Origin of the sequence: Algoriella sp. (assembly GCF_036647415.1) — a bacterium.
Lineage (GTDB): Bacteria > Bacteroidota > Bacteroidia > Flavobacteriales > Weeksellaceae > Empedobacter.
Window position 1 is genome coordinate 1 of record NZ_JAVXKG010000008.1, and the last position, 57,671, is coordinate 57,671.

At 30.9% G+C, this 57,671-nt stretch carries 57 protein-coding genes (1 of these 57 running past the window's edge); 28 read left to right on the top strand and 29 right to left on the bottom strand.

Annotated elements, in window-relative coordinates:
• The first annotated feature begins 362 nt into the window (after positions 1-362).
• Both rlmB and RSC72_RS04935 read left to right on the top strand, forming a co-directional pair.
• Positions 363-1,112, top strand: a complete 750-nt coding sequence (gene rlmB / locus RSC72_RS04930; protein ID WP_332546859.1) for a 23S rRNA (guanosine(2251)-2'-O)-methyltransferase RlmB — start codon at positions 363-365, stop codon at positions 1,110-1,112.
• A 14-nt stretch (positions 1,113-1,126) separates the two neighbouring features.
• A complete protein-coding gene (locus RSC72_RS04935; RefSeq protein ID WP_332546857.1) occupies positions 1,127-1,441 on the top strand; it encodes a hypothetical protein in 315 nt (104 codons plus the stop codon).
• Between the two features lie 35 nt (positions 1,442-1,476).
• Here the strand turns inward: RSC72_RS04935 and RSC72_RS04940 are convergent, their stop codons facing one another.
• Together RSC72_RS04940 and xrtF are read right to left on the bottom strand one after the other, a co-directional pair.
• Positions 1,477-1,923 carry an exosortase F system-associated membrane protein gene (locus RSC72_RS04940; RefSeq protein WP_332546855.1) on the bottom strand — a complete coding sequence of 149 codons (447 nt, stop codon included), beginning with the start codon at positions 1,921-1,923 and terminating at the stop codon, positions 1,477-1,479.
• The gene (gene xrtF / locus RSC72_RS04945) at positions 1,913-2,455 is read right to left on the bottom strand and encodes an exosortase family protein XrtF (RefSeq protein WP_332546853.1); all 543 of its coding nucleotides are present in this window, start codon (positions 2,453-2,455) and stop codon (positions 1,913-1,915) included. The genes RSC72_RS04940 and xrtF overlap by 11 nt, the downstream gene beginning before the upstream one ends.
• A 96-nt stretch (positions 2,456-2,551) precedes the next feature.
• Here xrtF and RSC72_RS04950 point away from each other — a divergent pair, with 96 nt between their 5' ends.
• The 3 genes from RSC72_RS04950 to gyrB all read left to right on the top strand — a co-directional run bounded on the left by RSC72_RS04950 (position 2,552) and on the right by gyrB (position 5,776).
• A complete protein-coding gene (locus RSC72_RS04950; protein WP_332546852.1) occupies positions 2,552-2,998 on the top strand; it encodes a GAF domain-containing protein in 447 nt (148 codons plus the stop codon).
• A gap of 1 nt (position 2,999) precedes the next feature.
• On the top strand, positions 3,000-3,629 hold the full coding sequence (rsmG, locus tag RSC72_RS04955) for a 16S rRNA (guanine(527)-N(7))-methyltransferase RsmG (protein WP_332566320.1): 630 nt from the start codon (positions 3,000-3,002) through the stop codon (positions 3,627-3,629).
• A 206-nt stretch (positions 3,630-3,835) separates the two neighbouring features.
• Positions 3,836-5,776 (top strand): DNA topoisomerase (ATP-hydrolyzing) subunit B, encoded by a 1,941-nt coding sequence (gyrB, locus tag RSC72_RS04960; protein ID WP_332566319.1) that lies wholly within the window; start codon positions 3,836-3,838, stop codon positions 5,774-5,776.
• Between the two features lie 115 nt (positions 5,777-5,891).
• Here the strand turns inward: gyrB and RSC72_RS04965 are convergent, their stop codons facing one another.
• The 6 genes from RSC72_RS04965 to RSC72_RS04990 form a co-directional block, all read right to left on the bottom strand.
• Entirely contained in the window at positions 5,892-6,422 is a 531-nt protein-coding gene (locus RSC72_RS04965; RefSeq protein WP_332545798.1) for a GNAT family N-acetyltransferase, read from the bottom strand.
• A gap of 106 nt (positions 6,423-6,528) precedes the next feature.
• Entirely contained in the window at positions 6,529-7,359 is an 831-nt protein-coding gene (locus RSC72_RS04970) for a hypothetical protein (RefSeq protein WP_332545800.1), read from the bottom strand.
• Positions 7,360-7,563: 204 nt separating this feature from the next.
• The gene (locus tag RSC72_RS04975; protein ID WP_332545802.1) at positions 7,564-9,840 is read right to left on the bottom strand and encodes a cation:proton antiporter domain-containing protein; all 2,277 of its coding nucleotides are present in this window, start codon (positions 9,838-9,840) and stop codon (positions 7,564-7,566) included.
• A gap of 98 nt (positions 9,841-9,938) precedes the next feature.
• A complete protein-coding gene (locus tag RSC72_RS04980; protein ID WP_332545804.1) occupies positions 9,939-10,661 on the bottom strand; it encodes a LytR/AlgR family response regulator transcription factor in 723 nt (240 codons plus the stop codon).
• A complete protein-coding gene (locus tag RSC72_RS04985) occupies positions 10,630-11,325 on the bottom strand; it encodes a sensor histidine kinase (RefSeq protein WP_332545806.1) in 696 nt (231 codons plus the stop codon). The genes RSC72_RS04980 and RSC72_RS04985 overlap by 32 nt, the downstream gene beginning before the upstream one ends.
• 156 nt (positions 11,326-11,481) lie before the next feature.
• On the bottom strand, positions 11,482-13,104 hold the full coding sequence (locus RSC72_RS04990) for an ABC-F family ATP-binding cassette domain-containing protein (protein WP_332545819.1): 1,623 nt from the start codon (positions 13,102-13,104) through the stop codon (positions 11,482-11,484).
• 66 nt (positions 13,105-13,170) lie between these two features.
• Between RSC72_RS04990 and smpB the strand changes: the two genes are divergently transcribed.
• Together smpB and RSC72_RS05000 are read left to right on the top strand one after the other, a co-directional pair.
• A complete protein-coding gene (gene smpB / locus RSC72_RS04995) occupies positions 13,171-13,623 on the top strand; it encodes an SsrA-binding protein SmpB (RefSeq protein WP_332545808.1) in 453 nt (150 codons plus the stop codon).
• 66 nt (positions 13,624-13,689) lie between these two features.
• On the top strand, positions 13,690-15,186 hold the full coding sequence (locus tag RSC72_RS05000) for an OmpA family protein (protein ID WP_332566183.1): 1,497 nt from the start codon (positions 13,690-13,692) through the stop codon (positions 15,184-15,186).
• Between the two features lie 76 nt (positions 15,187-15,262).
• Here RSC72_RS05000 and RSC72_RS05005 read toward each other — a convergent pair whose 3' ends face one another.
• Positions 15,263-16,894 carry an ABC1 kinase family protein gene (locus RSC72_RS05005; RefSeq protein ID WP_332545812.1) on the bottom strand — a complete coding sequence of 544 codons (1,632 nt, stop codon included), beginning with the start codon at positions 16,892-16,894 and terminating at the stop codon, positions 15,263-15,265.
• Between the two features lie 266 nt (positions 16,895-17,160).
• Between RSC72_RS05005 and rpsA the strand changes: the two genes are divergently transcribed.
• The 3 genes from rpsA to RSC72_RS05020 all read left to right on the top strand — a co-directional run bounded on the left by rpsA (position 17,161) and on the right by RSC72_RS05020 (position 20,687).
• Positions 17,161-18,993, top strand: a complete 1,833-nt coding sequence (gene rpsA, locus RSC72_RS05010; RefSeq protein WP_332545814.1) for a 30S ribosomal protein S1 — start codon at positions 17,161-17,163, stop codon at positions 18,991-18,993.
• A gap of 196 nt (positions 18,994-19,189) precedes the next feature.
• The gene (locus tag RSC72_RS05015) at positions 19,190-19,657 is read left to right on the top strand and encodes an Lrp/AsnC family transcriptional regulator (protein WP_221405163.1); all 468 of its coding nucleotides are present in this window, start codon (positions 19,190-19,192) and stop codon (positions 19,655-19,657) included.
• 16 nt (positions 19,658-19,673) lie between these two features.
• Positions 19,674-20,687: an EamA family transporter gene (locus tag RSC72_RS05020; RefSeq protein ID WP_332545816.1), complete on the top strand. Its 1,014-nt coding sequence runs from the start codon at positions 19,674-19,676 to the stop codon at positions 20,685-20,687.
• Positions 20,688-20,746: 59 nt separating this feature from the next.
• Here RSC72_RS05020 and RSC72_RS05025 read toward each other — a convergent pair whose 3' ends face one another.
• From RSC72_RS05025 to RSC72_RS05045, 5 genes are all read right to left on the bottom strand, one after another.
• A complete protein-coding gene (locus RSC72_RS05025; protein ID WP_332578437.1) occupies positions 20,747-21,265 on the bottom strand; it encodes a hypothetical protein in 519 nt (172 codons plus the stop codon).
• Positions 21,266-21,346: 81 nt separating this feature from the next.
• Positions 21,347-22,471: a 3,4-dihydroxy-2-butanone-4-phosphate synthase gene (gene ribB / locus RSC72_RS05030; RefSeq protein ID WP_332578438.1), complete on the bottom strand. Its 1,125-nt coding sequence runs from the start codon at positions 22,469-22,471 to the stop codon at positions 21,347-21,349.
• Between the two features lie 9 nt (positions 22,472-22,480).
• On the bottom strand, positions 22,481-23,941 hold the full coding sequence (locus RSC72_RS05035) for an LptF/LptG family permease (RefSeq protein WP_332543911.1): 1,461 nt from the start codon (positions 23,939-23,941) through the stop codon (positions 22,481-22,483).
• 3 nt (positions 23,942-23,944) lie between these two features.
• On the bottom strand, positions 23,945-24,574 hold the full coding sequence (locus tag RSC72_RS05040) for a LolA family protein (RefSeq protein WP_332543912.1): 630 nt from the start codon (positions 24,572-24,574) through the stop codon (positions 23,945-23,947).
• A gap of 35 nt (positions 24,575-24,609) precedes the next feature.
• Positions 24,610-27,159 (bottom strand): DNA translocase FtsK, encoded by a 2,550-nt coding sequence (locus tag RSC72_RS05045; RefSeq protein WP_332543913.1) that lies wholly within the window; start codon positions 27,157-27,159, stop codon positions 24,610-24,612.
• A gap of 123 nt (positions 27,160-27,282) precedes the next feature.
• On the opposite strand from RSC72_RS05045, the gene RSC72_RS05050 reads away from it, so the two are divergent.
• Genes RSC72_RS05050 through RSC72_RS05065 form a run of 4 tightly spaced genes read left to right on the top strand, consistent with a single transcriptional unit; the run spans position 27,283 to position 30,389 of the window.
• On the top strand, positions 27,283-27,642 hold the full coding sequence (locus RSC72_RS05050; RefSeq protein ID WP_332543914.1) for an SdpI family protein: 360 nt from the start codon (positions 27,283-27,285) through the stop codon (positions 27,640-27,642).
• A 22-nt stretch (positions 27,643-27,664) separates the two neighbouring features.
• Positions 27,665-28,753, top strand: a complete 1,089-nt coding sequence (gene dnaX / locus RSC72_RS05055) for a DNA polymerase III subunit gamma/tau (protein ID WP_332543915.1) — start codon at positions 27,665-27,667, stop codon at positions 28,751-28,753.
• Between the two features lie 17 nt (positions 28,754-28,770).
• Complete coding sequence (locus RSC72_RS05060; protein WP_332543916.1) at positions 28,771-29,388, top strand: hypothetical protein; 618 nt, start codon at positions 28,771-28,773, stop codon at positions 29,386-29,388.
• Between the two features lie 41 nt (positions 29,389-29,429).
• A complete protein-coding gene (locus tag RSC72_RS05065) occupies positions 29,430-30,389 on the top strand; it encodes an FKBP-type peptidyl-prolyl cis-trans isomerase (RefSeq protein ID WP_332543917.1) in 960 nt (319 codons plus the stop codon).
• Between the two features lie 79 nt (positions 30,390-30,468).
• Here the strand turns inward: RSC72_RS05065 and RSC72_RS05070 are convergent, their stop codons facing one another.
• The 4 genes from RSC72_RS05070 to RSC72_RS05085 all read right to left on the bottom strand — a co-directional run bounded on the left by RSC72_RS05070 (position 30,469) and on the right by RSC72_RS05085 (position 34,748).
• Positions 30,469-30,960: a TlpA family protein disulfide reductase gene (locus RSC72_RS05070; protein ID WP_332515731.1), complete on the bottom strand. Its 492-nt coding sequence runs from the start codon at positions 30,958-30,960 to the stop codon at positions 30,469-30,471.
• A 116-nt stretch (positions 30,961-31,076) separates the two neighbouring features.
• Positions 31,077-33,305, bottom strand: a complete 2,229-nt coding sequence (locus RSC72_RS05075; RefSeq protein WP_332578439.1) for a TonB-dependent siderophore receptor — start codon at positions 33,303-33,305, stop codon at positions 31,077-31,079.
• 130 nt (positions 33,306-33,435) lie between these two features.
• Positions 33,436-33,978, bottom strand: a complete 543-nt coding sequence (rsmD, locus tag RSC72_RS05080) for a 16S rRNA (guanine(966)-N(2))-methyltransferase RsmD (RefSeq protein ID WP_332543920.1) — start codon at positions 33,976-33,978, stop codon at positions 33,436-33,438.
• The gene (locus RSC72_RS05085) at positions 33,954-34,748 is read right to left on the bottom strand and encodes a DUF3822 family protein (protein ID WP_332543921.1); all 795 of its coding nucleotides are present in this window, start codon (positions 34,746-34,748) and stop codon (positions 33,954-33,956) included. Before RSC72_RS05085 ends, rsmD begins: the two co-directional genes overlap by 25 nt.
• A gap of 200 nt (positions 34,749-34,948) precedes the next feature.
• Between RSC72_RS05085 and kdsB the strand changes: the two genes are divergently transcribed.
• The 10 genes from kdsB to RSC72_RS05135 all read left to right on the top strand — a co-directional run bounded on the left by kdsB (position 34,949) and on the right by RSC72_RS05135 (position 43,730).
• Positions 34,949-35,692, top strand: coding sequence for a 3-deoxy-manno-octulosonate cytidylyltransferase (kdsB, locus tag RSC72_RS05090; RefSeq protein ID WP_332543922.1), 744 nt, complete (start codon positions 34,949-34,951; stop codon positions 35,690-35,692).
• Between the two features lie 149 nt (positions 35,693-35,841).
• On the top strand, positions 35,842-36,393 hold the full coding sequence (locus RSC72_RS05095) for an HNH endonuclease (protein ID WP_332543923.1): 552 nt from the start codon (positions 35,842-35,844) through the stop codon (positions 36,391-36,393).
• 75 nt (positions 36,394-36,468) lie between these two features.
• The gene (locus tag RSC72_RS05100; RefSeq protein WP_332543924.1) at positions 36,469-37,137 is read left to right on the top strand and encodes a LolA family protein; all 669 of its coding nucleotides are present in this window, start codon (positions 36,469-36,471) and stop codon (positions 37,135-37,137) included.
• Between the two features lie 110 nt (positions 37,138-37,247).
• The gene (locus RSC72_RS05105) at positions 37,248-39,209 is read left to right on the top strand and encodes a site-specific recombinase Gcr (protein ID WP_332566036.1); all 1,962 of its coding nucleotides are present in this window, start codon (positions 37,248-37,250) and stop codon (positions 39,207-39,209) included.
• Positions 39,209-39,652 carry a deoxycytidylate deaminase gene (locus RSC72_RS05110; RefSeq protein ID WP_332543926.1) on the top strand — a complete coding sequence of 148 codons (444 nt, stop codon included), beginning with the start codon at positions 39,209-39,211 and terminating at the stop codon, positions 39,650-39,652. The genes RSC72_RS05105 and RSC72_RS05110 overlap by 1 nt, the downstream gene beginning before the upstream one ends.
• Entirely contained in the window at positions 39,653-41,236 is a 1,584-nt protein-coding gene (locus RSC72_RS05115; RefSeq protein WP_332543927.1) for a S41 family peptidase, read from the top strand.
• Positions 41,237-42,124 carry a site-specific tyrosine recombinase/integron integrase gene (gene xerA, locus RSC72_RS05120; protein WP_332566035.1) on the top strand — a complete coding sequence of 296 codons (888 nt, stop codon included), beginning with the start codon at positions 41,237-41,239 and terminating at the stop codon, positions 42,122-42,124. It abuts the gene before it with no gap.
• Between the two features lie 18 nt (positions 42,125-42,142).
• Positions 42,143-42,658: an NUDIX hydrolase gene (locus tag RSC72_RS05125; RefSeq protein WP_332543929.1), complete on the top strand. Its 516-nt coding sequence runs from the start codon at positions 42,143-42,145 to the stop codon at positions 42,656-42,658.
• Between the two features lies 1 nt (position 42,659).
• Entirely contained in the window at positions 42,660-43,190 is a 531-nt protein-coding gene (locus RSC72_RS05130) for a GNAT family N-acetyltransferase (protein WP_332543930.1), read from the top strand.
• Positions 43,191-43,202: 12 nt separating this feature from the next.
• Positions 43,203-43,730: a DUF4136 domain-containing protein gene (locus tag RSC72_RS05135; protein WP_332543931.1), complete on the top strand. Its 528-nt coding sequence runs from the start codon at positions 43,203-43,205 to the stop codon at positions 43,728-43,730.
• 36 nt (positions 43,731-43,766) lie between these two features.
• On the opposite strand, the gene RSC72_RS05140 is transcribed toward RSC72_RS05135, so the two are convergent.
• The 3 genes from RSC72_RS05140 to RSC72_RS05150 all read right to left on the bottom strand — a co-directional run bounded on the left by RSC72_RS05140 (position 43,767) and on the right by RSC72_RS05150 (position 45,623).
• Complete coding sequence (locus RSC72_RS05140) at positions 43,767-44,240, bottom strand: GNAT family N-acetyltransferase (protein WP_332543932.1); 474 nt, start codon at positions 44,238-44,240, stop codon at positions 43,767-43,769.
• A 79-nt stretch (positions 44,241-44,319) separates the two neighbouring features.
• Positions 44,320-44,847, bottom strand: a complete 528-nt coding sequence (locus tag RSC72_RS05145; RefSeq protein WP_332543933.1) for a hypothetical protein — start codon at positions 44,845-44,847, stop codon at positions 44,320-44,322.
• Between the two features lie 11 nt (positions 44,848-44,858).
• On the bottom strand, positions 44,859-45,623 hold the full coding sequence (locus tag RSC72_RS05150) for an exodeoxyribonuclease III (RefSeq protein WP_332543934.1): 765 nt from the start codon (positions 45,621-45,623) through the stop codon (positions 44,859-44,861).
• Between the two features lie 112 nt (positions 45,624-45,735).
• On the opposite strand from RSC72_RS05150, the gene RSC72_RS05155 reads away from it, so the two are divergent.
• Positions 45,736-46,494 carry a head GIN domain-containing protein gene (locus RSC72_RS05155; RefSeq protein WP_332543935.1) on the top strand — a complete coding sequence of 253 codons (759 nt, stop codon included), beginning with the start codon at positions 45,736-45,738 and terminating at the stop codon, positions 46,492-46,494.
• A gap of 76 nt (positions 46,495-46,570) precedes the next feature.
• Here RSC72_RS05155 and RSC72_RS05160 read toward each other — a convergent pair whose 3' ends face one another.
• Both RSC72_RS05160 and RSC72_RS05165 read right to left on the bottom strand, forming a co-directional pair.
• Positions 46,571-47,980 (bottom strand): OmpP1/FadL family transporter, encoded by a 1,410-nt coding sequence (locus tag RSC72_RS05160; protein ID WP_332543936.1) that lies wholly within the window; start codon positions 47,978-47,980, stop codon positions 46,571-46,573.
• A 19-nt stretch (positions 47,981-47,999) separates the two neighbouring features.
• Positions 48,000-49,202, bottom strand: a complete 1,203-nt coding sequence (locus RSC72_RS05165; RefSeq protein WP_332543937.1) for a hypothetical protein — start codon at positions 49,200-49,202, stop codon at positions 48,000-48,002.
• Between the two features lie 103 nt (positions 49,203-49,305).
• Between RSC72_RS05165 and proS the strand changes: the two genes are divergently transcribed.
• Complete coding sequence (proS, locus tag RSC72_RS05170) at positions 49,306-50,784, top strand: proline--tRNA ligase (RefSeq protein WP_332566034.1); 1,479 nt, start codon at positions 49,306-49,308, stop codon at positions 50,782-50,784.
• 51 nt (positions 50,785-50,835) lie between these two features.
• On the opposite strand, the gene RSC72_RS05175 is transcribed toward proS, so the two are convergent.
• Positions 50,836-51,165, bottom strand: coding sequence for a Spy/CpxP family protein refolding chaperone (locus RSC72_RS05175; protein ID WP_332543940.1), 330 nt, complete (start codon positions 51,163-51,165; stop codon positions 50,836-50,838).
• Between the two features lie 243 nt (positions 51,166-51,408).
• Here RSC72_RS05175 and RSC72_RS05180 point away from each other — a divergent pair, with 243 nt between their 5' ends.
• Complete coding sequence (locus tag RSC72_RS05180; RefSeq protein ID WP_332543941.1) at positions 51,409-53,961, top strand: TonB-dependent receptor domain-containing protein; 2,553 nt, start codon at positions 51,409-51,411, stop codon at positions 53,959-53,961.
• 80 nt (positions 53,962-54,041) lie between these two features.
• On the opposite strand, the gene mscL is transcribed toward RSC72_RS05180, so the two are convergent.
• The 5 genes from mscL to RSC72_RS05205 all read right to left on the bottom strand — a co-directional run bounded on the left by mscL (position 54,042) and on the right by RSC72_RS05205 (position 56,713).
• Positions 54,042-54,479: a large conductance mechanosensitive channel protein MscL gene (gene mscL, locus RSC72_RS05185; RefSeq protein WP_332543942.1), complete on the bottom strand. Its 438-nt coding sequence runs from the start codon at positions 54,477-54,479 to the stop codon at positions 54,042-54,044.
• A gap of 39 nt (positions 54,480-54,518) precedes the next feature.
• Positions 54,519-55,415 (bottom strand): prolipoprotein diacylglyceryl transferase, encoded by an 897-nt coding sequence (gene lgt / locus RSC72_RS05190; RefSeq protein ID WP_332543943.1) that lies wholly within the window; start codon positions 55,413-55,415, stop codon positions 54,519-54,521.
• Entirely contained in the window at positions 55,412-55,648 is a 237-nt protein-coding gene (gene yidD, locus RSC72_RS05195) for a membrane protein insertion efficiency factor YidD (protein ID WP_332543944.1), read from the bottom strand. The genes lgt and yidD overlap by 4 nt, the downstream gene beginning before the upstream one ends.
• 96 nt (positions 55,649-55,744) lie before the next feature.
• A complete protein-coding gene (locus RSC72_RS05200) occupies positions 55,745-56,251 on the bottom strand; it encodes a thioredoxin family protein (RefSeq protein ID WP_332543945.1) in 507 nt (168 codons plus the stop codon).
• A gap of 57 nt (positions 56,252-56,308) precedes the next feature.
• Entirely contained in the window at positions 56,309-56,713 is a 405-nt protein-coding gene (locus RSC72_RS05205) for a hypothetical protein (protein ID WP_332543946.1), read from the bottom strand.
• Between the two features lie 114 nt (positions 56,714-56,827).
• Between RSC72_RS05205 and RSC72_RS05210 the strand changes: the two genes are divergently transcribed.
• Positions 56,828-57,671, top strand: partial view of a replication-associated recombination protein A gene (locus RSC72_RS05210; RefSeq protein WP_332543966.1) — the 5' portion only. The gene runs 437 nt beyond the window's last position; 844 of the gene's 1,281 nt are visible here — the first part of the coding sequence; it begins with the start codon at positions 56,828-56,830; the stop codon falls past the right edge of the window.

The window sequence follows — 57,671 nt, forward strand, 5'->3', positions numbered from 1 at the left end:
TTTTTACATAAATCGTGATATTGTTGCATTTTGATTATATTTAACCTTTCAAATTTAAGGAATTTTTTAGAATGAAGTGGAGTTTAATATTATCGATTTTAATAATTTTCATGTTTTTTGCATCGTATAGTAAATCTGATTTTGGACGAAAAATAGCACAACATTTTTATTTTCAAACAACTTTTATCGTTGTGTTAATCATTGTTTTTGTCTCTAAAATAATTCATTTACGATTAAATTTAATCTCAATGATTTCTTTAATCATACTTGGATCCATTATCTACATGAGTTTACCAAATTATATTCAACAATTAAGAAAAAGGATAGGGAAATAATCTAATAGAATATTTATCTTTGCAGTTATGAAAGACGAATCAGCGATTTTTGGTTTAAGACCAGTAATAGAAGCAATTGAAGCAGGTAAAACAATCGATAAAATTTTTGTTCAAAAAGGTTTACAAGGAGAAATTTTCTCAGAATTAAGAAAATTGATTACAGAATATGAAATTCCTGTAAGTTATGTACCTGTTGAAAAATTAAATCGTTTTACAGGAAAAAATCACCAAGGTGTTTATGCTTTTGTTTCTCCGATAGAGTTTGATTCAATCGAAAACGTATTACCACAGATTTGGGAAAATGGAAAAACACCATTTATTTTGATTTTAGATCGAATAAGTGATGTTCGTAATTTTGGTGCAATTGCACGTACAGCAGAATGTGTTGGTGTAGATGCAATTATTATCCCTCTAAAAGGATCTGCATCTGTAAATGCAGACGCGATCAAAACTTCTACAGGAGCTTTATATAATATACCAGTTTGTAAGGAAGGAAATTTAGTAAATGTAATTCGTTACTTACAATCTGCAGGAATTTCTGTTTACAGTGCCTCTGAGAAATCTGCTGATTTTATTTATGATGCGGACTTTTCTGTACCAACTGCAATTGTAATGGGAAGTGAAGAAGATGGAGTTTCGGATTCTATTTTGAAAGTTTCGGATAAAATGATTAAATTGCCTATGACAGGACAAACAGCTTCTCTTAATGTATCGGTTGCCGCTGGTGCTATTTTATACGAAGCCGTTCGTCAAAGAATCAACCAAGATTTATTTTAATAAAATATAAAACTATGACCTATTCTACATTTATTGGAGTGCTATTAATCGCGATTAGCGTTGCGATGTATTATTTTACAAACCTTGATTATACTCGATTTTTTTCGGACAAAGAATTTTTGGTTGGAATAACTGGAGGAGCAGGAATTGGATTTGTTTTAGGTGGATTTTTAGGTTGGCTTTACAAATACAAATCTGTAAATAAAGCAAATAAAGCAATTGCAGATGAAGAAAAACGTAAAGTTGCAGAACAAAAAGCACAAGAAGAGCTTGCTAAAAATCAAGCAAAAATAGATGCGCAACAATATAAAGATGAATCTGGTTTATAGATTTTAAAGATATAAGGATAAAAAACGGTCGAAAATTAATTTTCGACCGTTTTTTTATGTTGCATTTCTTGGTAATAAAAACAAGGAACTAAGATTAATAAAAACATAGGTTGTATGAGAAATCGTCTGATATAAAAGAAAACCATTTCTCCAGATGAAAACTTTGTAGAGATTAAATAATTATAGATTGGCAAAAGTAAAAGCAAACCAATAGCTAAAATAAAGATAGAGAATTTGACATAACTTTTTTTCCAGAATACTAGTAAAATAATCAAAACAGTTAAGATTGAATTGATAAAGTATCTAAAAATAATACTGAGATTAAGATTAAGAAAATCGATCTCGGGAAAATGTGGATGTCCAATTCTATGAAAATAATCTAAAAAAGGATCATAAAATAAAGTGTCTTCAAATTTTCGAACTAGGATTAATCCAAAAATTAAAAGAATAGCACCAGTATAACGTAAAAATTTATTTGGCATTTTGCTTGTTATATTTCGTTACAAAAAATTTGATCCAAACAATCCAAAGCACTACAATAGAACCATAGATTATTGCAGGAAATAAATAATCATGTGCCATTTTTCCGTATTCGTCGTGATATCTAAAAATATAATTTAGTAACATAATTCGAGCAATATTCATTATAAATAAAGCACCTAAACCAGCTATAATAAACAAAAAAGTTTGTTTGAAATTAGTATAAAACGCAACAATAAACGCAACAAATATAATTAAGATAGAAATTGCATTACAACCTTCATTTACAATAGAAGCAACTTGTCCATCTACGACTAATCTCATCCAAGGTTGCTGATCTGCAATGTTAGAAAAAGAGAAAAAGCCACATGTGTTTAGTCCAATTGCAGAAACATCAGAAGTAAATTTTGTAAACGGATCTGGTATATTGTGCGGTAAGTATTGATCTAAATAAAGCTTGTACAATAAACTCAGAATAATATAAGTTCCGAGAAATCGAGCTAAAAATAACAATAACGGTTTAAATTCTTTCATTGGTCATAAAATCTAAAACAAATATAAACGAAAATGACTATCATTTTGATAAACTAATGATTAATCAATAAATTTGTTCTTTATATAACGTACAAGATGCAAGAATTACATAAACGAATAGATATTATTGTGGACAGCACAATTTCTATTGATGAAAAACTTCAGAAAATTTGTCAATTATTAAGCGACGAAATCGATTATTACAATTGGGTAGGTTTTTATTTTAAGAATGGCGATAAAAACGAACTGAAACTTGGACCTTATGTTGGTGCAGAAACGGATCATACAATTATACCTTACGGAAAAGGAATTTGTGGGCAAGTAGCAGAATCTAATCAAACTTTTGTGGTTCCTGATGTTTATGCACAAGATAATTATTTGGCATGTTCTATCGAAACAAAAGCAGAAATTGTGGTTCCTATTTTTAAGAATGGAGAAAATATAGGTCAAATAGATATCGATTCTCACACAATCAATCCATTTACGGATGATGATACAAAGTTGTTAGATTATATTTGCAAACGCATTAGCGAAATAATATAATATGGTAAATTTAATTTTAAACTATTTTCCTGATTTAACAGAAAAACAAATCGAACAATTTTCTAAAGTTGGTGATTTGTATAAAGAATGGAACAATCAAATCAATGTTGTATCTAGAAAAGACATTGATGAAATCTATACCAATCATATTTTGCATTCGTTGGCAATTGCAAAAGTAATGGAATTTGCAGACGGAACTAGCGTTTTAGATGTTGGTACTGGAGGCGGTTTACCAGGAATTCCATTGGCTATTTTATTTCCGAATGTGCAATTTCATTTAGTAGATTCTATCGGTAAAAAAATAAAAGTTGTACAAGGTGTTGCAGATGGTTTAGGTTTGACAAATGTAAAGGCAGAACAAAAACGTGCCGAAGAAATCAAAGATAAATATGATTTTGTAGTATCGCGTGCTGTTACAGCTATGCCCCGTTTTGCTGAATGGATTAGAGGAAAATTTAAAAAAGATTCAATCAACCCATTTCCAAATGGACTTTTATATTTAAAAGGAGGAGATTTAACAGAAGAATTGGCCGATTTTCCGAACGCTGTTTTATTTGATATTTCTAATTTCTTTGAAGAAGATTTTTACGAAACCAAAAAAGTAGTTTATCTCGATAAAAAAGATATTTAGACACATAAAAATTTAACCGAAATCAAATTGATTTCGGTTTTTTTTATTTTAGGATTTTCGATTGCTAGTTTAATTCAACCGAAAAATTATCTATCCTAAAAATAAGTTAAAACAGTACTTTATCTTATTATTCCACTCGTTATTAAGTAGGATAAGTCCTCAAAATTTACTATATTTGTTTGTTTTAAAAAGTTAGAGACATAATTATGAGTAATAACACATATACGGCGGATAATATCCAAGCGTTAGAAGGAATGGAGCACGTACGTCTTCGTCCATCAATGTATATTGGAGACGTCGGAGTTAGAGGATTACACCACCTAGTTTATGAGGTTGTTGATAACTCTATTGATGAAGCTTTAGCAGGATACTGTGATACGATTTCTGTATCTATTCTGGAAGGAAATTCTGTTCGTGTAATTGATAATGGACGTGGTATTCCAGTTGATTTACACAAAAAAGAAGGAAAGTCTGCTTTAGAGGTTGTAATGACTAAAATTGGTGCTGGAGGTAAGTTTGATAAAGATACATATAAAGTATCTGGAGGTTTGCACGGAGTTGGTGTTTCGTGTGTTAATGCCTTGTCAAATCACTTATCTGCAGAAATTAATAAAAACGGAAAATCATATATTCAAGAATACTCAAAAGGTAAAGCTTTATATGATGTAAAAGAAGTTGGTGTTTCAGATCATAACGGAACAACAGTTACATTTACACCAGATGATACAATTTTTCAAGAAACAGTATATAATTTCTCAACATTAGCAAGCCGTTTACGCGAATTATCTTACTTAAACAAAGGAATTACAATTACCTTGACAGATGAAAGAGAAAAAGATGCTGATGGAAATTATGTAACAGAAACTTTTCATTCAGAAGGTGGATTAAAAGAATTTGTTGAGTTTATTGACGGAAGTCGTGAAGCAATTATGGACAAAGTTATTTTCATGGAAGGTGAACGTGACGGTATTCCAGTTGAGGTTGCAATGCGCTATAATACGTCTTATACAGAGAATTTACACTCATACGTTAACAATATCAATACGCACGAAGGTGGAACACACTTAACAGGTTTCCGTAGAGCCTTAACGCGTACATTGAAAAAATATGCTGAAGAAAATTTTAATTTAGCAAAAGAAAAAGTAGAGATTGTAGGAGACGATTTCCGTGAAGGATTAACAGCTGTTATTTCTGTAAAGGTGATGGAACCTCAATTTGAAGGACAAACTAAAACAAAATTAGGAAACTCGGAAGTTTCTCCAGCTGTTGATAAAATAGTTGCAGAAATGTTAACTAATTTCTTAGAAGAAAATCCTACAGAAGCAAAACAAATTGTTGATAAAGTAGTTTTAGCAGCAAAAGCTCGTCAGGCAGCGAAGAAAGCTCGTGAAATGGTACAACGCAAAAACCCAATGGGAGGAAGCGGATTACCAGGAAAATTAGCAGATTGTTCTTCACGTAATCCAGAAGAGTCTGAGTTATTCTTAGTGGAGGGAGATTCTGCCGGAGGTACAGCAAAACAAGGTCGTGATCGTCATTTTCAAGCAATATTACCATTACGTGGTAAGATTTTGAATGTTGAAAAAGCGATGGCACACAAAGTTTTAGACAACGAAGAGATTAAAAATATTTATACAGCTTTAGGTGTAACTATCGGAACAGAAGAAGATTCGAAAGCTTTAAATATCTCAAAACTACGTTATCATAAAGTAGTAATTATGACCGATGCCGATGTCGATGGTTCACATATCTCGACATTAATCTTAACATTCTTTTTTCGTTATATGAAAGAGTTGGTAGAGCAAGGACATATTTATATTGCAACACCACCTTTATATTTAATTAAAAAAGGAGCAAAAGGTGAATACGCATGGAATGAAAAAGACCGTGAACGCTTAACAGCAGAATTTTCTTCGGATGGATCAGGTAAAGGTGTTACAATACAACGATACAAAGGTCTTGGAGAAATGAATGCGGAGCAATTATGGGATACAACTCTAAATCCAGAATTCAGAACATTGCGCCAAGTAACAATTGATAGCGCAACAGAAGCGGATCGTGTATTCTCTATGTTAATGGGAGATGATGTACCACCACGTCGTGAGTTTATCGAGAAAAATGCACATTATGCTAAGATTGATGTTTAATCAATAATTAGTAATAAAATATTCAATAAAAAATCCAGCTTTTATAAAAGACTGGATTTTTTTATTGAGTAAAATTCTATTTTTGATATGTTTTTGAGTTTGTGCTTTGCTATTATCAAACTGTTTCAAATTCTTTAGGATAAATAACAGTTCCAGTGACGTTTTTTAATCCATCATTTATCAATTCAATAGCCATAAAGGCATTCGACGGAACATCGAATGGTGCTTTTATATTCCATTTTTCGGCTGGCTCAAATCCAAATTTTGGATAATAGTGTTCATGTCCTAAAACAATTACAGATTTGAAATCTAAATCTCTCGCTATTTCGAATCCTTTTTTGATTAATTGTCCTCCAATACCACTTTTCTGAAATTCAGGTCTTACAGCCATTGGTGCAAGTCCTAAGCTTTCGTGTAAGTTTCCTTTATTATCTTTAATCTTGATTTTAGTAAATAAAATATGTCCAATAATTTTATCATTTTCTATTGCTACAATTGAAAGTTCAGGAATAAAAACAGCTGGATTATTTCTTAAAGCATTTACTAATTTCGCTTCACTATCTTGTCCAAATGCAATATTGTTAACTTCAAATATATCATTAAAGTCTTCCTCTGTTTCTTGTCTTAAAGTTATTTGTTTTGTCATATTTACATTCTTAATTATATTTTATGATGAGGTATAATAGTGTTAATTATAAAAACGTTCTATTTAAGTTTCATTACATTTTACGAAATACATGTTAGTTAATGTTTTATTTAAAATATACTTGTAATTTTTTTTCAGTGCGGACATTATTTCCTAAATATTTACCAGGAATCCATTCAATATATTTATTTTGTAATTCTTTCTTGGCAATTTTATATAAATCATCTTTATATTTTTCATTATTTGGATACTCATTTACCCATTCATCTAATTTGATATTTGAAATATGACCATCCTTTTCAATAATAAATTTTATATTCAAATACATTGATTTATTTGGGTCGAAATCTAATGGTAAAGTAGTATGTATCACAGGCATTATTCCGTTGTCTAATAAAGTGATTTCTTTATTTTTATACTTTGGCATATCCTCATAATTTAAATCATAAAAATCTACTATAGAATCTTTATTCACGACATTGTTAATGAAATTACTTTTAGCTTTTTCAATAATTTCTTGGTAATAATTTTCACCATATTTTTTTTTCATAAAAAAGTTGACATATCCACTATAACAACCATCTGTTTGATTCTTATAGATAATACATCCTAAATCTTCAATATAAAACTTAATTTTTTTTTCCTTTGCGATTTCTTTAATTTCGTTTATATAAGGTTGATTTATACAACCAAAACAAATTGTATTTGTTATAACACCATTGTATTTTTCTAAATCAATTTTAGCTCTTTGAATAGCATTAATACACATTGTATCATTTTCAGCTGGATTATTTAAATAATTTAAATCATGATTTTTTTGTTCTATTGAAACTATTTCAATCTCATTTTCGATAGAATTATTATAATCGAAATTTTCTTTTTTCTTACAGCAGAATAAGAAAAAAATAATGAAATATAATAAGTGAAATTTGTTCATAAAATATTTATTATTAAAATAAGATTTTCTAGTGAAGAATCAAATGTTGTTTGTAGTTATTGAGCTATCTCATTTTACGAAATAAAAAATAATCTTATTTTACTTCATAAAATTATTCACTAATATAATTATTTTCAAGCAAGTTAGATACTGCTGAAAATAAAATATTAGTGAATAATAAAATAAGTTATTTGTGATTTCTGTTTACTCTGAAATAATCAAGGTTGTCGGAACGCTAGAAATCCAAATACTTTTAGAATCGATTAAGTTTTTCCAACTTTCCATACTAATTAGCATCAAATCCATTTCGTCCAAAAACTCTTTATCCAATTGTTGTTTGTATGACAAACTGATGTGATTTGGTGCAATATTTTCTATACTTCGGATAATTTCTTTTACTTCCGAATGGCGTTTTGTGTAACCACTTATATCTACAATAATAATCTGAGATTCACTGTTAGAGATTAATCGTTGCGCATACTTCAATAAATCGGCGTCTTTATTTCCAAATAAAGGAAGAAAAACTTTCTCCGCTTTTACGAAATTTTTATCCAAAACAACACCAACTGGAATTGTAGATTTATTAAGTAATTGTTTTGTTCGCTCGTTGAAAACAGAATGGTCAAACATGTTTTCTTTTCCAGTAACTTGCCCAATTAAAATATCAGGGTCAATAATTTTTGTTGTAAATCCTAATATATTTCCAAGTAATGAACCCGAATAAATAGAATTTCTAACACCCATTATCATCAAATCGTAATCGCCTTTTTGTGCAACATCTATAGTATCATGAACCATATCTGTCGAAATTTTGAACATAGTTGTCACATCTTGATTCAACTCTTCAGAAACTTCTGTTATCGGATTGAAAATTTCATGTTCACGTTCTTCCAAATTAAAGTGTTGTACTTCGTTACTTTTCATTACGTGAATTGCCGTAACTAGCGAATTGTCATCTTGCTTTTTAATAAAACTATTTGCAACACGTAGTAATTCTCCACCTTTTTCGGGCGATTGAAAATCAATTAAAATTTTATATTTACTACTATTACTTATTTCGGCTAATTCATTGTCAACTTTTTGTTTTCTAAAAATCCAATTTATAATATCTAAAGCAGGACCTGTCATAAAAGTTGTTACAAGCGCCATTATCACCATCATTGCAAAGATTTCTGGTGTTAATACGCCGAGATCGTAACCAATATTCAAGACGACTAATTCCATCAATCCACGGGTATTCATTAGCGCGCCAATGGTTAAACTATCTTTCCAATTTTGACCAACAAACTTGGCGGCAAAAGCACTTCCGATAAATTTTCCTGAAACAGCAACTAATATAATCAATCCCGCTGTTTGCCATAAATGTGGACTATCTAATAAACCGATTTGCGTGCGTAATCCTGTAAAAACGAAAAATAAAGGAAGTAATAAAACTAAGGCTACATCTTCTATTTTTTCTATAAATAAATTTCTAAATTTTAAATTTTCAGGCATGATTGTTCCAGCTAAAAATGCTCCGAATAATGCATGAATACCGATGATTTCGCTTAAATATGATGAAATAATTAGCACCAAAAAGAAAATTCCGATAATGGGTTTTGTTAATGTTGCTTTAGTAGAATGTATATCTGCAATTCTTTTTAAGAAAGGACGTACAAAACGTATCATAGCTATAACGTAAACTAATGCTAATAAAATGACGTACAAAGAACTGACGAATGAACCAGCTTTTACAATCGCAATAACGGCAGCAAGCAAACACCAAGCGGTAATATCATCGGCGGCGGCACAAGTAATAACAATAGAGCCTAAGCGAGTTTTGCTAATTCCACGTTCTTGTACAATTCTTGCTAAAACAGGAAATGCTGTAATACTCATGGAAATACCGATGAACAGAGCAAATGAAAGAAAATTAATTCCTTCTGGCGCAAATTCCATATAGATTAATCCAGCAAGTGCAAGTCCTAAAGTAAAAGGAATAATAATACTTGCATGGCTGATTACAATAGCATCTTGTGCATTTTTTTTAAGAACTTTAAGATCTAATTCCATTCCAATTACATACATAAAAAGAATCAAACCAATTTGGCTAATAAATTCTAAATTACCCAAAGATTCTTTTGGAAAAAGATCGTTAAAAAACTCAGGAAAATACATTCCGATAAATGATGGACCAAGAAAAATACCAGCAATAATTTCTCCGATAACAGTTGGTTGTCCAATTTTATTAAAAATCCATCCAAAAACTCTTGCAGTAAAAATAATGGTCACAATTTGTGCCAATAAAATAGCAAGTGGATGATGAATATTGTGTACGATACTATTTAGGAAATCGTTAAAATAATTACTTTCTCCAGCAATTTTTAAAACATGTTTTCCAGCTTCCATTTCTTCCGCTTGTGTTACGATGAAATACATCATAAGTGAACTAAGTAAAATGGTAACAACGTAAAAGATAGAGTTACGTGTCGATTTTTTCATGGCGTTAATTTTCAGCAAAAATCTGAAATTAATTTATCAAAAAAAGCCTTGAAAGATTAAATCAAGTAAAAATGTAATGAAATGGTAATATTATGTAATTAAATGGAAATTCTGTCTACGAAATTTGCTTTGTACACTTCGCTTAAGACTAAATTAATCTCTTTATTTTCTTTTGATAAAACGTCTAAAGTAACGCTTTCCGAATGAAAATATTTGATATGTTGCATGTTAATAATTTCTCTTTTATTGATACGAACAAAGTTCTTTTCGGGTAAAATTTCGGATAAATTATCTAACGTAATATTCTTTAGTGTTAATTCGGATAAATCATTGTAAATAACAACTTTATCTCGGCTTTCTACGGTAGAAGTGGAGATGTAAAGAATTTGGTTGAATTGCAACAAGATTTTTCCTTTATCTGAATTTAATTGGACAAAAGAATTTTGCTGATTTATAGTTTGTTGTAAACGTTTTTTTATTTTGTCTATAGCTTGTTGTAAGCGCTCTTTTTTGATTGGCTTTTGTATATAGTCCGTTGCGTCCAAATCAAAAGCGTCAGTTGCATATTCTTTGTAAGCTGTTGCGAAAATAAAAGGTTTGTTTTGCAATAAATTAGCAACTTGTAAACCATTTATTTTGGGCATTTCTATATCTAAAATACAAAAATCAAACTCCAAATTATCCAATTCATTTATAAACAATTCGGGATCTACAAAAGCCTTCACAACTTCTATGTCATCTATTTGTTCGCACAACATTTTTAGGTATTTTAAACCCAAAATTTCGTCATCAACGAGAATGCATTTTAGTATAGAACTCATGTAAATTGATTTTTAAATTAGCAATATAAATATCTTGTTCAACGGTTTTAGAAAGTGTGAAATCATTTCCATAAATCATTCGTAATCGATGCTCTAAAGATTCGGATCCGTGACCACCAGTTTCTTTTTTTAAACTATTTTTAGGCGAAATTTTATTCATGACCTGAATTTGAAAATTCTTTTGATTAAGCTCTATAGAAATTTTAATAAATGAATTTTGCTGTTGAAAATCGGTGTGTTTGAAAGCATTTTCTATAAAATCAATACTGATTAATGGTGCGATAATTTTTTCTTGATAAAAAGGAGATTGTTCTTCAATTTTTGTTTTGATTTGAAAATCAAACAAAGGCGAAACTTTTACTTTATTAATTTCGATAAAATTTTTGGTGAAATCTATTTCATCTTTTACGGTAACAAAATTTGCTTTGCTTTCGTATAAAATATAGTCCAACACATTTGCCAATTTATCAATTGTATAATAGGTTTGATAGGCATTTGATTGAATAGAATTGAGTATATTTTTGAACAAATGTGGATTTAGTTTTGCATCATAATTCTCCAATTTTAGTTCATCAACTTTCGATGATAAATTATCTAATCGTTGTGTTTGAAGAGAGTTTAATTTTTTCTCCGATTTCAATGTATTGATTAAATATGTTATCATAATGATTAAAAAAATAATCAATGCAATAATTATATAAAGTAAAATTGGTGGAATTGAAATCATAAAGTTGAATGAAATTCAAAGTTAAACTTTTTTGGATATAAAAAAATCCAGAAAGTAGAACGTTCTGGATTTTGTTTTATAATGAAAGAAATCTTAAGCGTAATATTTAGCTTTTAATTCTTTTACTTTATCATCTGATAAAAATTCATCGTATGTCATGTAACGATCAATAATTCCATTTGGTGTTAACTCGATAATACGGTTACACGTTGTTTCAATCAACTCATGATCGTGAGATCCCATTAAAACTGTTCCCTTAAAGTTAACTAATGAGTTATTAAGTGCAGTAATAGATTCTAAGTCTAAGTGACCTGTTGGCTCGTCTAATAATAATACGTTTGCACGTAATAACATCATACGAGAAAACATACAACGCATTTTTTCTCCTCCTGATAAAACAGAAGATTTTTTAAGTGCTTCGTCACCAGAAAATAACATTTTTCCTAAGAAACCACGCATAAATTCTTCGTGACGTTCTTCATCAGATTCTGTATATTGGCGTAACCAATCTACTAAATTGATATCTTCTTTAAAGAAATCTGTATTATCTAAAGGTAAATAAGCTTGTGTTGTTGTGATACCCCAATTTACTTCACCTGTATCTGGTTTCGCTTTTCCTGAAAGAATTTCGAAAAATTGAGAAATAGCTTTTGAGTTTCTTGAGAATACACCAACTTTATCACCTTTTCTTAAATTGATATGAGCATCTTTAAATAAAATCTCACCATCAACCGATGCAGATAAGTTTTCTACTTCTAAGATTTGATCACCAGCTTCGCGAGATTGATCCCAAATAATTGCAGGATATCGACGAGATGATGGTTTAATATCTTCGATGTTCAACTTCTCAATCATCTTCTTACGAGATGTTGTTTGCTTCGCTTTGGCAACGTTAGAAGAGAAACGAGCAATGAAATCTTGTAATTCTTTCTTCTTTTCTTCAGCTTTCTTATTTTGTTGAGCTCTTTGCTTTGCAGCTAATTGAGAAGACTCGTACCAAAACGTATAGTTACCAGAATATAAGTTAAGTTTAGAGAAATCTAAATCACAGATATGTGTACAAACAGCGTCTAAGAAGTGACGGTCGTGAGATACAACAATTACTGTGTTTTCAAAATTACCTAAGAAATCCTCTAACCAAGAAATTGTATTTACATCCAACTCATTGGTAGGCTCATCTAAGATTAATACATCAGGATTTCCGAATAAAGCTTGCGCAATCAAAATACGTACTTTCGCTTTATTATCTAAATCTCCCATTAATGTATAATGTAAATCAGTCTCGATTCCTACGTTAGACAACAATGTAGATGCGTCAGATTCTGCATTCCAACCATTCATTTCTTCAAATTCAACTCCAAGCTCTCCAGCTTTTATACCGTCTTCTTCAGAAAAATCTGGCTTTGCATACAAAGCGTCCATACGTTCTTTAATATCGTATAAAACTTTGTTTCCACGTAGAACAGTATCCAATACTGTATATTCGTCGTATTTAAAGTGATTCTGTTCTAAGACAGACATACGTTTTCCTTTTTCTAAACTTACTTGTCCAGAAGTAGGATCGATTTCACCTGATAGTATTTTTAAAAATGTAGATTTACCTGCTCCATTAGCACCTATTATTCCGTAACAGTTGCCATTTGCAAATTTTATATTAACTTCGTCGAAAAGTATTCGCTTTCCGAATTGAAGTGATAAATTAGAAACATTTAACATAATTTTTGGTATGATGTTTGTTTGACCTTCCGGCAAAGTTACAAATTTTAATTGGAATAAAATAAAGTGCAAAAAGAAGTTACAATTAAGAATAAGCGCGCCAGGTTTGAATATGAATTAATGGATTCATACGATGCCGGCATCCAGTTGTTTGGAACTGAAATAAAATCAATCCGTATGGGAAAGGCTTCTATTACAGAAAGTTTTTGCCAAATGAAAGACGGAGAACTCTATATCATTAATATGTTTATAGACGAATATGATTGGGGAACCTACTTTAATCATAAAACAAGAAGAGACAGAAAACTTTTATTGCAAAAATCTGAATTACGTAAATTAGAACGTAAAACAAAAGAAACAGGATTGACAATTGTAGCTACAACGCTGTATATAAACAATAAAGGGTTGGCTAAATTAAAAATCTATTTGGCAAAAGGAAAGAAACTTTTTGACAAAAGAAACACAATAAAAGGAAAAGATTTGAAAAGAGATTTGGATAGAATGATAAAGAATTCTTAAATTTGTCTTATTATTGTATAAAAATTAAGTAAATTTTAATATATTTAAAACGCTAAATATTTGATAATGAAAAAGTTTAATCTATTATTGTCTGCAGTAGTGTTATTCCTAGCGGGTAACTCTTTTGTTGATGCTCAGAATTCTAAGAATCCTTGGGCAATTACAGTTGGTGCTCACGCAGTTGATCACAACTCGGCGACTGGTCCATTTAACCAGTATTTCAAAACAGATAACTGGGATATTGTTCCACCGTTATCTAAATTATCTATCATCCGTAACTTAAACAGATCTTTTGATGTTGATTTAACTGCTTCTGTTGGTGAAGTTGATAACAACAGATTAGCTATTAAAGATGAATTATTCATCAATGCTGGTTTAGGTTTACGTTATAAATTAGCTAATGGTTACATTTTAGGTGAGGATTCTTGGTTTGATCCATATATCCGTGTTGGTGCTAACTACCACAGATATGATTACACTGGATTAGCTTTCCCATTAACAGCTTACTACGGTAACGAAAATGGAGGAACTTACCAATTAACAGAAGTTGAAGATTTAGAAAAAAATCATTTTACAATTTCTGCAGGAGCTGGATTTAACTTATGGTTTACTAAAAACTTTGGTTTAAACGTTGCTTCTGATTATAACTGGTTACCAGCTTACGGAGGAAAGAATTATTTTGACTTCTTTCAACATTCAGTTGGTGTAACTTTCCGTTTCGGAAAACAAGATAGAGATAATGATGGTATTGCAGATGATGAAGATGCATGTCCAGATACTCCAGGTATTGCTACAGGAGATCCAGCTACAAACGGATGTCCAGATACTGACGGAGATGGTATCTTTGATAAAGATGATGCTTGTCCAGAAGTTGCTGGTTTAGCTGAATTCCAAGGTTGTCCAGATACAGATGGTGACGGTGTTGCTGATAAAGATGACGCATGTCCAGAGGTTGCAGGACCAGTTGAAAACAACGGATGTCCTTGGCCAGATACAGATAATGATGGAATCTTAGATAAAGATGACGCTTGTCCAAACGAAGCTGGTTTAGCTCAATTCCAAGGTTGTCCAGATACAGATGGTGACGGAATCGCTGATAAAGATGATGCTTGTCCAACTGTTAAAGGACCAAAAGAAAACAACGGATGTCCATGGACTGAAGTTCAAGTTGCTTCACGTTTATCTAACATTTTATTCGAGTACAACTCTGATAAAATAGTTCCTTCATCTTACGATGACGTACGCGTTGCTGCTCAAATCTTAAATTCTGATGATTTAAAAGCAAATTCTTACTATATCGATGGTCACGCTGATCAAAGAGGTTCTGATGCTTACAACAAGAAATTATCTTTAAAACGTGCTCAAGCTTTAGTTAATGTTTTAGCTGAGAGAGGTGGAGTTGATAAATCTCGTTTAACTGCTCGTGGATTAGGAGAAGCTAACTTGTTATGTACTGAGGAAACAGAAGAATGTTACCAAAAGAACAGACGTGTTGAAGTTTTACCTAAAAACGCAACAGTTATTGAAACGAAAGTTTTAAAACCAGCTAAAAAGAAGAAATAATAATTCTTTAAATAGCTTACAATAGAAATAGCCACCTCATTGAGGTGGCTATTTTATTTTTTGAAAGTTTTTTTATTTACTTTTTTCTAAAGACTAATATAATGATACAACCAGCCGTAAAAACAGAAAGTAAATATCCAATCCAAGAGAGTAGTGGCATATCCAAAATCATAGGTCGAATAGTTGTATTAGCCAGCATACTTGCTCCGATACCAAAAGTTAAAGTAAGAATAGCCAAAACAATTTTGTTGATACTATCTTTCATCAACTTTTCTATATGATCAATTTCATTGATTTTGAAATTCATAGATAGATTATCGTGATTTATTTTTTCAATTAATTTTAGCGTATCTTCTGGTAAGTCATTAATTAAATCCTGAACATCTTTCAGATTATCAATTGCTTTCTTGCTCAAATGTTTTGGATGAAATTTTTGACGTGCTAATTTCACAGCGTATGGACGCATAGACCGTTGCACATTAAGATCAGCATGTAATTGTTGTCCAATGCCTTCTATCAAGGCAATTCCACGCATTAAGATATAAACATATTCGGGTAGCAAAACATGATTGTTATGAAGTATATGATTAAATTTTTTGATGATAATTTGTACCTCAATTGTATCAACAGTGTTGTATTCTAAATAATCAAAAATATCTGCAATATCACGTTCCAATTGTTTTTCGTTATCGATATAATGCTTAATAGCCATTTTTTTTAGCGACCGAACAATTCTTTTCGGGTTTTTAAGTCCAAAATCAATCACAACATTTTCTAAAGCTTCTTTTTCGTTAATGGCTAAAATTCCCATCGATCCAAAATCTATGAATACAATTTGTCCATTTTTTTTGATGAAAATGTTTCCAGGATGAGGATCCGCATGGAAAAAGCCGTCTTCAATTAATTGTTTCAAATAAATATCAAATCCTTTTTGGACGATTTTTTTTGGATCTAAACCCAATTCGTGTAGTTTTTCGACATCATTTACCTTGTATCCATCAATAAATTCCATGCACAGAAAATTATTGTTAGAATAATCCGCGTAAGTTTTAGGAACATAAACATCCTTATTACTTTCAAAATTTTTTCTGAAACGTTCAATATTCTGTAATTCGTTTGTTAACGAAAGTTCTTTGATGATAGAGTTTTCAAATGATTTCTCAATTTCAGAAATAAATAATTTTTGAAGTTTTTCATATTTTTTCTCTAAAAAATGAATGATATCGCGAATCAATGCTAAGTCAGATTCAATTATTTTCTGAATATTAGAACGTTTTACTTTAAAAATAACCTCTTCACCATTTAATAAAGTAGCGCGATAAACTTGCGAAATACTTGCAGCAGCAAAAGGATGTTCATCTATTGTTAAAAAATGTTCATCAGGGTTTATACCAAATTCATCTCTTATTTTTTGTCTGATGTCTATTTCTTCAGGAGGAACATTGTCTTGTAATTTTTTTAATTCGTCGATTAAAGCTTCAGGAACCAAATCTTTTCGATTGCTTAATAATTGCCCAAATTTGATGTAAGTTGGCCCTAATTCTTCTAGAACTAATCTAAAACGTTGATTAAAATTGGCGTTGAAAATTTCGTTTGTTGGTTCGTTGTGGAGAAAATCGCTTCCACGAGATAAAATTTCATCTAAACCATGTTTGGATAAGACACTTACTATTTTAGAAAATCGTTTTAGTTTTTTTAAACTATCCATAAAATATAAATTGGATTTGATGACAAGTTACAAATAAAGTGACTTTTGTTTTGCCAACATTATTATAAGGTTTTATAAATAATTTGTTGTAAATAAATTTAAAATTTTATCATGTGTTTGATATATGTAAAATGTTCATTATCTTTGCACTCGCTAAAATGATGAAGGAATCAAGCGATTAATTATAAAGTTAAACAACTCTCCGTCATATATTTGCATTTTGATGATTCCAGAATAAATGTGATTGAGATACAAATTTTTAGAATATGTCTAAAGAAACAAACCAAGAGGAGGTACAAGAAGTTGTATTGAACACTCCAGTATTAGATGCGTCTGCAAACGCAAACGTAACACCAGAATCTTTTGATTGGGAATCTTTCGAATCAGGATTAAACGAAGAAGATCGTAAAGAAAAAGCTGAATTAGAGCAAATGTACGATACAACTTTAGAAGAACTACATGAAAATGAAGTATTCAAAGGACAAGTTGTACGTATTACTGATAAAGAAGCTATCGTTGATATCAACTTCAAATCAGAAGGTGTAATTTCATTAAACGAATTCCGTTATAACCAAGATTTAAAAGTTGGTGATATAGTAGAGGTAATGGTTGACCAACGTGAAGACAAAAACGGTCAATTAATCTTATCTCACAAAAAAGCGCGTACATTAAACGCTTGGGATGCTGTTAATAAAGCACATGATTCTCAAGAAATTGTTAACGGTTACATCAAAGCTCGTACGAAAGGAGGTATGATTGTTGACGTATTCGGAATCGAAGCTTTCTTACCAGGTTCTCAAATCGATGTTAAACCAATCCGTGATTACGAACAATTCGTAGGAAAAACTATGGAGTTCAAAGTTGTTAAAATCAACCCAGAATTCAAAAACGTAGTAGTTTCTCACAAAGCGTTAATCGAGGCAGATATCGAAGTTCAAAAGAAAGAAATCGTTGCTCAATTAGAGAAAGGACAAGTATTAGAAGGTGAAGTTAAAAACATCACATCTTACGGTGTATTCGTAGACTTAGGAGGTGTTGACGGTTTAATCCACATTACTGACTTATCTTGGTCTCGTATCAACCACCCATCTGAAATCTTAGAAGATGGACAAAAAATTAACGTTGTAATCTTAGATTTCGACGAAGATAAATCTCGTATCCAATTAGGTATTAAGCAATTAGAAGCTCATCCATGGGATGCTTTAAATGCTGATATCAAAGTAGGTGACAAAGTAAAAGGTAAAGTAGTAGTTTTAGCTGATTACGGTGCTTTTGTTGAAGTTGCTCCAGGTGTAGAAGGTTTAATCCACGTTTCTGAAATGTCTTGGTCTACTCATTTACGTTCTGCTCAAGATTTCGTAAAAGTTGGTGACGAAGTTGAAGCAGTAGTTTTAACTTTAGATAGAGAAGAAAGAAAAATGTCTTTAGGTATAAAACAATTAACTCCAGATCCTTGGACAGATATTACAACTAAATACCCAGTAGGTTCTACTCACAAAGGTAAAGTTCGTAACTTCACAAACTTCGGTGTATTCGTAGAATTAGAAGAAGGTGTTGACGGATTAATCTACATTTCTGACTTATCTTGGACTAAGAAAATTAAACACCCATCAGAATTCTGTGCGGTTGATGATATCTTAGACGTAGTAGTTTTAGAATTAGACGTAGAAGCTCGTCGTTTATCTTTAGGACACAAACAATTAACTGATAATCCTTGGGATCAATACGAAGGTAAATACGCTGTAGGAACAACTCATACAGGTACTGCTGTTGACGTATTTGATAAAGGAGCTACAATCCAATTTGAAGATGCTGATGTTGAAGCTTTCGCTCCAGCTCGTACTTTAGAGAAAGAAGATGGTTCTCGTATCAAGAAAGGAGAAGAAACTTCTTTCAAAGTTATTGAATTCAACAAAGAATTCCGTCGTGTAGTAGTTTCTCATACATCAACTTTCCGTGAGGAAGATATTAAGATTGAGAAATCTAACAACAATAATAACAATAACAACAACTCTAATAATACAATCGAAACTTCTACTTTAGGAGATATTGATTCATTAGCAGAATTGAAAAAGAAAATGGAAGAAGGAGGAAACTAATTCTCTAACCCAAATTTTTTTAAAATAATTAAGCTGTCCAGTTTTGGACAGCTTTTTTTATTTTGTAGATAATGTAAAGTTATATTTTCGAACATTATTAGTAAATAAAAAATAAAACACGAAGAATATACATTTTTTAATAATTATTTTGAATATTATTCAAAAAACACTTAATTTTGCACTCGAAATGGAAAAGATAGAATACAATTTAGATGCTACTGACTTGAAAATCATGCGATTAATGCAAGATAATGCACGTATTAATAATGCAGATATCGCAAGAGAATTAGGAATGGCACCTTCTGGGATTTTAGAACGCGTAAAAAAGCTTGAAAACAAAAATGTGATTATTGCTTATCATGCAAAAATAAATCCTGTTGCGGTTGGACAAAAATTACTTTCGTTCATTTTTATAAAAACGATAGATATTATTGGCGACGAAACCGTAGGAAGACAATTGGCAGAAATTCCAGAAGTGTTAGAAGTTCATGATATCGCAGGTGAAGACGGTTATTTGATAAAAGTTAGAACAAGCGATTCTGAAGGTTTGGTAGAATTGATGAGGCAACATTTAAGTAAAATTGGCGGAATTACATCTACACGAACAACAATTGTATTACAAACCATAAAAGAAGAACAGAATATCGTTATACCAACGGTTTAATAAAAATTAGAGTGCAATGAAAGGAGGACAACCAAGTAAAATGCTAATTATACTAGCTTATTTCGTGGTTTATGTAGTTTGGGGATCAACTTATTTTTTTATAGATAAAGCGTTACATGGATTTAGTCCATTTATTTTAGGTTCGTTTCGCTTTATTGCGGCGAGTACCTTATTAATGGGATATTGTAAAATGAGAGGTTACAAGTTATGGAATAAACAAATTGTAAAACAATGTATGTTTACAGGTTTTATGCTGTTGTTTATTGATATGGCTGGTATTATTTGGTCGGAACAATTTTTACCAAGTGGAATAGTTGCTATTATGGCAGCTTCGGCAGCTATATGGTTTATCGTTTTGGATAAACCAAAATGGAAACAAAATTTCTCTAGTTTACCCACAGTTTTAGGTGTTATTTTTGGTTTTATAGGTGTTTTGATGTTGTTTTACGAACAAACAACTTCTACACATGTAAATCCAGAACAACAATTTCTAAATACTGTAGGAATGATTGTTTTGATTATCTGTGCCATCGCTTGGACGTTAGGATCTTTGTATTCTAAACATATTTCGGATAAGCAAAAGAAAGATGTTGTAAAGTCTAAAGAAGATTTACATATTATGGTAAAAACGGCTTGGCAGATGATAACTGCAGGCGTTTTATTTAATACCGTTGCAATGTTAAATGGCGAATATACACGATTTGAATTGAGTAACGTGACAACCGAAGATTGGTTGTCTATGGCTTATCTTACAACATTCGGTTCTATTTTAGCATTCGGTTCTTATGTTTGGTTATTGCAAGTTCGTCCAGCTGTAGAGGTTTCTACTTATGCATACGTCAATCCAATTGTTGCAGTTGCCTTAAGTTATTTCTTTTCGGATGATGTGGTAACACATTTACAGATTTATGGATTAGGGGTAATTTTATTTAGTGTTCTATTAATGAATTGGAACCTTTATAAAAATACGAAAATCGTTCAGAAAATCTTAAACTTTGTTAATGAAAGGCGTTTTACTAGCGCTCATTAAATATTATGATTTATTTAAAAGAAAAGCAGCTCAAGAAATTGAACTGCTTTTTTTGTTGATTATTTTGAATATAATATATTTTTAAGTTTTTTGAATTCATCTTTGGCACCAAATGCATCAGTGTTAATATCAGATTCGGTGAAAGTTGATTGTTCACATTTGAAACAAATTTTAGCAATTCCTACAATTTTATTTTCTTTTTTGAAAACCAAAATATCATTATAAAATGGAATACATGCAGTCATAAATCCATTAATAGATTGATTTTCATCAAAACAAAATAACTTATTTAATTTATCATTTTTTAAAGTTGAAATGGTTGATTTATTAAAATCATTACTTGATAAATTAACTAATTTATCAACATCTTTAATTTTTAAAAAAGTTTGACCTTGAAATACATCAACTAAGAACTTATTATTTTGCAAATCTGGAGGAATACTATCTAAGTTTCGTTTGAAATTGTACCATTCAATTTCATCGTACTCATAAAAGGGTTGACAGCCTTTTTGTTTACATGATAGTAAGGAAATAGATATTATTAAAAGTGTTGTAAAAAGAAATAAATTATTCTTCATATTATTAATATTTAATTTCAAATCTACAAAAAAAAGCAGCTCTTCTCAGAACTGCTTTTGTATTATGGTAAAATAATTTTCTTATAATTGAGAACATTTTACAATCTCCAAACCATATTGTGTTGTATGAGGATCTTCTAAATTGCGGGTAATTAAATTGATTTTCTGAATACCCAAATCTTTGATAATTTGAGATCCTATACCGTGATCTTTTTCGTCAGCAGGTAAAACACCTGATTTAGATTTTCCTTCAGAAAAACTTTTTAAAATTTCTAATTTTTGTTCTATCAATTCCGAGTTTTGAATATTGTTGATAAAAATAACAACTCCTTTTTTTTCTTCATTAATAATATTCATTGTTTTTTCTAGCAAAGGAGTTTCTCCATTTTGCAAAGCACTAAACAAATCGTAATAACTATTTGTAGATTTTACACGTACTGGTACAACATCATCTTTTGTCCAAGTTCCTTTTTTCAAGGCAAAATGTACTTGATTATTTGTTGTTTGTTGATAAGCGATTAATTCGTAATCTCCGAATCTTGTTTTTGCCTCAAACTGATCGATACGTTTTATTAATGATTCGTTTTCTAATCTATATTTGATTAAATCTTCTATCGAAATAATTTTAAGATCAAATTTCTCTGCAATTTCTAACAATTCAGGAAGACGAGCCATTTCACCATCTTCTTTCAGAATTTCGACAATACAACCCGCAGGATAATGTCCAGCCATGCGCGCCAAATCTACAGCTGCTTCTGTATGCCCCATGCGTACTAAAACGCCACCATCTTTCGCAATAAGTGGAAAAATATGTCCTGGTTTACCTAAATCATCTGGATTTGTATCTTCGTTGATTAAAGCTTGAATAGTTTTAGAACGATCCGAAGCAGAAATACCTGTTGTACAACCATGTCCTTGTAAATCGACAGAAACGGTAAAGTTTGTTTCGTAAATTGCCGTATTGTGTCCAACCATCAGGTCAAGACCTAACGCTTTACATCTTTGTTGTGTAAGTGGTGTACAAACCAAACCGCGTCCGTGAGTAACCATGAAATTGATTACTTCTGGTGTTGCAAATTCGGCTATACATAGGAAATCTCCTTCATTTTCGCGATCTTCATCGTCAACAACAATGATAACCTTTCCTTGTTTTAGATCTTCTAAAGCTTCTGCAATTGTGTTTAATTGAGATGATCTTTTTTCCATTTTATTTGTTTATTGATAACGAGAATGTTCCTCGATTTTGTTTGTCTTTCTAAATTTACTAAAGAATTTTACAATAGGGTCGACGTAAACACTAATATTAAATATTTCCGAATCTTGATTTGCTTTATAACAGAATAATAAAGAAAATGGTAATGCAATAATATTAGCCGCCCAAGCTGCTATTGTAGGATCAAGATTACCATTTTTTGCCATATTTTCGGCAGAAAAATTAATGATAAAATAGATAACGAAAATAATAATCGAGATAATTACCGGCATTCCAATTCCTCCTTTCTTTACAATTGCACCAAGTGGAGCGCCAATCAAAAAGAAAATAATACAAGTTACAGCGTACGAAAAGTTACGTTGATAATGTATGTTTACTTTAGAATATAATTTTTCGCGGTTGATAATTTCTTGTTGCGTAAAATTTAAGTTTTCTTGATCACGATTAACCATTTGTACTGCCTGAGTAAGAATTCGGTCTTTATCTGTAACACTGTATTCTTTTAAATCAAAAATCATATTGGTATTTACAGAGTCGACTTCTTTTGTCTTTTTGGCAAAGTAATAATTTTGGTTGAATGTATTTTTTTGTAATTCTTTGTAATATTTTTTATAATCACCGTTTAATGAATCAATCAAATGGCGAAGACCTCCACCGTCTAGATATTTATACGATCCGCCTGGATCTTCATCTTTTCCAGAGTTTAAGATATCAGAGATGTCAATATAATAATTTAGTGTATCAAATTTTGTATATTGATTTTCTTGACGAAGACGTTCTTCTTGGTTTTTGTTTTTGACGTTGTCTGAATAAGCAATACCATCATAAAGTTCCATTTTTAGGTATCGATTGTCTTTTTTATCTGGTGCAAGATTTCCTTTTTTAGCTAAAATTGTCATTGTATTTTCGCCAAAAGGTGAATTTTGATGCACAAAAACATCTTCTAGTTTTTCGGAATTTTCTCCAGAAACTTTATTGATTTTCATTTGAAAACCAGGAATAGATTCAATAAAAATACCTTCTTTAATATTCATAGCAGGTTTTGTTTGTAGAATATTATAGAAAATTGTTCGTGCTTTTTGTTGAGAAAAAGGCATTACTTTATCTCCAAAAAAATACAGCCCGACAGACATTAACATAATCAAACCAAAAAGCGGTGCAAAAATTCGAGTTAATGAAATTCCAGAGGCTTTCATGGCTGCTAATTCGTAACGTTCGCCCAATCCACCCATTGTCATAATAGAGCCTAAAAGAATTGTTAACGGTAAAACTAACTGAACAACATTGATACCTAAATAAAAAAGTAATTCTGCAATCGTATACCATTCTAATCCTTTACCAACAAATTTTTCCATTTGTTGCCAAGCGAATTGAACGATAAAGATAAAAAATAGAACACTAAAAATGAAAAAAAACGGACCTAAAAAGGTCTTAATTACATACCAGTCAAGCTTCTTTAACATTGATTATAATTGAGTAATAATATAGCCTTGCGACTTATATTTCTTTTGGTCAAAGTTAAAGTAACTTTTGTGAATAAGTAAATTTTCAAGATAATCTTTTACAATAATAGATGTAGTTTCTCCATTTTTGCCAATTTCTTTGTAATCGTATATTTGATTATTTGATGTATTAACACCCAAAATACAATATTTCATGGTTGATGAAGCTGTTGGTGTTAATTTGATGTGTTGAATGGTTTGGTTTCCTACTTTTATTTTGTCTGACAAAGTATAGTTGTATCCCGAACGATAAGTATTCAAAATTTTTGTAGGTGTTAAAAAATCATCTGTGTTTGATGCATCAGAAATGGTAACTTCTTTATCATCTTTAGAAATTGTGATTAATTCTTTTCCTGTAAAAATTTGACTAATATCACCAACATTCAGATTAAATTTTTGTTTCATAGAGTAAACTTCTCCCGAACGAGTTGTTGATTTTCCGTTTACCGTATGGTTAAAATCAAACTTGATGTAATATGAGTTTGCGTTTGTATATTTTGTGTAAACTTTATCTAAAATTTGTTTTGCCGATTGTGCATTTAAAGTTCCAACCCCTACTAATAAGAGTATGAAAGTATAAATAATTTTTTTCATACAATTGATTTTTTTTTATTCTGTTTTTAATAAATTTAATTCAAATTATTCAACAACTGTTCCAAACTAACTTCGTCTTGTATTAATACTTGACGAGCTTTACTTCCTTCAAAATGTCCTACAATACCAGCAGCTTCTAATTGATCTATTAATCGACCAGCACGGTTGTATCCTAATTTTAATTTTCGTTGTAATAATGATGCTGATCCTTGTTGTGCAATAACGATTAATCGTGCTGCATCTTCAAATAATACATCACGGTCAGATAAATCAATATCTAAAGGAGAACCTCCATCTTCGCCAACATATTCTGGTAAAAGCATTGCATCTGGATAACCGCGTTGTTCACCAACAAATTCTGTAATTTTGTCGACTTCTGGCGTATCAACAAAAGCACATTGTAGACGAACTAAATCATTTCCAGTTGTAAATAACATATCTCCTTTACCAATAAGTTGATCGGCACCAGGTGAATCAAGAATTGTTCTAGAATCTATTTTCGACGTTACACGAAAAGCAACACGAGCAGGGAAATTAGCTTTTATAGTTCCTGTAATTACATTAACCGATGGACGTTGAGTCGCAACAATTAAATGGATACCAACGGCACGTGCTAATTGTGCTAAACGAGCTATAGGTAATTCAACTTCTTTTCCTGCGGTCATTATCAAATCTGCAAACTCATCAACAATCAATACGATATAAGGTAAAAAACGGTGTCCTTGTTCTGGATTTAATTTTCTTTCCTTAAACTTAGCATTGTATTCTTTTATGTTACGAACAAATGCATTTTTTAATAAATCATAACGATCATCCATTTCAATACAAAGCGAATTTAAAGTGTTAATAACTTTTGCATTGTCTGTAATAATAGCTTCTTCAGCGTCGGGTAATTTAGCTAAATAATGACGTTCTATTTTCGAATAAAGTGTAAGCTCTACTTTTTTTGGATCAACCATTACAAATTTTAACTCGGATGGATGTTTTTTATAAAGTAATGATGTAATAATAGCATTCAACCCAACCGATTTACCTTGTCCTGTTGCACCAGCCATCAATAAGTGAGGCATTTTAGCTAAATCTGCAATAAAAGTTTCATTTGTAATTGTTTTACCAAAAGCAATTGGCAACTCCATATCCGAATTCTGAAATTTTTGAGATGCAATAACCGAATGCATAGAAACCATAGAAGGATTGCTATTCGGAACCTCAATACCAATTGTTCCTTTTCCAGGAATTGGTGCAATAATACGAATACCAAGCGCAGATAAACTAAGGGCGATATCGTCTTCTAAATTTTTAATTTTAGAAATACGAACTCCAGCTTGTGGTACAATTTCATACAAAGTAACTGTAGGTCCTATGGTTGCTGTAATAGATGCAATCTCAATTCCATAATTTCTTAAGGTTTCGATAATTCTATTTTTATTTACCTCTAATTCTTTTTGATCGATCAATGTATTTCCTGTGTCATACTTTTTTAACATAGAAATAGGAGGAAATTGAAAACTAGGTAAATCTAAACGTTGATTATATTCGCCTTGTTCTTGTACTAATCGCGCAGAAGTTTGCTCTAAAGTTTCTTCTTCGTCAATTTGTGTAATTTTAAGCTCAACTCCATTTTCAGTATCCGAATCAATATTTTCTAATTCGTCAACAACTTCTTCTTCATAAGTTTGTACAAAATCGACTTCTTCATTATCATCAATTTCATCAACAACTAAAGTCGTTATATTCAGAGGCATTTCGTCAATTTGTTCTTCCTCTTTTGGTTGATTAACAGTAAAGTTTTGACTAAAAGCTTCATCAGGATTAATACGATGAGATTGAATTGCTTTGTCTTCTGCTACTTTAATCAAGTTTAATTCTTCTAACGCATCTTTCTCTTGTTGCGTTTCTGCTTCTTTATTAAATTTATTTATTTTTTCTTGTTCCTCTAGCTCTTTACGCTGTCTTAGTTCAATTTGTTCTTTTTTGATTCGTTCTTGCTCTTTTTCTATTCGATCAATCTCTTTTTGCTGTGCACGTTCTTCCATTTTTTCTTGTAACATTTCGTACGTTACTCTAAAATGAATCACACAATAAATAATCAAACTAACTATAAGTAACAAGATAACACCAAGTTTACCAATAAAACTGTTTAGAAAATCATTAATCTCGAAACCCATTACACCACAAAGCATATGTTGATCTGGAAAAATACAACCAAATAAAATTGGTAACCAAATCATAAAAAAGATACTTTGATAAAGCGTTGTGAATGGTTTAATTTTTTTCCAATTTGTAGCAATTTTAACTCCTAAAAGAATAAAGAAAACGGGAATAAAAAAGGCAACAACACCAATACCTTGCAAAATGAAAATTTCTCCAAGTAAGGCTCCAAATTTTCCGAATACATTTTCAGCAGGATCATTTTTATCCAATAAATCAGAGATTTGACTTTGATCAATTAATCCATTAAAGAAATAAGAGATAAACGATATAAATAATAACAAGCCAAGAACCAAGAAAATGATTCCGACAATTGTTTTTATGATTTGTTTTTTAGGAGTTTTAGGAACTTCCTGTGTGTTTTTTATAGCCATTTGTAAGGTTGAGTATATTAGCGCAAAAATAATGAAACTTTAAAGACCAATCTAACGAAAAAGTATTTAATTTTTTGTATTTTGATATAATTAATATGAAGAATTTAATTTTAAATATTTAAAATGAATTTAGAAAGTCCATTATTTATTTTACCAATTATATTTGGTACAGTTTTATTGATTGGAGGTTTAATTCAAAGAATATTCCCTCCAAAACATATTAACCCTTTGTATGGTTATCGCACAAAAAGGTCAATGGAAAATGAAATAAATTGGAAATTTGCACAAATCTATTCTACAAAAATTATGTTATTTTTTGCTTTGGGTTTTTATTCAATTTCTTTTATTGGTTTATTTTTAAACGTAAATTATATCTTAGCTTCAATTATTTCTTTAGGATTAATGTTCATTTTTTGTATCACAATTTTTGTTTTGGTCGAAAAGGATTTAAAAAAGAAGAATTGCCTAAAAAATAAAATTTAAAACCATTATATTTGCCATTAGTATGGAAAATTTTGTTGTTTCAGCCAGAAAATACCGCCCACTAGATTTTGAAGACGTCGTAGGACAAGCTTCTATTACAAATACTTTGGAGCAAGCGATTAAGACAAACCAATTGCCACAAGCTTTGTTGTTTTGTGGACCAAGAGGTGTTGGTAAAACGACATGCGCAAGAATTTTGGCAAGAAAAATTAACGAAGAAAATGGATTAGATGGCGATCAAGATTTTGCTTTTAACATTTTTGAGTTAGATGCTGCATCAAATAATTCGGTTGATGATATTCGTAATTTGATTGATCAAGTTCGTATTGTTCCTCAAATTGGAAAATACCGTGTATATATTATTGATGAGGTGCACATGTTATCTACAGCAGCTTTTAATGCTTTTTTAAAGACATTAGAAGAACCGCCAGCGCACGCAATTTTTATTTTGGCAACTACAGAAAAACATAAAATTATTCCGACTATTCTTTCTCGTTGTCAAATTTATGACTTCAAACGAATTAGTGTTGAAGATATAAAAGGACATTTGAAAAATGTTGCCGAAAAAGAGCATGTTACGTTTGAAGATGATGCGTTGCATTTGATTGCACAAAAAGCAGATGGTGCGTTACGCGATTCATTATCTATCTTAGATAGAATGGTAACTTTTACCAATAAAAACTTGACATATACATCTGTTGCAGAAAATTTAAATGTTTTAGATTACGATTATTATTTTAAAATGACAGACGCTTGTTTAGAAAATGATATTCCACAAGCGATGTTACAATTAAATGATATTTTGAATAAAGGTTTCGACGCACATTTATTTATTTCTGGTTTAGGTGCTCACTTCCGTGATTTGTTGATGGCTAAAACAGCTAACACAGTAAGTTTGTTAGAGGTTGGTGAACGCATAAAAGCAAAGTATCTAGAACATGCACAAAAATGTGATGCAACATTTTTATTTGGAGCAATTGAAATTTGTAATGAAGCAGATTTAAATTATAAAGCAAGTAAAAATCCACGTTTAACGGTAGAAATTGCTTTGATGCAATTAGCATCTTTAACAGCGAATGAAAATGGTCTAAAAAAAAAAAGTATAGAATAGTACCACCAACATTCTATTTGAAAGAAGAGCAACAAAAAGTTTCAAATATTGTTGTTCCAAATATTATTCAAAATCAAGTTAATAATCAACAAAATACAGCTCAGACAGTTGTAAAAAGTGTGATTATAGAACAAGAAGTAAAAGAGTATACGCGTGCTTCTAAGCCAATAAAAAATAATGGTTTGGGATCTTTTAGCCTTAAAATGGCTTTACCAGGGAATAAAGTAGAAGAGTTTCAAGAAGAAATTTTGAGAAATGATTTACCACGCGAAAAATTTACAATAGATCAAGTAAAAGAAAGTTGGCAAAAGTTTTTGGATCGATTAAAAATAGAACATAATATACCTTCTTACAATGCTTTGATGACGACTAATTTAGAAGTTATCGAAAATGAAATTATTTTTGAGTTTAGTTCACATTCTTCTGAACAAGAGTTCGAGGTTTACCGAGATCGGATTAGAAATAATTTGCGAACACAACTTAAAAATCATTATTTTGCCATTCAAATTAAATTATCAGAGAAAGAAGCAGAAAATCATATTCTATCTAAAAAGGATAAATTTCAGAAGTTATCAGATAAAAACCCACTTTTATTAAAATTAAAAGAAGAATTTGGGTTAGATTTGTATGAATAATGAAAGTTTCTTATTAAACTTGCACTAAATTTTTATAAATAATGAAAAAAGTTCTTTTAGGGATTTTTGTTGTTGCGTCGTTAGCGTCTTGTAACAAGGGAAAATCTGTAGATAAATTAGAAAGCGAAGACCACAAGGCTTCTTATGCTTTTGGTACTGGTCTTGGTGAGCAAATCAAAGGTCTTGGAGGACGTTTAGTTGAAACTGATAGTATCAACTACGATCAATTAGAAAAAGGGATCCGCGATTACTTAAAAGCTGGTAAAGAAGGTAGAGAATCTTATGCGATTGGTCAACAAGTTGGTCAACAAATAGAAACGGTAATCAACCAACAACAATTAGATCAAATGGACAAAGATATCATTGTTCAAGGGATTATGGATGTTGTTCGCCACAAGAAATTATTGATTACACAAGAAGCTGGTATGGGTATTTTAGATACTTATGCAAAGAGTAATCAACAAAAATTGGTTAAGAAAAACTTAGACGAATCTGCTAAATTAATCGAAGAGAAGAAAAAAGCTTCAGGAGCTAAAGCTACAGCTTCAGGATTAGTTTATGTTGTAGAAAAAGAAGGATCTGGAGCTAAACCAAATATTAACAGTGTAGTTAAAGTAAAATATACAGGAAAAATTTTATCAACAGGTAAAGTTTTTGATAGTACAGATAAAAACCCAGAAGCTAAAGGAGGTGTAGAATTTCCTTTAAACCAAGTTATTCCAGGTTGGTCAGAAGGTTTACAATTAATGACAAAAGGTGCAAAATACAAATTCTATATTCCTGCTAACTTAGGTTACGGTGAAATGGGAGCTCCTGGAGGACAAATTGGACCAAACCAAGCATTGGAATTCGAAGTAGAGTTAGTAGACTTCAAAGAAGGTCAGCCAGCTCCAGCAGCAGGTCAACCAGGTGCTCAAGGAGGACAAGGAATGTCTGATGCTCAATTGCAAGAATTACAAAAACAAATTCAAGCTCAAGCAGCTCAACAACAAGGTAAATAATCGGTAATCGATTTTATATATCAAAAGAAACCCGTTCCAATTATGGAACGGGTTTTTTATTTCTATTTTTTTTGAATAATTATTTCAGAAAATTAAAAATTTGATTTGCTTCTACCGAACCTTTTTTAGTTGTTAATAGATTTTTGTCTTTGTCAAACAAATAAAAGGTAGGAATAGATGTTGGTTGAAAAATTGGACCAAATTCATAATTAGAATCATACAATAACTCAACATTTTTATTGTCTACTAATTTTGGCGCATGCTCTTTTAAGAAAGGTAATACCTCTTCGGCTTTATATTCTGAAACTAAAATAATTTGAGTGTTTTTGAAATGTTCTTCGTAATTATTATTGAAATGATTTAACGCTAATTGACAATGAATACACGTTGGAGAATACAAAACAATCAAAGTTTGTTTTCCTTTTTTGATATCTTTTGAGTTGTAAATTCCGTCTGATTGCATTTTTAGAAAAGAAAATTCGGGAATTGTTTTTAAAGTATTTTCTGTTTGCTGTGCAAAACTAAAAATAGAGCAAAGTACTATTAATAGTGTTGTAAGTTTTGTTTTCATATTAACTAATAAATTTGAGGAAAGTTAAGCTAATTCTATAAAAAATAAAAGCGACAATTTTTTAAATTGTCGCTTTGTATTAAAAATGATATAAAATATAGTTGTTCTAAGGAAAATTAGAATTTGAAAACAATTTGTCCAGCCATGTTAAATGGATCAATTTGATTGATGTATCCACCACGGTAATATGAGTTGTATCCGATTTCGTCTGTAATATTATTAAAGAATAAACGGAAATCAAATTTCTTTATTGAATACCCAACTTGTGCATTAAGCGTTGTGTATTCTGGCATTAAGAATGGAGCTTGTCCATTCATTACATTTCCATGAGCATCCTTTGTTGTATTTCTATCGTTAACTGGACGAGAACCAACGTAATATGCGCCAACAGATAGTGATAAACCATCAACAAAAGTATTTGTATTTTGGAATTTGTATTGCACCCATGCGTTAGCTGTATTGCGTGGAGCATTCATTGGGCGTGAACCATCTACATATGTTGGAGAACCTTCGTATTGCGTATCTAAGTATGAATATCCAAGCATAACTTGAACATTTGACAATGGACGTCCAGTTACTTCAATCTCTATACCTTTTCTTTTTAGATCTCCTGCAAGTAAGTAATAACCAGTTCGTGTATTTCCATTCATAACCTCGTAAGCTAAATTTTCATTAACCATATCAAAGTATGTGATATTTGCTCTAAGTCTGTCATTAAACCAATCTGTTTTAATACCAGTTTCAAATTGCTTTGTGCGAGAAGTACCAACTGTTCCTCCTCCTTGTAATGGATTTGATGCAGAACGTAAAGAAGATGTTGTTGTAAATGATCCAAATAAATTAATATTTTTAATTGGCGAAACCATTAATCCTATCATTGGATCTAAAACATCTTTTGAGTTTACACCAGAATATGACCATCTCAAAGCTCCAACAACTTTTACATAATCTGTAATATTAAGATGATGTTGAGTCATAAAACCATAGTAGTAACCGTTATCAAGAGGACTTGATGTATTGATTGCTAATTGAGAAAAATCAAAATTATTAGGTAATTTATTATTAATATCTTGTAGTACATTTATTGGGTCTTCTACTACAGGAATAGTAGATGTCATAATTGGTTTACCGTCTTTATCTACCTTTTTCGAATCAATTTGTGCGCTACGAGAATCTACACGATAAGTTGTGTAATCGTAACCAGCTTGCCAACTCCATTTAAGAATTCCTGCCTGAAAATCTTTTCCCATTACATCAATCTGAATTGTTGTATTTCTATCATTTCTAGTTGAATGTCCTAAAGATCTTGTTCTTAAAGCGTAATCTGCAACATTTCCTGCTTTATCTTTTATTAATGATAATGAAGTACTTTGTTGATCACGATCGTTTACCGAACCATAGTATGCAGCACGTACATTAATTTTGTCTGTTAATTGACGAGTAGCACGTAATGAGTATGTTGTAGCTTCACTTTTATCAAAATCTGTATCAAAACCTAAGAAACGATGTCCCATATTAGCTAAAGCTTCTGTAAAATCGTTGTTTAAATTTACAGTACCTACATCTGGAACTCCTTCGAAATTTAAATAATCCATTTCTGCAATAATTTCTGTCTTATCATCAGGTCTCCAAGCAACAGAAGGTTGTATATAGAATCTTTTGTTATTCACAATATCTCTATAACTATCACCTTGTTGATAAGCTCCGTTTAGACGAAAAGCAAAAGTTTTTGCATTGTCAACAACACGTTGAACATCAAATGTTGTACGAACTTGATTCCAAGAACCTACACGTAATCCAATATTTCCAGCATTTATAAAACGTGGAGTTTTAGTTGCTAAATTAATTACTCCTCCTGCAGAACCTAAACTGTTTCCTACACCTTGTGTAATGGCAGCAGAACCTTTGATTACTTGTACAGATTCAATTCCTTGCATATCTGCAATTGCGCCAGCGGTTCTAAAATCTGAGTCTTGTCTTACACCATTTCTTAGTACAGGAGTTCCACGATATCCACGAATAGACATAGATTCTCTATTTCCACCGTAAGAGCCAAATAAGGTTACTCCAGGAACATTTCGAGCAGCATCCGTAATAGTTAATGCTCCTTGTTCTTGGATTAATTTCTCTGAAATTGTAGATATGGTTTGTATTTGCTGATTTGGTGTTACAGGAAAACGTGTGATAGCTTCTAATCCACGTTGTTTTTTATTACGATCTCCAAAAATTTCAACTTGTTGTAAATCGTTAACAGTATCTTTTTTCTCTTTTTCATGTTCTTGTGCAAAAACAGAAGAAAAGCTAAGTAGAGTTATTGTTGTAAGTAGAAGTGAATTCTTTCTCATATATTATATGTATTTATTCTAAATAAAATTAATATTGCAAATTTAATTAGACTTATTACAAATAAAAAATAAATCGGCTGATACATATCATATACAGCCGATTTGTTAATAAAAATATAAAATTGAGATTTTATTCGAAGAATGTAAAATGTACGTTTCCGTATTTTTTATGTTGTACAAAATGAGGTAAATCTTCAAAAGAAATAGTAGAAGGATGTTCTAAAACAAAGTTTCCACCTTCTTCTAACCATTCGTTCTTGAAAATTAATTCTACAATTGTTTTATAAGCATCTACTTCCAAATCATAAGGAGGATCAGCAAAAACAATGTCATATTTTTTTGATGCTGATTTTTCCAAAAATTTTAGGACGTCACTTTTTACAGTTGTAATTGTTTCGTCTAATTTTAGTTGTTTACTTGTTTCGTCTAAAAACTTTATACAGCCGTAGAAATTGTCAACAGAAGTTACTTTTTTGGCTCCTCTCGAGGCAAATTCTAATGAAATACTTCCAATTCCAGAAAATAAATCTAAAACCGAAATTTCATCAAAATACCATTCGTTGTTCAAAATGTTAAATAATGCCTCTTTGGCAAAATCTGTAGTTGGGCGCACCGGTAAATTAGTTGGCGCGGTAATTCTTTTTCCTTTTAATGTTCCTGAAATAATTCGCATTCGAATAATTTATATAATGTAAAATATTGTCCTAATTGTTTGTCATTATTGTTGAAATTAACATTTCTGATGTATTTTTTTAATGTTTCATAATATTCTGGTGAGTTTAAAAGGTCACCAAAAGCATATAACGAAACATTATTTGGACTAATATTTAATTGATTTAATGTATACAAAATGTAAAACAAAAAGTCCTCTTTGGTTTTTGTTTCAAATAAATTATAAAAAATAAAATCTCCTTTATGTAGAATGCAAATTTCTAATTTTTGATGCATCAAATTGATGTAAATTTCGTCGTCTTTGGAATTGATTTTACCATAATCAATCAAAAATTTACCCGAATGATACAAGCGTGCATTCTGTAAATTTGGCAACGAAAGTAAAATGTTTTTTAACGGATAATGAATATTGTAAACAATAGACGCATCTTCATTTTCCAAAGGACAATCAATCGCTAATTTTATAGGATTGTAGTTAGAAAGAGTTAATAGATCCTCTAATGGATGATGTAAAAACTGATTTGGAACCACGTTAATTGTTGTCGATAAAAAGCAAATGTGCACAAAATCATATTCTTGTAACAATGTCAAATTAGAACGTAATTCGTGTTCAATCTCAATTTCCGTTTTATTAAGATTCGTAAAATCCACAGAATAGTCATAAACATCCGAATAAGAAGTAGTTTCTCCATCAGTTGTTTTTGTAATATAACTAAGCATATCGTGTGATAATAAAATCGCTAACGAACGTTGAGTTGCTGTTTTTGACATAAATTTTTCTTTATCCTTGGATTTTTAACTCGTTGATTAAGATATAAATCAACCCTAATGAAATCAAAAATAACAAAATTTTGAAAGCAATCTTCATACAGAAAATTTATTTTGACAAAGATACTATAATTATTTTGTTGAATATAGATGGATTTCATCTCATAGTATTTTAAATTTACTGAAATTTGAAAATAAAAAAAGTGAAAAAAATAGCCGTAATTCCAGCTCGTTACGCTGCATCGCGTTTTCCAGGTAAGTTGATGCAACAATTGGGCGATAAAACTGTGATTAGAATGACGTATGAAAACGTAATTGCAACACAGCTTTTTGATGATGTTTTTGTGGTAACAGATTCTAAACTTATTTATGATGAAATTTCTTCGTATGGAGGAAAAGCAATTATGAGTATAAAGGATCATGAAACAGGAAGTGATAGAATTGCTGAAGCTGTTACAGATATAGAATGTGATATTGTACTGAATGTACAAGGGGACGAACCTTTTGTTAATGAGAAAGCATTAGCAGATATTTTATCATCTTTTGATGGAGTAGAAGGTGAAAATGTAGATGTAGCGACTTTAAAAGAGCCTATTTATAAGGAAGAAGAAATTAATAATCCGAATTTTGTAAAAGTAGTATCAGATTATAAAGATTTTGCCTTGTATTTTTCTCGAAGTCCAATTCCTTTTGCACGCGAAACTAATTTTGCTCCAAACTATTTTCGTCATATAGGTATTTATGGTTTTAGAAAGGAGGCTTTGCTAAAATTTTCTAAATTGGAAATGCGTCAAAATGAAAAAGCAGAAAAATTAGAACAATTACGTTATTTAGAATATGGTATGAAAATAAAAGTGATTGAAACTGATTTTATTGGTGTAGGAATTGATACACCTGAAGATTTAGAGAGAGCAAAAAAATATCTATCCGATGTTGTTAAAAAATAATCAATAAACTATATATAAACTATCTTTGCGACGAAATCGATCTTAAAATTTAAAAAATATTGTCATCATTTATTTAAAAAAAATAGATAAAAAAATGATTTCGGTATGAATGTTGTTGTAAAATGTAAACGTAAGTTAAAATAGTGATTATGAGTGATTCATGGAAAGAATACGGAGCAGAAGGTTTAATAGAAAAAAGATCTTTTTTAGTCTCAAAAGAAGGCTTAGTTAAAAAACTTTATACAGGTCAAGACAAGCATAAAGTTTTAGAAGGAGCAATCAATAATGGTTACCGCGCAATATGGGTAACGAAAGCTGATGGTAAAAGAACGGCAAAATATGTACACAAAATGATAGCCGAAACTTTTTTACCAAATAAAGAAAACAAGGAGTACGTTGTACATCTTGATCACAATAAATTAAACAATGCTTTAGATAATTTAAAGTGGGCAACTTTAGATGAATGGAAAGAGCATAACAAAGATTTATTTAGAATGATGAAAGGACGCTCTCGTCTAGACAGTATTCCAAATAGTAAATTAACAGAAGCTCAGGTAATTCGCCTTAAGAAGAAGTTAATGGATCCGAATAGAAAGGCTAGAATTTCTACTTTAGCAAAACAATTTAATATCTCACAAGGACAAGTTTACCGTATTTTAAGAGGAGAAAACTGGTCGCATATTGAAGTTAAATTAGATTAAACTCTTGTTTGGATAAGTAGAACTTTAAATTTGTTTTGTATATTGTTCAACCAATTATAAACGAAAAAAGTTTTTATGTTGAAAATGAAGTTGAGTGCAATTGTATTATCATTATTTTCTGTAGTTGTTTTTGGGCAAGATGCAGATAAAATAATAGAAACACATATACAAAAAACAGGAGGAGAAGCAGCTTGGAATAATTTGAACAGTATTATTCTCAAAGGAGAAGCCATTATAAATATCGGAGACACATATCCTATGATTGTTTATCACCAAAGACCATACAATAAAAAAGTGGTTTTTGTGATGAATGGTAAAGAGATTTTGAACGAAGGTTATGATGGTAAAAATGGCTGGACATATAGTGAAGTTGCCAAGAAAAATGTAGTTGTACCAGAGTATAAACCAGACGCTTTTGATTCTGATGTTTTAAAATATAAACAAAAAGGATTTAAAGTAAAATATGTTGGTACAGAAAAATACGACCAAAAAAATAGTTGTTATAAAGTCGAATTAACAAAAAATTCGAATTCTACAGTTTATTGTTTTGATAAAAATTCTTATGAAATTGTGATGGAAAAAAATAAAGATGAAACACTTTATTACTCCAATTTCAAAATGTTTAATGGACTTTCTTTTGCTACCAAAATATTAGGAAAACCAGTTGAAGGAGGCGAGTATATTATTCGTTTTTCGGATATCAAGATTAATCCTGCAATAGATAAAAAGAACTTTAAATTTTAATATATACAAAAGGTGATTCAAAAAAAGAATCACCTTTTTATTTCTACAAATTTATACTGCTTAGTGGTATAAGTTTTTTATTTTTGTACACAGAATGAAGAAATTAAAGTATGGCGTTAGATTCTATATTTGAACAAAATAAAAAATACGAAAAGAGCTTTATCATAAGATTATTAGAAAAAGCACGAAAAGATTATCCAGATTCAATTTCTTTCATAGACGATCTAATTTCAAAATTACAGACCAATTCTACTTATAGATTAATTTTAAGAGAAGAGTTAGAAAATACTTTTGGAAAAATAAATTTCGTTAGTTATTTAGTTGATAGCGGTATTCACGTAGAAGACAATTTATTTTCATTATTTAGAAAAAAAATAATGGATTCTGTTCTACCAGATATCGAAGATAATAATGAGTTAACTTCAGTTGTAAATGAACTATTTTATAACTCGAAGAATTTAGCCTCATTGCGTATAATTCCGAGAGATCGATGGAAAAAATTCTTCGAAGTTCTTTATCAAGATATTCCAGAAGATCAATTCAAGAAAAATACCGCAAACATACAAAACCAACTATTACAAGCAATTTCTATCTTAACAGTTCGTATTACGGGAGGTTTTTCGGATAAAGAAATGATGCGTTATAGTTCTGAGGTTAATTATCTAGATAATTCATTTTCTAAACTATCTATGCAGATTAGTAATATCATAGAAAGTCCACAAGCTGGTTTTGATATGCTAGAGATAAAGGAAAGTATATCAAAATGTAAGCATACCTTAAATGATATTTTAACTCAAAAAGATTACAAAGGAATTTCGTTAAAAGTAGCAGCAAAACTGAATCGTTTGCAACAACAGTTGGCTCGTTTACAGACGATTTTGAATAGTTATAATGACCTTAAAATTCACGGAGTTATTTCATTTTATAGTCTTGCGACTAAAAAATGGACAGAATTTTATGCGCCTAAAAACTTTATGACGAATCAATTAAGCTCAACAGTTTATTTGATTACCTTTTTAGTTACTTATCACAATGGAAAAACAGGAGAAAAATACATTACACAAACAGCGAAAGAATACAATAAAATGTTCTGGACAGCTTGTGGAGGTGGTTTTATTGTTTCTTTTTTATGTTTTATAAAAACAGGAATAGGAAATATACCCGATACATCACCTTTATTTAAAGCATTTTTTTATAGTATAAATTATGCTGTAGGATTTTGCGCAATATATTTGACACACATGACGCTTGCAACAAAACAACCCTCTATGACAGCGGCACGTTTAGCACAATCGTTAGTTCCAAAATCAGGATCGGATCTTAATATAAAAGACTTTACAACCTTATTTGCACAATTGGTACGAAGTCAAATGATTGCTTTCTTAGGAAACGTAGTTGCTGGTTTTGTAGTTTCATTCGGAATATTTTATTTGCTTAATTCGGTGCTCGGTTTCGAAGTTTTGAAATACTCTAAAGCGTATCATTTTTGGGAAGAAGTTGTGACAATGGATTGGCATATTTTCTACTTTGGAGGAATTGCAGGTACATTTTTATTTCTTTCTGGATTAATTTCTGGAATGACAATTAACAGTCAAAGATTCAATAATATACCAGAGCGTGTTTACAATCATCCAATTCTCAAAAAAACATTTTCTGTCCGAAAAAGAAGAAGAATTTCTAATTGGGTAGAAAAAAATATGGGTGGAATTGTAGGTAATGTAGCATTCGGATTTATGATGGGATGTGCATTTTTATTAGGAGATTTTACAGGATTTCCTTTCGATATTAGGCACATTACTTTTGCAGCTGGTAATTTTGCGATGGGTATTGGAGGAATGGGTTATCATTTTGATGTAGGTCCTATAATTATTGGTTTTATAGCAATTTTTATGATAGGTTGGTGCAACTTTTTGGTAAGTTTTACTTTATCATTATTAATGGCAATGCGCTCTAATAATATTCCTTTTTATAAAATTTTCACCATGATTTCGCATACAATCAAAGCATTTTTTAGAAATCCTTTACCATTTTTTATTCCACCATTATGGACCAAAAGAAAAGAAGAAGCTTAATGGAAAATAATTTAGCTAAACAATTACGATATGATGTCGCTTATTTGAAAATGGCTTTCGAATGGGCAAATCTTTCTTATTGCCAACGTAAAAAAGTTGGTGCAATTATTGTTAAAAATCGAATGATTATTTCGGATGGATACAACGGAACTCCAAGTGGTTTTGAGAATGATTGTGAAGACGAAGAAATAAATACAAAATGGTATGTTTTACATGCCGAAGCAAATGCAATTCTAAAATGTGCAACATCAACCCAATCTGCAGAAGGCGCAACATTGTATATAACATTGTCCCCTTGTAAAGATTGTAGTAAATTAATTCTTCAAGCAGGTATCAAGCGTATTGTTTATATTCAGCAATACAAAGATATTTCTGGATTAGATTTTTTAGAACAAGCAGGTGTTACAATTCAACAAATTACAGAAGAAGAATTATACAATTAGATGAAAGGTTTTTTCAAAGTTATTAACATTATTTTACTGGTTATCATCATATTTCTGGTAGGATTTTTAGTCGGTAAAAAATACGATTTTGCTCTTGATGATAATAAAGATATCATTGGTTTGCAATATTCGGATAACGAACAGAAAATTCGTCGATTAGTATCTTTGATAGACAATGAATATGTAAATGAAGTTAATTCGGATAGCTTGGTTGATGATGCAATCAACTATATGGTTGGTAAACTAGATCCGCACAGTACATATATCAACAAAGCTTCTGTACAAGAGGCAGAAGAACAAATAAAAGGTGAATTTGTAGGTATTGGTATACAATTCAGAACGCTGAATGATACAATAATTGTAGAGCGTACAATTCCTGGAACTTCTAATACAGGTAAATTACAATTCGGAGATCAAGTAATTTCGGTAGACAATCAATCTTTAATTGCGAAAGATAATAAAACAATTGAAACTTTACTGAAAGGTAAAAAAGGTTCAGAAGTTAATTTATCCGTTATTCGAGATAAGAAATTAATTGCTATAAAACTAAAACGTACAATTGTTCCAATTGCAACAGTTACTGGAGAACACATGTTAACAAAAGATATGGGATATATCAAATTAACACGTTTTTCAGAAAACTCTGCGTCGGAAGTTCATCAAGCCCTAGATAATTTAGTTGGACGAGGAATGAAAACCTTGGTTTTCGATTTGCGAGGAAATGGTGGAGGAATTATGCGCGTTGCAGAAGAAATTGCCGATGAGTTTTTAACAAAAGATGAATTAATTGTTTATACTCAAGATAAATCTAAAAAGAAAAAATACATCTACGCAACCAATTATGGTCTTTTTGAGAAAGGAAAAGTCTATGTTCTGATTGATGAAAGTTCAGCTTCATCAAGTGAAATTGTAGCAGGTGCTTTACAAGATTATGGACGAGGAACAATTGTTGGTCGACGTTCTTTTGGAAAAGGTTTGGTGCAACGTGAAATTAATTTAGGTGATAATACACGTGTCCGTTTAACGGTTGCCAATTATTTTACACCATCAGGACGATCTATTCAAAAACCATACGATAAAGGAACAGCGAAGTACAGTGATGATTTGTATGAGCGTTTAAAATCAGGAGAATTATACAATAAAGACTCTATCAAAGTCAATAAAAATTTAGAATATACAGCACCATCAGGTAAAAAAGTTTACGGTGGTGGAGGAATTATACCAGATGAATTTGTGGCTTTAGATACAAATTCTGTTGCAAATTGGTTGTATTATAATCAAGATGCGAATTACTTTAACGACTTTTTGTTCAAAAAAATATATTCAATTCATGACTTCTTCATGTTTCATAATGAGAAAACATATTTACGCTATTTTAGTGCAGGTATGTATAGAGAAGAATTTTTGGGTGTTTTAGGAATTCCAGCAAAGGAGTTCAATCCAATTTATTCGACTACTGTGGATAATTACATGAAAGCTGTTATAGCAGAGGACTTATATGGTTCGCGCGCCTTTTATGAAATTTGGAGTCCAGAGGATGAAATGATAAAGCGAATTTTTGAACTAGAAAATAAAACAAAATAAATGCACTGGAAAGATGCTTTGTATGACTATCAAATGTATCTGAAATTAGAAAAACGAGTTTCTGCCAATACAATTGAAGGTTATCTACATGATATACAAAAACTGATTAATCATTCTGATAAACAACCGTTAGATTATACACAAGATGATTTGACGGCTTTTATACACGATTTTGCATCAAGCGATTACAGTGTACGCTCGCAAGCGCGTGTAATTTCGGGTTTAAAAAGTTTTTTCGGTTATTTACAATTAGAAGATTTTAGAGAAGATAATCCAACTTCGCTTTTGGAAACGCCAAAAATAGGAATGAAATTACCGGATGTTTTATCAGAAAAAGAAATTGATAAAATGACAGAAGTAATTGATTTATCTAAGCCAGAAGGCGAACGAAATAGAGCAATTATAGAAACACTTTACGGTTGTGGTTTACGTGTTTCGGAACTGATAAATCTTAAAATTTCTGATCTATTTTTTGATGATGGATTTATTCGCGTTATCGGAAAAGGAAATAAACAAAGGTTGGTTCCTATAAGCGATTATACAATAAAATACATTAACTTGTATAAGGAAACAATTCGTAATCATATCACTATAAAGCCAGGATTTGAAGATTTTTTATTTTTAAATAGAAGAGGAAAAAATCTGACTCGCGTGATGATTTTTACAATTGTAAAAGAATTATCGATAATTGCAGGTGTTAAAAAAACAATTAGTCCGCATACTTTTCGACATTCATTTGCGACACATTTGTTAAAAAATGGAGCAGATTTGCGTGCGATACAATTGATGTTAGGACACGAAAGTATTACAACAACCGAGATTTACACACATGTAGATCAAGAATATATTAGAGATGCAATTATCAAATTTCATCCAAGAAATAAATAACCAAAACTTAACTTTTATATGATTAAGTCTTTCAAATTTTGTCCAAACTGTGGTCATTCAATTCCCGAATTTAATTTCCGAAGAATGGCATGTGATCATTGTAATTTGGTTTATTATCAAAACGTAGCAGCTGCTGTTGCGGTAATTTTACGAAAAGACGATAAACTATTATTTACTGTTCGTAATAAAGAACCACAAAAAGGAAAGTTAGATTTAGCAGGAGGTTTCACAGATCCTGATGAGTCTGCAGAAAGAACCTGTCAACGCGAAATCGAAGAAGAATTAGGAATTACAATTCCGTTAGATAATTTCACTTATTTTATATCTAAACCCAATAATTACGAGTATAAAGGAATTCCATATAAAACGTGTGATTTAGCTTTTATTGCAGATTTTCCAGATGAAGAAATTGTATTAGAAAAGGAAGAAATTGCTGCCGTAAAATGGATTGCAATAGATGAAATTAATTTAGATGAAATTGGTTTCGATTCCTTAAGAAGAGTAGTAGAAATCTATATAAAATCAATAAAATAAGGTGAGTTTTCCTGTTTTGAAGTCTGAAAGATTAATTTTAAGACAAATAAGACAAGATGATATTCAAAATATTTTTAAAGGATTATCACATCCAGAAGTTATTGCATATTATGGTGTTAGCTACAAATCTTTAGAAGAAACACAAGAACAGATTGATTGGTATAAAAATTTAGAAGAAACAGAAACTGGAATTTATTGGGCGATTTGTTCTATTGATAATTCAATTTTTTATGGAATTGGAGGATTGAATAATTTAGATAGAAAAAATAAAAAAGCTGAAATTGGATTTTGGCTTTTACCAGAATTTTGGAAACAAGGATTTATGCAAGAAGCATTTCCATTAATTTGTGATTTTGGTTATAATTCTTTTAATCTACATAGAATAGAAGGATTTGTTGACTCAAAAAACATGAATTGTAAAAACGCAATAGAGAAAATGGGATTTGTTTTTGAAGGAACAATGAGAGATTGCGAAATTAAAGATGACCAATATTTAAGTGTAGATTTATATTCAAAATTAAAAACGGATTAAAGAAAATTTAAAATGAAAAAAATACTTTTATTAGGAGCTGTTTTTATAACAATAGTTTCATGCAGTACAAGAAATGTTGCGGTAGATTATGATCGAGATTTTAATTTTGAACAAAATAAAACGTACTCATTTGTAGAAACAAATAATTTGGGATTAAATGATTTAGATTCGGCAAGATTATTTTCTTCGATAGAGAAAGGAATGTTATATCGTGGTTTTCAACAATCAAATAATGCTAATTTAGCAGTACAAGTAAAACCAGAAGAATATGTTTCGAAAGAACAAAATTCGAACGTAGGAATCGGAATGGGAACTGGAGGATATGGTTTTGGTGGAGGTGTTTCGGTTGGTATTCCGATTATGTCACAAAAACTGAATCAGAATTATACAGTATCCATGTTTAGTGATGGACGTTTGGTTTGGGAAGGAATTCTTAAAATACAAATGCCGCTAAAAGCATCACCAGAAGTAAGAGCAGAAAATATACAGAGAGGAGTTTTGAAAATGTTAAAAGATTTTCCACCTCAAGCCAAAAAATAAAACATAAAAAACGAGAACATTTGTTCTCGTTTTTTATTATAATTTAAAAACCAATTCGTTTTCTTCGCTTGGTTTTAGTTTTGATTTTTGTAAAAGTTTTAATGTTTCAGGTTGATTCGCATTTGCTTTGGCAGCAAGTTTTTCTAATTTTAACTCATCTTTTGCGTAATCTACAATCGCATTTATTACTTCTGTTCCGTAACCTTTGTTCTGAAATTTACGTTTCAGTCGAATGTTAACTACTGGTCCAAATTTTGTTTGACGCAATCCGCCCCAACCAACAAAACGACCACTTTTTTTCTCGTGAACACCCCATAAACCAAAACCAAATTCTTGGTAATGTTTTTCCATATTTTGAATAAAAAACTGTGCTTCCTCTTCAGATTTATATGGTTTTTCGTTTACGATTTTCATCAATTCTTGATCCGAATTCATTTGAAATAATTCGTATGCATCAATTTCAAAAAATTCACGTAAAACTAATTGTTTTGTTTCACAAATAACTTTCATTCATTTTTTTTACTTGCTACAAAGTTAGTATGAATTGGAGAATAAAAAAAGTCTTATCAAAACAGATAAGACTTTTTGGTTATTTTTTTGTTCCAGTTGTTTTGGCTGGTGTTGTAGGCGCTGGTGTACTTGTAGCAGCAGAAACCTTTTGATTAATTTCCATTGTTAAGATTTGTTTCTTAAGATTGAAAATTTCGGTGTCTTTTGCATCTAATTTAGCATCAAGATCTTTTACTTTTTGTGTTAAATCAGCTACTTGCTTTTCTTTATCATTCAATTGTGTATAGAATAATTTAGATTTTTCACCAGAACTATTCAAAGCCGAATATAATTCTTGCATAGAAGAATCGTATTCTTTTTGAGTAGCTTTTATGATATGTTGCGTATTAACTAATGCAGTGTCTTTTGCATACAATTCTTTTTTTGTACGTTCTAAATCTTTTTCAAGATTTTCGATTTTTAGATTTGCTAATGTCAAATCTTTCGACGTACTTGATTGGTCGTCTAATGCTTTGTAATAGTTATTCTCTAACTCTTGAAATTGTTTTTGAGGAACACAACTTGTTAGTGCGAAAACTGTTAAACAACTAAGGATAATTTTTTTCATTTTTATAAAACTTAAACGTCTAATTCTACTAAAACAGGACAATGGTCCGAATGTTTTGCTTCTGGTAAAATAGCGGCTCTTTTCATGTTATCACGTAAAGTATCGCTCACCATATTATAATCTATTCGCCAACCTTTGTTATTATTGCGCGAATTTGCACGGTATGACCACCACGAATAGTTGTGTGGTTCTTTTACAAAGTAACGAAAAGAATCTATCATTCCGCATTCTTCTATAAAAGCTGTCATCCATTCTCTTTCTATTGGTAAAAAACCAGAAACTTTTGCATTCCTTACCGGATCATGAATATCAATTGCTTCGTGACAAATATTATAATCACCACAGATAACTAAATTAGGGTGCGAAATTTTAAGCTCTTTAATATAATTTTTAAAGTCTTCGCAAAATTGTAATTTAAAATCTAAGCGATCTATATTTGTTCCACTTGGTAAATATAAACTGATAACAGAAACGTTGTCAAAATCTAATCTAAGAACGCGACCTTCAAAATCAATATAATCGATTCCTGTACCTATTTGTACATGATTTGGTTTTGTTTTAGAAAAAATAGCAACTCCACTGTAACCTTTTTTCTCTGCGGCATGCCAATAAATATGATAGCCTAAATCTTCAAAAGGTTTTGTATCCACTTGCTCTTGCATTGCTTTAGTTTCCTGAATACAAAATACATCTGGTTGTGCAGCTTGCAACCAATCAACCAAACCTTTGGTCATCGCTGCGCGAATTCCGTTTACATTGTAACTGATGATCTTCATAGAAAGCGAAAATACTAAATATTTATGATGGATTGATTTAGAATTTTGAATAAAGTTTAATTTTTTGTGTAACTTTTCTAAAACTTAGACGTCTTATTATAAAATACACTAGATGAAGTACATTTTAATTCCAATTTTAATATTCAGCTCGTTAGGATTTGCGAGTTGTTCGGTAGATTTAAATTCAAAATCTCCAGTTTCTAATTATTTAGATAGAGTATCAGCAAGTGAGAATACAATTACACAAAAAAGAACAATTTCATCTTTTGAAGGAATTGATGTAAGTAGTGCTATTGCGGTAACTGTAAATGATGGTGATTATGATGGTGCAATTACGATAGAAGCACCTGATAATATAATGGATAGAATTGAGACGGAAGTGAAGAATGGAGTTTTGAAAATATCGATAAAAGGAACGGTTAATTTGAATAATGAAAAGATTAAAATTAATTTTCCTCACAAAAAATTAAGATCATTTTCTATTTCTGGTGCATCAAATGTAAATGTTATTCCAACTCTTAAAGTTGATAAACTAGCGGTTGATTTATCTGGAGCAAGTAACTTGAAATTAGATGTAGTATCTAATCAAATTGCGGTAGATAATTCTGGTGCATCAAGTATGAAAATTTCGGGTAATGTACAAGATTTAGCAATTTCGGTTTCTGGTGCATCATCTTTATTGGCAAAAGATTTGAAAGCTGCAAATGTAGTTGTTGATTGTTCTGGTGCAAGTTCTACAACTGTTTGGGCTGTTGATAGATTAACAGCTGATAGTTCTGGAGCAAGCTCTGTAAAATATGTGGACGAAAGTGGTTTGGTAGTTAAGGTAGAAACTTCGGGAATGTCATCTGTAAAGAAAATAAGTAAATAATAGATTAATTTTTAGTGCATAAAAAAAATCGGATGAAATTTTTCATCCGATTTTTTTATATTTATTATTTACATTTTTAGAATTGCCAACCTACAGTTAACAAGAATAAATTGTTATTTAATTTTACTTCTGGCGCATAAGTATTAGGTAATGTTACAAAGTAATTATCATTATCTACATAATCAGATCCACCAATTAAGTGTTTGTATTTTTGTGTTTGGTATTGATATGCAGCATCTACATAAAATCCACCAAAATCATATCCTACACCAAAACTTGCACGGTTTATATCACCCATAAAAGTTTTCGTTAAACTTGTATTAGAGACAACATTATTTTCATTTGCAAGATCTAAATTGATGTTTTCGTAAGGAGAAGAAACATAATTGTAACCAGCTCTTAATTTTAAACGGTCAATACGATATTCTGCACCAACTCTTACTTCGCTCGAGTTTTTTACAAAATCATTGATAAAATTATTGTTTTGAGGGAAACTTCCTAAAGAGGCTGGTTTCAGTTTAGTTTCATTGTTCATGTGGTAGGTATAATCAGCTCCAAGAGAAAGATTTTTACCAACGACAAAACCTAAACTACCTACAACACGACCTCCGCGTGTCATATCATAATCAGAAGAATACATGTAATAATTGTTTACTGTACCATCTTCGTTAAATGAATTATTTGCACTATAATAATCTTCGGCAACGTTATACCAAACTGGCGAGTGGTAAGCTGCACCTAAGCGTACATTGTGATTTACTTTGTAAATAGCACCTAAAGAGAAAGAGAATCCTTGTCCTATTTCGTTATAAGGAGAACCATCTAAATTGTAAGCATAAATTTGATTATTTTGATCATTTCTTTCACCGTATTGCTCGTAAGCAGTATAGTTTGTTTCATGAAAATTTAATCCAGCACCTAAATATAATTTATCATCATAAGTAGAACCAAAGTTTAAAGAGAATTTAGACTTGTAGCCTTCGATATCTTTTAAATATCCACCAAAAGTCCATGTATCACCATTATCGTTTCCAAATTTGATTCCTTCATTTGTTCCGATTGATGAAAAATTATCTAATCGTTGATTGACATAAGCAACACCTACAGAAAAACGATTCCATTTAGAGCCTTCATTATTAAAAACAAAAGTTCCACCAAATTGTTGAAAGTCGAAATTGCTATCGTTTTCTTTCAAGCTAGTTCCGAATGTTGTTTTGTTACTAAATGTAGAAACACCAGTAGTAACTTGTACATCAGAGTTAATAGCAACTCCTAAACCTGCAGGGTTTTGTTCTACAGAATTTATATCACTACCTAATGCACCAACTGCACCACCAACACCAATATATTTAGCGTTACCGCTATTAATGTCTTGTGAATACAAGTTGATTGCGTTTGTAGAATATTTGTAATCGTAACTTTTTCCTTGTTGAGCAAAAGCCAATGTACCAGCTAAGGTACATAGGCTTAATAATATTTTTTTCATTATCTAATTTAAAATTAAATTATCTTCTTCCTCCTCGAGAACCTCCTCCAGTGCTACCACCACGAGAGCCTCCTCCCATACTTCCACTTCCCATACTACTTCCTCTACTTGGAGAAGGTGTGTATGTAGAACGTGGTTGGCTTGATTGACTTCTGTTGTTGTCATAGCTACGAGTTGGTTGTTGTGTTTGCATTTCTCTCATTGGTCGAGTATTATACTGCGACTGTGGTTGTCTTGTTTCGTTACGATTAGGACGAGTGTTATTTATTTGACTCTGTCCAGTAGAAGGTCTAACTTCTCTTGTAGGACGAGTCCCGTTTATTTGACCTTGTTCAGCACTTGGTCTTACTTCACGTGTTGGACGAATAGTACCAGTTTGTCCCTGAGCAGAAGGTCTAACTTCGCGACTTGGACGTGTTGTTCCGTTGATTGTATTTCCACGAGAAGGTCTTAATCCACTTGATGATTGGTTGTTTCTACCATTTAAACTTCCGATTGGACGAGTTGAGTTAATCGTATTGTTAAAACGTCCACCATATCTGTTACCAGGTTGAGAGTAAATACCTCTTGGTCTGTATCCGTAATTTCCGTAATAACCATTTCCGTACCAGCTATTCCATCCGTAATGAGGGTATCCCCATCCGCCGTACCAAGGATCGTTCCATCCCCAATTCATAGAAAAGCCAAAGCCTCCTCCGTACCATCCGTTTGAATACCATGGATTATAGTATCCCCATCTCCATGGATTGTAAAAACTACCCCATCCATAATAACCACCATACCAAGGTGAGTTATTCCAAATATTAATTTCTACACCATCATTTCTTCCCCAATCGTATGTACTATTTCCAGAATATTTTAGTTGATAATCATCGTTGTTATAAAAACTATTCCACCCGTTTGAATTTATTTTTACTTTGTTAGAAGAATTTGTTGTACTGTCATTTTCATCTTGATAATAAAATTGTTCGGCACCATTTCCTTCTGCATCAAAATAAGGGCTTCCTATTTTAATTTCACTCGGATTATCTTGTTCACTTTGCTCATTACCATATTGTGGTTGAGCTTCCTGATATGTTTTGTCTGTTTTTGGATTATAGTAAACACCATCACTCTCATAACCGCTAGGTTGATAAGTAGAACAAGACGAAATTCCTAAAACAACTCCTAAAGCAAGTGTTATTTTAGATAATTTATTAGAAATTTTATAAACTTTGTTCATAATTATAAATTTACGTCGTTTGTTATCTTTAAATTTGCATACATTTATAGGCAAAATTTATGCCAAGTAAAGATACAAAACTTATCAACAAATATAAAAGATTATGGCAAAATTAACAACTCGTGCTGAGGATTACTCTAAATGGTACAATGAGCTTGTTGTAAAAGCGAATCTAGCTGAAAATTCTAAGGTTAGAGGTTGTATGGTGATAAAACCATACGGCTATGCTATTTGGGAAAAACTACAAGCAGAATTAGATAAAAGATTTAAAGAAACTGGTCATCAAAATGCTTATTTCCCCTTATTTGTTCCTAAAAGTTTATTTGAAGCTGAAGAGAAAAATGCGGAAGGTTTTGCAAAAGAATGTGCTGTAGTAACACATTATAGATTAAAAAATGATCCAGATAATAAAGGTAAATTAATTGTAGATCCTGATGCAAAATTAGAAGAAGAATTAATTGTTCGTCCTACTTCAGAAGCAATTATTTGGAGTACGTATAAAAACTGGATTCAATCTTACCGTGATTTACCAATCTTAATCAATCAATGGGCAAATGTTGTACGTTGGGAGATGCGTACACGTTTATTTTTGCGTACGGCAGAGTTTTTATGGCAAGAAGGACATACGGCACACGAAACACGTGAAGAAGCAATTGTAGAAGCAAAACAAATGCAAGATGTTTATGCTGATGTTGTCGAAAATTTTATGGCAATTCCAGTTGTGAAAGGTTATAAAACAGAATCTGAACGTTTTGCTGGTGCTGATGATACGTATACTATTGAGGCTTTGATGCAAGATGGTAAAGCATTACAAGCTGGTACTTCTCACTTTTTAGGTCAAAACTTTGCGAAAGCTTTTGATGTAAAGTTTACAAGTAAAGAAGGAAAACAAGAATATGTATGGGCAACATCTTGGGGAGTTTCTACTCGTTTGATGGGAGCATTAATTATGACACATTCTGATGATTTAGGATTGGTTTTACCTCCGAAATTAGCGCCAATACAAGTTGTTGTTGTACCAATTTATAAAACAGAAGAACAATTAGAAGAAATTCGTAATGTTGTAGATAAATTTTCTGGTGAATTAAAAGCGAAAGGAATCTCTATCAAATTTGATGATGATGAACAAGCTAAACCAGGTTGGAAATTTGCAGAATACGAATTGAAAGGTGTTCCTGTACGAATTGCAATTGGACCAAAAGATTTAGAAAAAGGTCAAGTTGAGGTTGCTCGTCGTGATACGTTAGAGAAACAATTTATTTCATTAGATAATGTAGGAACAGAGGTTGCACAATTATTAGAAGATATTCAAGCTAATTTATACAACCGTGCTTTAGATTATCGTGATACTCATATTACAGAGGCAACAGATTTTACTGAATTTAAAGAAATTTTAGATAATAAAGGAGGATTTATTTCTGCTTTATGGGACGGAACGGAAGAAACGGAAGAGGCAGTGAAAAATGCAACAAAAGCGACAATTCGTTGTATTCCTCAAGCATTTGAAACACCAACAGAAGGTATTGATATATTTTCTGGAAAACCTGCAAAATATAGAGTTTTATATGCAAAAGCATATTAAAATTTAAAATACATTAAGACGGAAAAACTTTCCAAAATAGAAAAGGAGCTATTAATTAGCTCCTTTTCTATTTTGATGTTTTTTAGCGTGTAATTCTTTTAATTTTGCTTTTTGTTCTGGCGTAAAAATTGTACTTATTTCGTCAAATTCTTTTTTACGAACTTCCTTCATTTTACGTTTCAATTCCAGTTTTTCATCTTTGTAACTGTCTTCAATTTGTTTGATTTTGATTACTTGAGCATCACTCAAATTCAAATCTTTTTTTAATTCTTGAAGTTTTTGTTCTCTCGAAACATCATTATTTCTGTCTTGTGCACTAACTGCAGTTAATGTAAAAGCAAACAATCCGATACTTAAGTATTTATAAATTCTATTTTTCATAACAATCAATTTAATATTTTGTGTACGTTCTTTTGACATCGATCGTGTAAAAAGGTTTAATCTAAGAAATGTTAATTTTTGTTTTTTTACATGACAATAAAAGATAAGAGTTGTAACATCTGATAAAAAGTGACGACTGATAAAATTAATATTAAATATTTTTTGAAATCGATTAAACCTTTTCCAAAAAGGATTGTCAAACTATTTAGTAAAATTTTAAACTACAAAAGAAAAATTAAACAAATGAGGTTAAGAAATTTATTTGCTTTAATGTTTATCTGTGTTTGTGCAAGTATAAATGCGCAAGAGCTTTTAAAGATTAAAGGAAAAGTCTTATCGAGTGACAACAAGCCAGTTGAGTATACGACAATTTCGCTTGAAAGTACCGAAGAAGGAGTTGTTGCAGAAGGAGCAACAGATGCAAAAGGAGATTTTGTGATAGAAGCAAAAGCTGGTCATTATATTTTAGTAATAGAGCCATTAGGATATGATTTGATTCAAAAAGATATTGATTTAACTTCAGCTTTAGATTTAGGAACTTTTAAAGTAAAAACAGAGCAAACTGTATCTCTTGGAGCGGCTGTTGTTACGGCAGAAAAACCAATTTATAAAGTAGAATTGGATAAAAAAGTTTACGATATGGCAAATGATCCAATGTCAAAAGGTCAAACTTTATCAGATGCTTTGGCGAATGTGCCATCTGTACAAGTAGATGCAGAAGGTAATGTGTCGTTAAGAGGAAATGATAATGTAAAGTTTTTGATTGATGGAAAACCATCTGGAATGTTAGGTGTTTCGGATGTTGCTGAAGCGTTGAAAAATATTCCTGCAGAAAATGTAGAACGTATAGAGTTGGTTACAAATCCATCTGCACGTTATGAAGCTTCTGGTTCTGCTGGTATTATTAATATTGTTCTTAAAAAAGGTACAAATACAGGATTTAACGGTTCTGCTACTATAAATGGAGGAATTCCAGAAACAGCAGGTGCTAATGTTAACTTAAATTATAAAACAACAAAATATAATCTTTACACAACTTTAGGAACACGTTATGCAAACAATGAAGGTGGTGGAAGTGCTTTGTTAACAAGTTTTAAAAATAATTTAATCACAGATATTAGAAAAACAGATACAGAACGCGAACGTATTCGTCGTAATTATAATATACGTCTAGGAGGAGAATATTATTTAGATGATAAAAATACAATTGGTGCTTCTGCAGGTTATCGTTACAATAATGGAAATAATATTAGTAATGTAGACTATTTTTATTATGATCCGAATTGGATGTTAACAGACAATACATCTCGAATAGAGAATGAAAAAGAGATTGAAAGTAACTTTGATGCAGATTTTAACTATAAACATGCATTTGATAAAAAAGGACACGAATTAGTTTTTACAGGACGCTATTCTTATAGTAAAGAAGATGAAAATGGTAGAATTAATGAGTTTAATAATCAAAATGCAATTACCGATCGTGAAAATACATATAGTTTAGAAAAACAAAATACACTTGTTTTTACAACAGATTATGTGAAACCAATCGGAGAAAAAGGAAAGTTTGAATTAGGAGCTCGTGCAGATTTTAACAATACAAAAACAAATAGTGGAAATGATATTGTTGATAATAATAACGGAACACTAACTCCAAAACCAGGCTTTTTAGCTAATATAGATAACCAACAAAATGTATACGCAGCTTATGCACAATATGGAAATGCAATTGGCGAAAAATTTCAATACTTTGCAGGTTTACGTGTAGAAAGTTCGGATATCAGTATAAAGGATTATACAAACAATACAACTATCGAGAAAAAATACACTGATTTATTTCCAACCTTAACGTTGAATTATAAGTTTACAGATAAGAAAGAATTACAATTAAGTTATTCTCGTAGAATTCGTCGTCCAATGGGTTTCATGTTAATGCCATTTTTCTCAAGTCTTAATGATAAAGATATCAGAAAAGGAAATCCAGATTTAAATCCAACATATACAAATTCGTTAGAATTATCTTACATCGCTACAGTAGGTAAATTAATGGTAACACCAACATTATTTTATCAAAGAACAACAGATATGATTAATGATTTTCAACGAAGAAATAATATTTTAGTTGGTCAAGATTCTATAACAGGATTAGATAAATATGATAAATCATTTATCACAAAACCAGTAAATATTGGAAATGAAGATCGTTATGGATTAGATTTAACAACAACGTATCGCCCATATAAATGGTGGAATTTAATGCTTAATGTTAATCTATTTGGATATAAAAGAACAGGAGTTTATTCAGAAACAAATAATGATTATTTAAATCCAGCAACAGGAAATGTAGAAACAAAAACAGATACACAAGATTTTTCTGGAGACGGATTTAGTTCTCGTGGTCGTTTATCATCAAGCTTTACATTACCAGCAGATTTTAAAATACAAGTTGCAGGTAATTATATGGGAAGTATAAAAACGGCACAACAAAAATCAGAAGATAATTTATCGATGGATTTTTCGATGTCAAAAGATTTATTGAATAAGAGAGCAACCATAACATTCAATATTCGTGATGTATTTGATAGTAGAAAACGTGAAATGACAAATTATTTAGAGGATTTATCAGAAAACACAAGTTCTACAAATTATAATAGCATGCGTTGGATGAAAAGATCTTTCAATTTATCATTTACATATCGCTTTAAAGCATCAAATGAAAAAGAGCAACGTGGAAAGCGTCCTGATGGAGGTGAAGAAATGGGAGGAGGTGAAGATATACCAATGCCAGCAGCTTCTTAGTATTTAGTACATCTAAGAAATCAATAAAATAAAAAAAGGTTAGCAATTTGCTAACCTTTTTTAGTTGAATAAAACTTTATTTATTGTTTCTCTTTTAATAAATCTCTAATTTGTGCTAATAACTCTTCTTGAGTTGGACCTGCTGGAGCAGCTTCCTCTTCCGATTTTTTCATTTTATTGATTGTTTTCACCATTAGAAAAACAACAAATGCAAGAAGAATAAAGTTGATAGCAACAGTAATAAAATTACCATACGCAAAAATAGCAGCATCAGGAGCAATTTCCTTCGCTTTTGCTAATGTAGATCCTGCAGGAATACTTTCAGCACCTTTACCTATTGCATAATAAATACTACTAAAATCTGGTTTACCAGCAATTGCCGCAACAATTGGCATAATCAAGTCATCTATAACGCTAGTAACAATTTTACCAAAAGCACCACCGATGATTACACCGACTGCTAAGTCAAAAGCATTTCCTTTAACTGCAAATTCTTTAAATTCTTTTAAAAATCCCATAAGTCTAAATTTATTTCAATGTTTGTATAATAATTTATTTTAGTTTGATTGTGTTGTATCTATTCTGTTTTTTGAAGAAACAAATAAGTAAATTCCGATTAACATAAAAGGAATACTCAAAACTTGTCCGTTGTTTAATCCAATATTTAATGCTTGTGCAATAGCTTCTTCTCCTTGGTTTTCTTTGTAAAATTCTACAATGAAACGTATTAAAAATAAGAAAAATAAGAATATTCCTAACAAAGCACCTAAATTTTTTCTTTTTTCTGTTTTATTATAAGCATATAACATAACAAAGCCTAAGATAATATAACCAATTGCTTCGTAAATTTGAGCTGGATGGCGCGGTACAACTTCTCCGTAACCGCTACTTTGTTGATGAAATTTAACCGCCCAAGAAACAGCAGTTTCTTTTCCAACAATTTCTGAATTGTAAAAATTACCAATTCGTACAGCAGCGCCTCCAAAAGGAACAACAACAGCAATACGATCTAATAACCAAAGTACATTTCTTTTCAGATATTTACGGCTAAATAAATAAGAAGAAATAATAACACCAAGAGCAGCACCATGACTTGCTAATCCACTAAAACCAACAAATTCGTAATTTTGTAATAAACCAAAAAAAGCAGATTCACCTGGTGCATGTTGCACTGGTAAAAAAACTTCAATCGGTCTTTCTATAAAAGCAGACGGATCATAAAATAAATATTCACCTAATCTTGCTCCTGCAATAGCACCAATAAATGTGTAAAGAAATAATGGGTCTAATAATTCTTTCTTTTGATTCTCTTTTTTAAATATCTTCGACATCAAATACCACCCAATTATAAAGGCAACTATCCAACATAAACTATAAATATGCACTTTAAATCCTCCTAATTCAAACAAATAAGGTTTCGGATCCCAATCGATATACGCTATTAAATTTATCATTCTTTTTTGTTTTTAGGAACTGGGTCATAGCCATGTCCGCCCCACGGATGACAACGCCCAATTCGTTTTGTTCCAAGCCACAAACCTTTTAGTAGACCATGCTCTTTTAATGCTTCAATCATATACGATGAGCAAGTTGGTTGATACCTACAATTACTTCCCATCCACGGAGAAATAGCAAGTTGATAAAAACGAACGAAAAGAATAAATGGTTTTACCAAAAAATTGTTCATTAGACAAAGTTAATCAATCAACGAAATAAAAAAAGAATCAACTCTAAAGTTTTATCCGCTTTTGGAGTTGATTCCGTTTATTTTATAAGTAAAAAATTATTTTTTAATGTAAGATGCAGGATCTAATGCTTTGTAAGACCAGCCTTGTAAAAACTCTAACACAACTTTCGGATCATGTCCTTTTACTTCTTTACTCTCTAAATAAGCCGAATTCTGTGTGTGAATTAAATTTCCTTTTCCATCTAAAATAACAAAAACAGGAAATCCAAAACGTTCCGGATGATTTAGTGCTGCTAAAGTTGCTTCATTTTTATTTTTAGGCGAATAATTTACATGCACAACTTCGTAGTTATTGGCAATATAATTTTTTACGTCTTCATTTTCTTTTGTCAACTTATCAAACATAATACACCAAGCACACCAGTTTCCACCTATCTGTAACAAAACATGTTTTTTTTCGGCAGACGCTTTTTGTACAGCATTCGCAATGTCTACTTTCGGATTAGCTTCTTCGCTATAAATTTTTGGTTTTTCGGTCTGTTGACCAAAAGCAAAACTTAATGATAAAACCATTAAGCTTAAGAAAAGTGATAATTTCTTCATTTCGATTCTAAATATTCAATCGAAAATACAATAAAAAATTATGCCGAAATTAGTTTTCTACAAATTAATTAATCGATAACATGAATTTAATTTTTCTTGAACCGAATTAATCTCGTTTTTCTTTTCAAAACATGTTGAATTATTGATAATATTAATAGAAAATTTAGATTCAAATTCCAATCGATCCAATTCTATTTCATAAAAATTAATTTGATGATGTATTTGATTAAAATAATAATTGACCAACTCCGAATACATTAATTTATATTCTTTATTAAGCTGTATAAATTCTACAAATTCCTGCGCTTCTATCAAAAACAAAATCATTTGTTTATTAATTTCAGCTTGTTTGTCTTTTAACTCAATCTTTTTTAAATAATCTGTTGATAAAGTAATTTTATCACCCAAAAGTTGGTGTTTTCTTGTCAAAATCAACGCACATTCTAACGCTTTCTTCATCATCTTAATTTTTTATCTATCACAAAGTAAAATCATTAAAAAGACAAAACGTGTCGTCGAAAAAACACTTATTTTTTGATGAAACTTTACCTAACTTTGAAATCTAAACAAGATTTTATGAATGCGCCTTTAGCTGAAAGAATGCGTCCGAAAACGCTGGAAGATTATATAAATCAAAAACATTTAATAGGACAAAATGGACCAATAAAAATGATGTTGCAGCATGATATGATTGCTTCGATGATTTTTTGGGGACCTCCAGGAACTGGAAAAACGACGCTTGCACAATTAATTTCTGAGTTAACAGATCGTCCTTTTTATACCTTGAGTGCAATAAATTCTGGTGTAAAAGAAGTACGCGAAGTAATAGAAAAAGCAAAAAATCAGAATTTATTTTCGGGAACAAAAAATCCAATATTATTTATAGATGAAATTCATCGTTTTAACAAATCACAACAAGATAGTTTGTTGGGTGCAGTAGAAACGGGTTTGGTTACATTGATTGGCGCAACTACAGAAAATCCAAGCTTCGAAGTGGTTCCTGCATTACTTTCTCGTGCGCAAGTTTATGTGTTAAAACATCTTGAAAAAGAAGATTTAGTCGATTTAATAGAACGAGCTATAAAAAAAGATTCCATTTTATCGAAATTAGATATTCAATTAGATGAAACAAATACATTGCTTAGATATTCTGGTGGTGATGCCCGAAAATTATTGAATGGATTAGAATTGGTAATTAATAGTTTTTCTCCATCAGAAAAAATAATTATTAACGATGAAATTGTACACAATCGTATTCAGCAAAATTTAGCTCGTTATGATAAAACTGGTGAACAGCATTATGATATAATTTCGGCATTTATAAAATCTATTCGTGGTTCAGATCCTAACGGTGCAGTTTATTGGTTGGCGAGAATGATAGAAGGCGGTGAAGATTTGAAATTTATTGCACGTCGATTAT

Excerpts from the sequence above, each read along its gene's own strand:
- rlmB (WP_332546859.1), top strand. The coding sequence starts at position 363 with ATGAAAGACGAATCAGCGATTTTTGGTTTAAGACCAGTAATAGAAGCA.
- RSC72_RS04935 (WP_332546857.1), top strand. The coding sequence starts at position 1,127 with ATGACCTATTCTACATTTATTGGAGTGCTATTAATCGCGATTAGCGTT.
- RSC72_RS04940 (WP_332546855.1), bottom strand. The coding sequence starts at position 1,923 with ATGCCAAATAAATTTTTACGTTATACTGGTGCTATTCTTTTAATTTTT.
- xrtF (WP_332546853.1), bottom strand. The coding sequence starts at position 2,455 with ATGAAAGAATTTAAACCGTTATTGTTATTTTTAGCTCGATTTCTCGGA.
- RSC72_RS04950 (WP_332546852.1), top strand. The coding sequence starts at position 2,552 with ATGCAAGAATTACATAAACGAATAGATATTATTGTGGACAGCACAATT.
- rsmG (WP_332566320.1), top strand. The coding sequence starts at position 3,000 with ATGGTAAATTTAATTTTAAACTATTTTCCTGATTTAACAGAAAAACAA.
- gyrB (WP_332566319.1), top strand. The coding sequence starts at position 3,836 with ATGAGTAATAACACATATACGGCGGATAATATCCAAGCGTTAGAAGGA.
- RSC72_RS04965 (WP_332545798.1), bottom strand. The coding sequence starts at position 6,422 with ATGACAAAACAAATAACTTTAAGACAAGAAACAGAGGAAGACTTTAAT.
- RSC72_RS04970 (WP_332545800.1), bottom strand. The coding sequence starts at position 7,359 with ATGAACAAATTTCACTTATTATATTTCATTATTTTTTTCTTATTCTGC.
- RSC72_RS04975 (WP_332545802.1), bottom strand. The coding sequence starts at position 9,840 with ATGAAAAAATCGACACGTAACTCTATCTTTTACGTTGTTACCATTTTA.
- RSC72_RS04980 (WP_332545804.1), bottom strand. The coding sequence starts at position 10,661 with ATGAGTTCTATACTAAAATGCATTCTCGTTGATGACGAAATTTTGGGT.
- RSC72_RS04985 (WP_332545806.1), bottom strand. The coding sequence starts at position 11,325 with ATGATAACATATTTAATCAATACATTGAAATCGGAGAAAAAATTAAAC.
- RSC72_RS04990 (WP_332545819.1), bottom strand. The coding sequence starts at position 13,104 with ATGTTAAATGTTTCTAATTTATCACTTCAATTCGGAAAGCGAATACTT.
- RSC72_RS05000 (WP_332566183.1), top strand. The coding sequence starts at position 13,690 with ATGAAAAAGTTTAATCTATTATTGTCTGCAGTAGTGTTATTCCTAGCG.
- RSC72_RS05005 (WP_332545812.1), bottom strand. The coding sequence starts at position 16,894 with ATGGATAGTTTAAAAAAACTAAAACGATTTTCTAAAATAGTAAGTGTC.
- rpsA (WP_332545814.1), top strand. The coding sequence starts at position 17,161 with ATGTCTAAAGAAACAAACCAAGAGGAGGTACAAGAAGTTGTATTGAAC.
- RSC72_RS05020 (WP_332545816.1), top strand. The coding sequence starts at position 19,674 with ATGAAAGGAGGACAACCAAGTAAAATGCTAATTATACTAGCTTATTTC.
- RSC72_RS05025 (WP_332578437.1), bottom strand. The coding sequence starts at position 21,265 with ATGAAGAATAATTTATTTCTTTTTACAACACTTTTAATAATATCTATT.
- ribB (WP_332578438.1), bottom strand. The coding sequence starts at position 22,471 with ATGGAAAAAAGATCATCTCAATTAAACACAATTGCAGAAGCTTTAGAA.
- RSC72_RS05035 (WP_332543911.1), bottom strand. The coding sequence starts at position 23,941 with ATGTTAAAGAAGCTTGACTGGTATGTAATTAAGACCTTTTTAGGTCCG.
- RSC72_RS05040 (WP_332543912.1), bottom strand. The coding sequence starts at position 24,574 with ATGAAAAAAATTATTTATACTTTCATACTCTTATTAGTAGGGGTTGGA.
- RSC72_RS05045 (WP_332543913.1), bottom strand. The coding sequence starts at position 27,159 with ATGGCTATAAAAAACACACAGGAAGTTCCTAAAACTCCTAAAAAACAA.
- RSC72_RS05050 (WP_332543914.1), top strand. The coding sequence starts at position 27,283 with ATGAATTTAGAAAGTCCATTATTTATTTTACCAATTATATTTGGTACA.
- dnaX (WP_332543915.1), top strand. The coding sequence starts at position 27,665 with ATGGAAAATTTTGTTGTTTCAGCCAGAAAATACCGCCCACTAGATTTT.
- RSC72_RS05065 (WP_332543917.1), top strand. The coding sequence starts at position 29,430 with ATGAAAAAAGTTCTTTTAGGGATTTTTGTTGTTGCGTCGTTAGCGTCT.
- RSC72_RS05070 (WP_332515731.1), bottom strand. The coding sequence starts at position 30,960 with ATGAAAACAAAACTTACAACACTATTAATAGTACTTTGCTCTATTTTT.
- RSC72_RS05075 (WP_332578439.1), bottom strand. The coding sequence starts at position 33,305 with ATGAGAAAGAATTCACTTCTACTTACAACAATAACTCTACTTAGCTTT.
- rsmD (WP_332543920.1), bottom strand. The coding sequence starts at position 33,978 with ATGCGAATTATTTCAGGAACATTAAAAGGAAAAAGAATTACCGCGCCA.
- RSC72_RS05085 (WP_332543921.1), bottom strand. The coding sequence starts at position 34,748 with ATGTCAAAAACAGCAACTCAACGTTCGTTAGCGATTTTATTATCACAC.
- RSC72_RS05095 (WP_332543923.1), top strand. The coding sequence starts at position 35,842 with ATGAGTGATTCATGGAAAGAATACGGAGCAGAAGGTTTAATAGAAAAA.
- RSC72_RS05100 (WP_332543924.1), top strand. The coding sequence starts at position 36,469 with ATGTTGAAAATGAAGTTGAGTGCAATTGTATTATCATTATTTTCTGTA.
- RSC72_RS05105 (WP_332566036.1), top strand. The coding sequence starts at position 37,248 with ATGGCGTTAGATTCTATATTTGAACAAAATAAAAAATACGAAAAGAGC.
- RSC72_RS05110 (WP_332543926.1), top strand. The coding sequence starts at position 39,209 with ATGGAAAATAATTTAGCTAAACAATTACGATATGATGTCGCTTATTTG.
- RSC72_RS05115 (WP_332543927.1), top strand. The coding sequence starts at position 39,653 with ATGAAAGGTTTTTTCAAAGTTATTAACATTATTTTACTGGTTATCATC.
- xerA (WP_332566035.1), top strand. The coding sequence starts at position 41,237 with ATGCACTGGAAAGATGCTTTGTATGACTATCAAATGTATCTGAAATTA.
- RSC72_RS05125 (WP_332543929.1), top strand. The coding sequence starts at position 42,143 with ATGATTAAGTCTTTCAAATTTTGTCCAAACTGTGGTCATTCAATTCCC.
- RSC72_RS05135 (WP_332543931.1), top strand. The coding sequence starts at position 43,203 with ATGAAAAAAATACTTTTATTAGGAGCTGTTTTTATAACAATAGTTTCA.
- RSC72_RS05140 (WP_332543932.1), bottom strand. The coding sequence starts at position 44,240 with ATGAAAGTTATTTGTGAAACAAAACAATTAGTTTTACGTGAATTTTTT.
- RSC72_RS05145 (WP_332543933.1), bottom strand. The coding sequence starts at position 44,847 with ATGAAAAAAATTATCCTTAGTTGTTTAACAGTTTTCGCACTAACAAGT.
- RSC72_RS05150 (WP_332543934.1), bottom strand. The coding sequence starts at position 45,623 with ATGAAGATCATCAGTTACAATGTAAACGGAATTCGCGCAGCGATGACC.
- RSC72_RS05155 (WP_332543935.1), top strand. The coding sequence starts at position 45,736 with ATGAAGTACATTTTAATTCCAATTTTAATATTCAGCTCGTTAGGATTT.
- RSC72_RS05160 (WP_332543936.1), bottom strand. The coding sequence starts at position 47,980 with ATGAAAAAAATATTATTAAGCCTATGTACCTTAGCTGGTACATTGGCT.
- RSC72_RS05165 (WP_332543937.1), bottom strand. The coding sequence starts at position 49,202 with ATGAACAAAGTTTATAAAATTTCTAATAAATTATCTAAAATAACACTT.
- proS (WP_332566034.1), top strand. The coding sequence starts at position 49,306 with ATGGCAAAATTAACAACTCGTGCTGAGGATTACTCTAAATGGTACAAT.
- RSC72_RS05175 (WP_332543940.1), bottom strand. The coding sequence starts at position 51,165 with ATGAAAAATAGAATTTATAAATACTTAAGTATCGGATTGTTTGCTTTT.
- RSC72_RS05180 (WP_332543941.1), top strand. The coding sequence starts at position 51,409 with ATGAGGTTAAGAAATTTATTTGCTTTAATGTTTATCTGTGTTTGTGCA.
- mscL (WP_332543942.1), bottom strand. The coding sequence starts at position 54,479 with ATGGGATTTTTAAAAGAATTTAAAGAATTTGCAGTTAAAGGAAATGCT.
- lgt (WP_332543943.1), bottom strand. The coding sequence starts at position 55,415 with ATGATAAATTTAATAGCGTATATCGATTGGGATCCGAAACCTTATTTG.
- yidD (WP_332543944.1), bottom strand. The coding sequence starts at position 55,648 with ATGAACAATTTTTTGGTAAAACCATTTATTCTTTTCGTTCGTTTTTAT.
- RSC72_RS05200 (WP_332543945.1), bottom strand. The coding sequence starts at position 56,251 with ATGAAGAAATTATCACTTTTCTTAAGCTTAATGGTTTTATCATTAAGT.
- RSC72_RS05205 (WP_332543946.1), bottom strand. The coding sequence starts at position 56,713 with ATGATGAAGAAAGCGTTAGAATGTGCGTTGATTTTGACAAGAAAACAC.